37 protein-coding genes are annotated in these 41,246 nt (G+C 72.9%); 15 read left to right on the top strand and 22 right to left on the bottom strand.

The window, feature by feature from the left end; all coding sequences use genetic code 11:
* The coding region (locus ABD106_RS12240; RefSeq protein WP_343920730.1) for an acyltransferase family protein at nt 1-1,299 on the bottom strand (1,299 nt) is incomplete at its 3' end.
* Nucleotides 1,300-1,423: 124 nt separating this feature from the next.
* Here ABD106_RS12240 and ABD106_RS12235 point away from each other — a divergent pair.
* Complete coding sequence (locus ABD106_RS12235) at nt 1,424-2,563, top strand: FAD-dependent monooxygenase (protein WP_343920728.1); 1,140 nt, start codon at nt 1,424-1,426, stop codon at nt 2,561-2,563.
* A gap of 28 nt (nt 2,564-2,591) precedes the next feature.
* On the opposite strand, the gene ABD106_RS12230 is transcribed toward ABD106_RS12235, so the two are convergent.
* The 3 genes from ABD106_RS12230 to ABD106_RS12220 all read right to left on the bottom strand — a co-directional run bounded on the left by ABD106_RS12230 (nt 2,592) and on the right by ABD106_RS12220 (nt 5,326).
* Nucleotides 2,592-3,857 (bottom strand): class I SAM-dependent RNA methyltransferase, encoded by a 1,266-nt coding sequence (locus ABD106_RS12230; protein WP_343920726.1) that lies wholly within the window; start codon nt 3,855-3,857, stop codon nt 2,592-2,594.
* Nucleotides 3,858-3,918: 61 nt separating this feature from the next.
* The gene (locus ABD106_RS12225) at nt 3,919-4,881 is read right to left on the bottom strand and encodes an L-lactate dehydrogenase (RefSeq protein ID WP_343920724.1); all 963 of its coding nucleotides are present in this window, start codon (nt 4,879-4,881) and stop codon (nt 3,919-3,921) included.
* An 85-nt stretch (nt 4,882-4,966) separates the two neighbouring features.
* Nucleotides 4,967-5,326, bottom strand: a complete 360-nt coding sequence (locus ABD106_RS12220) for a DoxX family protein (protein WP_343920722.1) — start codon at nt 5,324-5,326, stop codon at nt 4,967-4,969.
* 49 nt (nt 5,327-5,375) lie between these two features.
* Between ABD106_RS12220 and ABD106_RS12215 the strand changes: the two genes are divergently transcribed.
* Genes ABD106_RS12215 through ABD106_RS12205 form a run of 3 tightly spaced genes read left to right on the top strand, consistent with a single transcriptional unit; the run spans nt 5,376 to nt 7,334 of the window.
* Nucleotides 5,376-5,930, top strand: coding sequence for a TetR/AcrR family transcriptional regulator (locus ABD106_RS12215; protein WP_343920720.1), 555 nt, complete (start codon nt 5,376-5,378; stop codon nt 5,928-5,930).
* A 52-nt stretch (nt 5,931-5,982) separates the two neighbouring features.
* The gene (locus tag ABD106_RS12210) at nt 5,983-6,615 is read left to right on the top strand and encodes a Maf family protein (protein ID WP_343920718.1); all 633 of its coding nucleotides are present in this window, start codon (nt 5,983-5,985) and stop codon (nt 6,613-6,615) included.
* A complete protein-coding gene (locus ABD106_RS12205; protein WP_343920716.1) occupies nt 6,612-7,334 on the top strand; it encodes a hypothetical protein in 723 nt (240 codons plus the stop codon). Before ABD106_RS12210 ends, ABD106_RS12205 begins: the two co-directional genes overlap by 4 nt.
* Nucleotides 7,335-7,355: 21 nt before the next feature.
* Here ABD106_RS12205 and ABD106_RS12200 read toward each other — a convergent pair whose 3' ends face one another.
* The 4 genes from ABD106_RS12200 to ABD106_RS12185 all read right to left on the bottom strand — a co-directional run bounded on the left by ABD106_RS12200 (nt 7,356) and on the right by ABD106_RS12185 (nt 12,703).
* Nucleotides 7,356-9,467, bottom strand: a complete 2,112-nt coding sequence (locus ABD106_RS12200; protein WP_343920714.1) for an ABC transporter ATP-binding protein — start codon at nt 9,465-9,467, stop codon at nt 7,356-7,358.
* Between the two features lies 1 nt (nt 9,468).
* Nucleotides 9,469-11,193: an ABC transporter ATP-binding protein gene (locus ABD106_RS12195; protein ID WP_343920712.1), complete on the bottom strand. Its 1,725-nt coding sequence runs from the start codon at nt 11,191-11,193 to the stop codon at nt 9,469-9,471.
* A gap of 1 nt (nt 11,194) precedes the next feature.
* Entirely contained in the window at nt 11,195-11,806 is a 612-nt protein-coding gene (locus ABD106_RS12190) for a TetR/AcrR family transcriptional regulator (protein WP_343920710.1), read from the bottom strand.
* Between the two features lie 81 nt (nt 11,807-11,887).
* The gene (locus ABD106_RS12185) at nt 11,888-12,703 is read right to left on the bottom strand and encodes a hypothetical protein (protein ID WP_343920708.1); all 816 of its coding nucleotides are present in this window, start codon (nt 12,701-12,703) and stop codon (nt 11,888-11,890) included.
* A gap of 144 nt (nt 12,704-12,847) precedes the next feature.
* Between ABD106_RS12185 and ABD106_RS12180 the strand changes: the two genes are divergently transcribed.
* Complete coding sequence (locus ABD106_RS12180; protein ID WP_343920706.1) at nt 12,848-14,614, top strand: acetyl/propionyl/methylcrotonyl-CoA carboxylase subunit alpha; 1,767 nt, start codon at nt 12,848-12,850, stop codon at nt 14,612-14,614.
* Between the two features lie 12 nt (nt 14,615-14,626).
* Here ABD106_RS12180 and ABD106_RS12175 read toward each other — a convergent pair whose 3' ends face one another.
* The 4 genes from ABD106_RS12175 to ABD106_RS12160 all read right to left on the bottom strand — a co-directional run bounded on the left by ABD106_RS12175 (nt 14,627) and on the right by ABD106_RS12160 (nt 18,391).
* Nucleotides 14,627-15,829 (bottom strand): DUF6596 domain-containing protein, encoded by a 1,203-nt coding sequence (locus ABD106_RS12175; protein ID WP_343920704.1) that lies wholly within the window; start codon nt 15,827-15,829, stop codon nt 14,627-14,629.
* Nucleotides 15,830-15,855: 26 nt separating this feature from the next.
* Nucleotides 15,856-16,236: a YciI family protein gene (locus tag ABD106_RS12170; RefSeq protein WP_343920702.1), complete on the bottom strand. Its 381-nt coding sequence runs from the start codon at nt 16,234-16,236 to the stop codon at nt 15,856-15,858.
* Nucleotides 16,237-16,343: 107 nt separating this feature from the next.
* Complete coding sequence (locus ABD106_RS12165) at nt 16,344-17,774, bottom strand: NAD(P)H-quinone dehydrogenase (protein ID WP_425545747.1); 1,431 nt, start codon at nt 17,772-17,774, stop codon at nt 16,344-16,346.
* A gap of 77 nt (nt 17,775-17,851) precedes the next feature.
* The gene (locus tag ABD106_RS12160; protein WP_343920700.1) at nt 17,852-18,391 is read right to left on the bottom strand and encodes a YaeQ family protein; all 540 of its coding nucleotides are present in this window, start codon (nt 18,389-18,391) and stop codon (nt 17,852-17,854) included.
* Nucleotides 18,392-18,493: 102 nt separating this feature from the next.
* On the opposite strand from ABD106_RS12160, the gene ABD106_RS12155 reads away from it, so the two are divergent.
* Nucleotides 18,494-19,324 (top strand): purine-nucleoside phosphorylase, encoded by an 831-nt coding sequence (locus tag ABD106_RS12155; protein WP_343920698.1) that lies wholly within the window; start codon nt 18,494-18,496, stop codon nt 19,322-19,324.
* Nucleotides 19,321-20,991 (top strand): phospho-sugar mutase, encoded by a 1,671-nt coding sequence (locus tag ABD106_RS12150; RefSeq protein WP_343920696.1) that lies wholly within the window; start codon nt 19,321-19,323, stop codon nt 20,989-20,991. Before ABD106_RS12155 ends, ABD106_RS12150 begins: the two co-directional genes overlap by 4 nt.
* Before the next feature lie 136 nt (nt 20,992-21,127).
* Here the strand turns inward: ABD106_RS12150 and ABD106_RS12145 are convergent, their stop codons facing one another.
* The 10 genes from ABD106_RS12145 to ABD106_RS12100 all read right to left on the bottom strand — a co-directional run bounded on the left by ABD106_RS12145 (nt 21,128) and on the right by ABD106_RS12100 (nt 32,444).
* Nucleotides 21,128-21,565, bottom strand: a complete 438-nt coding sequence (locus ABD106_RS12145; RefSeq protein WP_343920694.1) for a PTS sugar transporter subunit IIA — start codon at nt 21,563-21,565, stop codon at nt 21,128-21,130.
* The gene (locus ABD106_RS12140; protein ID WP_343920692.1) at nt 21,562-22,668 is read right to left on the bottom strand and encodes an adenosine deaminase; all 1,107 of its coding nucleotides are present in this window, start codon (nt 22,666-22,668) and stop codon (nt 21,562-21,564) included. Before ABD106_RS12140 ends, ABD106_RS12145 begins: the two co-directional genes overlap by 4 nt.
* An 82-nt stretch (nt 22,669-22,750) precedes the next feature.
* Complete coding sequence (locus ABD106_RS12135; protein ID WP_343920690.1) at nt 22,751-24,040, bottom strand: thymidine phosphorylase; 1,290 nt, start codon at nt 24,038-24,040, stop codon at nt 22,751-22,753.
* Nucleotides 24,033-24,470, bottom strand: coding sequence for a cytidine deaminase (locus ABD106_RS12130; protein ID WP_343920688.1), 438 nt, complete (start codon nt 24,468-24,470; stop codon nt 24,033-24,035). The genes ABD106_RS12135 and ABD106_RS12130 overlap by 8 nt, the downstream gene beginning before the upstream one ends.
* Nucleotides 24,471-24,474: 4 nt before the next feature.
* Nucleotides 24,475-25,770, bottom strand: a complete 1,296-nt coding sequence (locus ABD106_RS12125) for an ABC transporter permease (protein WP_343920686.1) — start codon at nt 25,768-25,770, stop codon at nt 24,475-24,477.
* Nucleotides 25,767-27,176, bottom strand: a complete 1,410-nt coding sequence (locus tag ABD106_RS12120) for an ABC transporter permease (RefSeq protein WP_343920684.1) — start codon at nt 27,174-27,176, stop codon at nt 25,767-25,769. The genes ABD106_RS12125 and ABD106_RS12120 overlap by 4 nt, the downstream gene beginning before the upstream one ends.
* Complete coding sequence (locus ABD106_RS12115) at nt 27,173-28,711, bottom strand: ABC transporter ATP-binding protein (protein WP_343920682.1); 1,539 nt, start codon at nt 28,709-28,711, stop codon at nt 27,173-27,175. The genes ABD106_RS12120 and ABD106_RS12115 overlap by 4 nt, the downstream gene beginning before the upstream one ends.
* 126 nt (nt 28,712-28,837) lie before the next feature.
* Nucleotides 28,838-29,947, bottom strand: coding sequence for a BMP family lipoprotein (locus ABD106_RS12110; RefSeq protein ID WP_343920680.1), 1,110 nt, complete (start codon nt 29,945-29,947; stop codon nt 28,838-28,840).
* Nucleotides 29,948-30,077: 130 nt separating this feature from the next.
* The gene (locus ABD106_RS12105) at nt 30,078-31,151 is read right to left on the bottom strand and encodes a BMP family lipoprotein (RefSeq protein ID WP_343920678.1); all 1,074 of its coding nucleotides are present in this window, start codon (nt 31,149-31,151) and stop codon (nt 30,078-30,080) included.
* A 162-nt stretch (nt 31,152-31,313) separates the two neighbouring features.
* Nucleotides 31,314-32,444, bottom strand: coding sequence for a mannose-1-phosphate guanylyltransferase (locus ABD106_RS12100; RefSeq protein ID WP_343921078.1), 1,131 nt, complete (start codon nt 32,442-32,444; stop codon nt 31,314-31,316).
* 77 nt (nt 32,445-32,521) lie between these two features.
* On the opposite strand from ABD106_RS12100, the gene ABD106_RS12095 reads away from it, so the two are divergent.
* From ABD106_RS12095 to ABD106_RS12060, 8 genes are all read left to right on the top strand, one after another.
* Nucleotides 32,522-33,673: a glycosyltransferase family 4 protein gene (locus tag ABD106_RS12095; protein WP_343920676.1), complete on the top strand. Its 1,152-nt coding sequence runs from the start codon at nt 32,522-32,524 to the stop codon at nt 33,671-33,673.
* A 66-nt stretch (nt 33,674-33,739) separates the two neighbouring features.
* A complete protein-coding gene (gene sdhC / locus ABD106_RS12090) occupies nt 33,740-34,213 on the top strand; it encodes a succinate dehydrogenase, cytochrome b556 subunit (protein WP_425545746.1) in 474 nt (157 codons plus the stop codon).
* Nucleotides 34,213-34,671, top strand: coding sequence for a succinate dehydrogenase hydrophobic membrane anchor subunit (locus ABD106_RS12085; RefSeq protein WP_343920674.1), 459 nt, complete (start codon nt 34,213-34,215; stop codon nt 34,669-34,671). Before sdhC ends, ABD106_RS12085 begins: the two co-directional genes overlap by 1 nt.
* Before the next feature lie 25 nt (nt 34,672-34,696).
* Entirely contained in the window at nt 34,697-36,487 is a 1,791-nt protein-coding gene (sdhA, locus tag ABD106_RS12080; RefSeq protein WP_343920672.1) for a succinate dehydrogenase flavoprotein subunit, read from the top strand.
* Entirely contained in the window at nt 36,487-37,410 is a 924-nt protein-coding gene (locus tag ABD106_RS12075; RefSeq protein ID WP_343920670.1) for a succinate dehydrogenase iron-sulfur subunit, read from the top strand. The genes sdhA and ABD106_RS12075 overlap by 1 nt, the downstream gene beginning before the upstream one ends.
* A 113-nt stretch (nt 37,411-37,523) precedes the next feature.
* Nucleotides 37,524-38,357 carry a TspO/MBR family protein gene (locus tag ABD106_RS12070; protein WP_343920668.1) on the top strand — a complete coding sequence of 278 codons (834 nt, stop codon included), beginning with the start codon at nt 37,524-37,526 and terminating at the stop codon, nt 38,355-38,357.
* Nucleotides 38,358-38,361: 4 nt separating this feature from the next.
* A complete protein-coding gene (locus ABD106_RS12065) occupies nt 38,362-40,251 on the top strand; it encodes a dynamin family protein (protein ID WP_343920666.1) in 1,890 nt (629 codons plus the stop codon).
* Nucleotides 40,248-41,246, top strand: a 999-nt coding sequence (locus ABD106_RS12060; RefSeq protein WP_343920664.1) for a GTPase, incomplete at its 3' end; no start/stop codon positions are given. The genes ABD106_RS12065 and ABD106_RS12060, both read left to right, overlap by 4 nt.

The following is a 41,246-nucleotide window of genomic DNA, read 5'->3' as shown; positions in this document are numbered from 1 at the left end:
CACGGCGACCGCGTCGGCGATCCAGCCGGCGAGCTCGTCGGCGTCCGCCGCGACGGGATGCACCGCGGCGGCCTCGGCGATCGCGGTCCGCTGGACCATCGGCGCGACGACCACGCCGACGGCGCTCAGCACCGCGACGACGGGGAGCGCGTACGCGAGCACCGGGCGGCCGCGGCGGGCCGGCCGCGGCGCGACCTCCGCGGGCTCGGCCGCGGGGCTCGGCGCCTCGACCTCGCGCGCGGCGCGCGGGCGGTGCAGGAGCGCGATGAGCCGGTACGAGCCGTACGACAGCGCGATCGAGACGGCCAGGATGAGCGCGCCCTCGAGCGCGTCGATCTCGAGCCCCGCGTTCGGGAAGAAGGCGATGAAGCCCTTGAGCACCGGCCAGTGCCACAGGTAGAGCCCGTAGGAGATGCCGCCGATCCACACGAGCGGGCGCAGGCGCAGCAGCCGCGTCACGGGTGCGCCCTGGTCACCCTCGCCCGCGAGCAGGATGAGCAGCGCACCGGCGACCGGGTAGAGCGTCACCCAGCCCGGCTGCTGCCACTCGGGCGGCAGCAGGCCGGCGGTGAGCACGAGCGCGAGGCCGAGCACGCCCATGATGATGCGCGCGACGCGGTGCAGCGGGATGCGCGTGAGCACGAGGGCGGCGAAGCCGCCGAGCGCGAGCTCCCACGTGCGCGCGAACGTGTCGTAGTAGGTCGGCACGGGGTCGACCGACAGCTGCACGAGCGCGTAGACGAACGAGGCGACGGCCGCGACGCCGAGGACGATGCCGAAGCCGAGCCGCGCGTCGCGGATCCGCCACGCCTTCACGGCGAGCCCGAAGAGCCCCGCGGCGATGATGCACATGGCCGTGAACTGGCCCTGCGCGCCCATGGCCCAGAAGTGCTGGAACGCCGACTTGTCGTGGCCGGCGGCGACGTAGTCGGTCGCGTCGGCGGCGAGCCGCCAGTTCTCCCAGTAGGTGGCCGAGGCGAGGATGTCGGTCATCACGCGGTCCATGCCGAGCGGCCCCGAGACGACGAGCGCGATCGAGCCCGCGATGACGAGCACGATCACGGCCATCGGGAACAGCCGCTGCGCGTTGCGCCAGAGCGCCTTCGGCACGTGCACGCCGCCGGTGCGCTCGAGCTCGCGCAGGAGGCTCATCGCGAGCAGGTAGCCGCCGATCGCGAAGAACACGTCGACGCCGCCCGAGACGTTGCCGAACCAGATGTGGTAGCTCGCGACGAGCAGGGAGGCGATGGCGCGGAGACCCTGGATGTCGAGCCTGCGGTCCTTCGTCTGCGCTGCCATGGCCCCTTGGCGATCGGTGGAGGGTTGCGGTCGCGCTGGCACGCGCGAAGGACCCAGCCTACCGGCGGTGCCGCGCTCGGCCGATTCCCGGCCGGCGGCGAGGAGCGGGCGCTACCGTCGGCTCATGCAGGCGATCGTCTCCGGCGCCGGCGTCGCCGGGCTCGCGCTGGCGGGCCGGCTCGCGCTCGACGGCTGGACCGTCGACGTCGTCGAGCGTGCCCGCGCGCCGCGCGCATCCGGCTACCTCATCGACTTCTTCGGGCTCGGCTTCGAGGCGGCGGAGCGGCTCGGCCTGCTGCCGGCGCTGCGCGCCCACGCCGAGCGCTACGACGAGCTGCGCGCCGTCGACGCGACCGGGCGCGTGCGGGGGCGGCTGCCGATCTCGCTCGTCGAGCAGGCCGTCTCGGGCCGCTACCTGACCATCCTGCGGCCGCGGATCGTGGAGGCGCTGCAGTCGTCGCTGCCCGAGAGCGTGACGATGCGCTGGGGCGTGCAGGTCGAGACGGCGTACGACGACGGCTCTCGCGTGCAGGTGCTGCTGTCGGACGGCGAGCGGCTCGAGGCGGACGTGCTCGTGGGTGCCGACGGCGTGGGCTCGCGCGTGCGCCACCTGTTCTGGGGGCACCACCGCCAGTTCGTGCGGCCGCTCTCGGACCTGCTCGCCGTCGCGTGGACCGGCGAGGACGCCGAGCTCGCGGCCGACCTCGGCGCGAGCGTCGCGATGCAGGTCGAGCTCGACCGGCAGCTCGTGGTCGCGCCGCTGCGCGACGGCGGGGTGACGGGCTTCGCGGTGCTGCGCGGCGTGCCGCCGGCGCAGGCGCGCGCCGCGATCGCCGCGATGGGCTCGCTCGGCCGGCGCGCGGTGCGCGGCATCCGCGAGCCCTACGTCGACCACGTGGCGCAGACGATCGTCGAGCCGTGGGTCCGGGGACGCGTGGTGCTGCTCGGCGACGCGTGCGGCGCCGTCTCGCTCGTCGCCGGCCAGGGCGCGTCGCTCGCGATCGCCGGCGCCGAGAAGCTCGCGGAGGAGCTCGCGTGGGCGCGGCACCCGAGCGACGTGACGGCGGGCCTCGCCGCCTACCAGCGCGACTGGCGGCCGATCGTCGAGCGCGAGCAGGCTCGCGGCCGACGCGCGGCCTCGGCGTTCGCGCCGCACAGCCGCGTCGAGCTCGAGGCGAGCCGCGCGCTCTGGAAGGCCGCGGCCATCCCCGGCGTCGTGCACCTCGTCGCGCGCGCCGCGACCGGCGTCACGAAGGCGACCTGACGCATCCGCCCGCGCCGGGCCGACCGGTTCAGCGGCGGAAGCTCGCGACGGCCTCGATGTGGTGCGTGTGCGGGAAGAGGTCGAAGGCCTCGAGCGAGTCGACCTGCCAGCCGGCCTCGCCGAGCAGCTTCGCGTCGCGCGCGAGCGCGACCGGGTCGCACGCGACGTAGACGATCTGCGCGGGCTCGAGCGCGACGACCTGCTCGATCACGTCGCGGCCCGCACCGGCGCGCGGCGGGTCGAGCACGATGAGCCCGCGCGAGAGGCGCTCGCGCTCGGCGGCGCTCGCGCGCTTGCCGAGCTCGCGCAGCCAACGGTCGACCCTGCCGGTCTCGGCGCTCGCGCCGAGCCACTCGGCGAGGTTCTCGCTCGCGTGGTCGGTCGCGACCTCGTCGGACTCGATGCTCGTGACGCGCGTGCGCTCCCCGAGCGCCTCGGCGATCGTCGCCGCGAACAGGCCGACGCCGCCGTACAGGTCGAGGCTCCACCCCGTCTCGTCGACCCGGTCGACGTCGATCGCACGGCGCACCGCGTCGGTCAGCAGCGCCGGCGCCTCGCGATGCACCTGCCAGAAGCCGGAGCGGTCGAGCTGGAACTCTCGCCCGCGCACGGTCTCGACGATCGTGTCGGTGCGGCCCCGCTCGGGCTCGCCCTCCATCGCGATGACGTCGACCTCGCCCTCGCGCCACTCGACGTAGTCGACGGCGGTGACGCGCGGCAGCGGCTGGTCGAGCTGCGCGGAGCGCTGGATGCCCTCGGTCGCGAGCGGCAGGCTCGTGACCGGGACGACCTCGTGGCTGCGGGGTGCGAACGGGCCCTGGCGGCCGCGGTCGTCGACGTGCAGCCGCACCCGGGTGCGCCACGCGAGACCGCCGCGCGCGTCGTCGCCGGGCGCCGCGGCGACCGGCACCTCGCGGGTCATGCCGCCGGTGCGCTCGAGCGCGTCCTCGATGACGCGCTGCTTCAGCTGGCGCTGCCGGGGCAGCCGGATGTGCCCGAACTCGGCGCCGCCCGCGCGCTCGGCGGGCAGGCGGTCGATCGCCGCCTCCGCCCAGACGTGCGGCACGCGATCGGGGCTCGCCTCGACGACGTCGAGCGCGACGGCGGTCGCGAACGACTTCTTGACGTCGACGACCTGCGCGCGCACGGTCTCGCCCGGCATCGTGTCGGGCACGAAGACGACGCGCCCCTCGTGACGACCGACGAAGCGGCCGCCGTGCGCGACGTTGTCGATCGTGAGCTCGACGATCTGGCCGGGCTCGACCTGGCCTCGGGACTGCTGGGGTGCGGACATGCCCCCATCCTCCCATCGACGCTCGCCGGCACCACCGCACGCGACGCCCGCAGGCCGCGCCCTACCCGCCGACGGAGCGGAGCGTCGCGGCGATCGTCTCGGCCGAGGCGTGCAGCCTGCGCAGCTCGCCGTCATCCATCGGCACCTCGAGCACGCGCTCGATCCCGCCGCGGCCGACGACGGTCGGCAGCGAGAGGGCGATGCCAGAGAGCCCGTGCTGCCCGTCGAGCACGCTCGAGACCGGCAGCACCGCGCGCTCGTCCCGCAGGATCGCCTCGACGATGCGCGCGGTCGAGACGCCGATCGCGCTCGAGGTCGCGCCCTTGCCCTCGATGATCCGGTAGGCGGCGTGCACGACGTCGTCGGCGATGCCGTCGAGATCGGCATCCGTGAAGCGCTCGCCGCTCTCCTGCTCCCACTCCCGCACGAGCACCGGACCGATCTTCGCTCGCGACCAGAGCGGGAACTCGCTGTCGCCGTGCTCGCCGATCATGAGCGCGTGCACGCTGCGGGCGTCGACCCGGACGAGCTCCGACAGCAGCCAGCGCAGCCGCGACGAGTCGAGCACGGTGCCCGACGCGAGCACCCGCGCGGGATCGAGGCCGCCCTCGCGCTGCGCGACGACGGTGAGCACGTCGCACGGGTTGGTGACGAGCACGACGATCGCCTCGGGCGCATGCTCGCGGATGCCCGGCAGCACCGCCTTGACGATCTCCGCGTTGCGGTGCGCGAGCGCGAGCCGCGGCTCGCCCGGCTGCTGCTTGGCGCCGGCCGTGATGACGACGACGTCGCTGCCGGCCATCACCCGCGGGTCGGTGCCGCCCTCGACGCGCTTCGAGGCGAGGAACTGCGTGCCGTGCGCGAGGTCGAGCACCTCGGCGTCGACCTTCGGCCCGTCGAGGTCGTGGAGCGCCACGATGTCGGCGGAGCCGCGGATGAGCGCGGCGTAGGCGATCGCGACGCCGACGCCGCCGGCACCGATGATCGAGAGCTTCGAGGGACGGGCGGGAGCTGCGGCGTGCATGCCCTCACGGTAGGGGCCGCGCGCGCTCGACGCGAGGCCGCGGGCACGATCGCGGCCCCCCGCACGAGCACAGCCCCGCGCACGATCACAGCAGGAACGACCACAGCAGCACCGCGACGCAGATGACGAGCATGCCGGTCGCGTTCACGAACAGGTTGCGCCCGAGATCGCGAGCGCGGACGTGCATCCCGATCGCGACGACGAAGTACGCGACGAGGCACGCGCTCGTCACGAGTCCCAGCCACGGGATCCAGATGCCGCCGACGAGGCCGAGCACCGCGGCGGCCTTGATGGGCGCGAGCATCCACCACAGCCGCCGCGGGAACCGCACGTCGTCCCAGCACTCGGCGACGAAGCGCACCGGCTTCCAGCTGATGGCGGCGTCGAACGCGGTGATCGCGGCGAGCACCACGACGGGCCAGACGGGATCGGGCAGGCTTGCCATGCGGGGACCATACCGTACGGTATGGTACGGAGCACGGGAGAGAATGCGCATGCCGAGCAGGGACGACTGGGTGGCGACGGGACTCGACGCGCTCGCCGCCGCGGGCGAGGGCGCGATCCGGGTCGATCCGCTCGCGGCGCGGCTCGGCGTGACGAAGGGATCGTTCCACCACCACTTCCGCGGAGCGGCCGACCTGCGACGAGCGGTGCTCGCCGCCCACGAGCTCGCGCAGCTCGAGCTCGTCGAGCGGGTGCGCGACGACGTGGCAGGCCTCGACGCATCCGCCGCCCTCGACCGCCTCGGCGACCTCATCGGTCGGCTGCCCGACGACCGCCTCGAGCGCGCCGTGCGCTCGTGGGCCGCGATCGACGCCGACGCGGAAGGCGTGCAGGCGCGCGTCGACGCCGCCCGGCTGACGGCGATCGAGGCGCTCTGGCTGCAGGTCGTGCCGCCGCAGCACGCGCGCACCGCGGCGCTCGTGCCGCTGCTCGCGATGATCGGGGCGAGCGCCTCGAGCGTCGCGACTCGCGCCGACCTCGACGCGGTGCTGCGCATGCTCGCCGGGCTCGCGCGCCACGTGCCTGCGGTGATCAGGGAGTGGTGATCGCCGAGGGGCGATCGCCGAGCGCTGACGACCGAGGTGCGAGGATCGTCGCGTGCAGCTCATCCTCGCCTCCGCCTCGCCCGCCCGGCTCGCCCTGCTGCGCCAGGCCGGCATCGAGCCGACCGTCGCGCCCACCGACCTCGACGAGGAGCTGCTCGTCGCCGCGCACGAGGCGGAGCACGGGCCGCTCGCCCCCGCCGACTTCGTGCTGCTGCTCGCGCGCGCGAAGGCCGAGGCGCTGCTCGACCAGGATCCGCTCACGGGCTTCGACGGGCTCGTGCTCGGCGGCGACTCCGCGCTCGAGCTCGACGGCGCGATGCTCGGCAAGCCGCACACCCCCGAGCGCGCTCGCGAGCGCTGGCTCGCGCAGCGCGGGCGGTCGGCGACGCTGCACTCGGGCCACTGGCTGCTGCGCGTGCGCGACGGCCGGATCGACGACTCCGCGGGGCTCGCGACCGCGACGCACCTCGACTTCTCCCCCGACATCGACGACGCCGAGATCGACGCGTACGTCGCGAGCGGCGAGCCGCTCGAGGTGGCGGGCGCGTTCACGATCGACGGTCGCGGCGCCGCCTTCATCGACCGGATCGACGGCGACCCGTCGACCGTGATCGGCATGAGCATCCCCGCCGTGCGCCGCCTCGCGCGCGAGCTCGGCGTCGCCTGGCCGACCCTCACCGGATGACGCGCGCGATGTGGGTGTGGGTGCCGGAGGCGGCCCCGCCCGACCCGGTCGCGCTCGCCCGGTTCGCGAGCGCGCAGCGCGTGACGGATGCCTTCGTGAGCGTGCCGTGGGGCGGCCCGAGCGCCGACACCGTGGCGAGCGCCGACGCGCTCCGCGCGCACGGCGTGCGCGTCGCGGCGCTCGGCGGCGTCGAGGACTGGACCGGCGTCGAGGCGGTGGCGTGGATGGAGCGCGCCGTCGCCGGGTGGCCGTTCGACGGCGTGCACCTCGACATCGAGCCGTGGGGGCGGGCCGACTGGGCGGGCCGCGAGCGCGAGCTGCTCGACGCGCTCGAGCGCACCGTGCACGACGTCGCCGCGCGGTCGAGTCTGCCCGTCGAGGTCGACCTCGCGCCCTGGGTCGCGGATGAGCATCCGGCCGCGTTCACCCGCATCGCCCGCCGCGCGAACGCCGTCGCGCTCATGGCCTACCGCGACCGCGCACCCGACATCCTGCGCGTGAGCGACGCGGCCCGGCGCATCCTCTCGTCGTCGCGGATCGCCTACCGCGTCGGCGTCGACACCGCGCCGGCGGCCGACCCTCGAGCGACCTTCGCCGACGACGGCAGCGCGGTGCTCGAGCGCGAGCTCGCCCGCGTCGCGGCGCGGCTCGCAGCGGACGCCCGGTTCGCGGGCGTCGCGGTGCACGACGCCCAGCACTGGATGGCGCTGCCCCGCTGACGAGCCCGCCCGCGCGTCGGCCTAGGTGGACTGCTGGGTGGGGATGGCGCCGGGGCCCTCGGCGAGCGACGCGTCGAGCTCCATGTCGACCGCCGCCTGCTCGAACTGCGCGTTGAGCAGTCGCCAGTACGCGCCCCGGGCGGCGACGAGCTGCTCGTGCGTGCCCTGCTCGACGATGCGGCCCTGCTCCATCACAAGGATGAGGTCGGCGTCGCGGATGGTCGACAAGCGGTGCGCGATCACGAACGACGTGCGGTCGGTGCGCAGCGCCGCCATCGCGTGCTGCAGCAGCAGCTCGGTGCGGGTGTCGACCGACGACGTCGCCTCGTCGAGGATGAGCACGCTCGGCCGCGCGAGGAACGCGCGCGCGATCGTGACGAGCTGCTTCTCACCCGCCGAGAGGTTCGTCGCGTCCTCGTCGATCACCGTGTCGTAGCCGTCCGGCAGCGCGTGCACGAAGCGGTCGACGTACGTCGCCTGCGCGGCCTCGACGATCTCGGCCTCGGTCGCGTCGGGCCGACCGTAGGCGATGTTGTCGCGGATCGTGCCGCCGAAGAGCCACGTGTCCTGCAGCACCATGCCCGTCTGCGATCGGAGCGCATCCCGCGTCATGGTCGCGGTGTCGACGCCGTCGAGCGTGATGCGGCCGCCGTCGATCTCGTAGAAGCGCATGAGCAGGTTGACGAGCGTCGTCTTGCCGGCGCCGGTCGGGCCGACGATCGCGACGGTCTGGCCCGGCTCGACCTCGAGCGAGAGGTCGTCGATGAGCGGCCGGTCGGGCGAGTACGCGAATCGCACGTGCTCGAACGTGACGCGGCCGGAGCCCTCGACGGGGGTCGCGCCGCCGGCATCCGACCCCTCCTCGTCGGCGTCGAGCAGCTCGAAGACGCGTTCGGCGCTCGCGACGCCCGACTGCACCATCGTGACCGTCTGGCCGATCTGGCCGAGGTTCTGCGAGAACTGCTGCGAGTACTGGATGAACGCTTGCACGTCGCCGACCAGGATCTGCCCCGCCGCGACGAAGAGGCCGCCGGCGACGGCGACGAGCACGTAGCCGATGTTGCCGACGAAGGTCATGAGCGGGAAGACGAGGCCCGAGATGAACTGCGCCTTGAACGCGGCCTGGAACACGCCGTCGTTCTCGGTCGCGAAGCGGGCGCGCACCGCGTCCTCGCGGCCGAAGACCTTGACGAGCGCGTGGCCGGTGAAGGCCTCCTCGACGATCGCGTTGACGCGGCCCGTGCGGCGCCACTGCTCCTTGAACAGCCCTTGCGCCGGTCCCATGACCGCGCCGAGGATGACGCCGGTGAGCGGCACCGAGATGAGCGCGACGAGCGCGAGCCAGACGTTGATCGAGAGCATCATCACGAGCACGCCGATCACCGTCAGCAGTCCGGTGACGATCTGCGACATGGTCTGCGACAGGGTCTGGCCGACGTTGTCGAGGTCGTTCGTGACGCGCGAGAGCAGCTCGCCGCGCTGCGTGCGGTCGTAGTAGGCGAGCGGCAGCCGGTGGATCTTCTCCTCGACGTCGCGGCGCAGCCCCTGCACGGTGCGCTGCACGACCCGGTTGACGACGTAGCCCTGCAGCCACTGGAACAGCGCGCCCACGAGGTAGATCCCGAGCACGACGAGCAGGATGCCGCCGAGCGCCTCGAAGTCGATGCCCTGCCCGGGCTCGAGGTCGGGCATGCGCTCGACCATGTTCGCGAAGTCGTCCTGGCCGCCCTGGCGGAGGCCCTCGACGATCTGCTCCTGCGTCGCGCCCGCGGGCATCTGCCGCTGCACGAGGCCCTGCACGATGATGTTCGTCGCCTGGCCGAGGATCTTCGGCCCGAGCACGACGAGCACGACGCCGACGGCGCCGAGCGCGAAGACGAGCGCGAGGAGCCAGCGATACGGGTGCATGAGCCCCACCAGGCGGCGGGCGGATGCGCCGAACGACTTGGCCTTGCCGGGCGGCGGCTCCCAGTCCCCCGCCCCGAGGCGCGCCGCCTCGGCCTGCTCGGCCTCGAGGCGCTCCTCCTCGGTCAGCTCGGGCTCGGTCAGCTCGGGCTCGGGCTTCGCGACGCGCGCGCGGCGCGCGGCTGCGCGCTCGGCCCTCGTGGGCTTGGACTGCTGCTCGCGTGCCATCTCAGGCCTCCACTGCCATCTGCGACTCGACGATCTCGCGGTAGGTGCCGCTCGCCTCGAGCAGCTCCTCGTGCGTGCCGGTGCCGACGACCCTGCCGCCGTCGAGCACCACGATGCGGTCGGCGTCGACGATCGTCGACACGCGCTGCGCGACGATGATCTGCGTCGTCGCACCGACCGATTCCTTGAGCGCCGCCCGCAGGCGCGCATCCGTCGTGAGGTCGAGCGCCGAGAACGAGTCGTCGAAGACGAGCACGTCGGGCTCGGCCACGAGCGCTCTCGCGATCGAGAGCCGCTGGCGCTGGCCGCCGGAGACGTTCGTCCCGCCCTGCGCGATGCGGGAGCCGAGCTGCCGGTCCATCTGCTGCACGAAGCCGGCGGCCTGGGCGATCTCGAGCGCGCGCCACAGCTGCTCGTCGGTCGCCTCCTCGTTGCCGTACCGGAGGTTCGACGCGACGGTGCCCGCGAAGAGGTAGGGCCGCTGCGGCACGATCGCGATGCCGCGCCAGAGCGTCTCGGCGTCGACGTCGCGCACATCGGCGCCGCCGACGAGCACGCTGCCGCCCGTCGCGTCGAACAGCCGCGGGATGAGGTTGACGAGCGTGGTCTTGCCCGAGCCCGTCGATCCGATGATCGCGACCGCCTCCCCCGGCTCTGCCTTGAGCGAGATGCCGTCGAGCACGGGGGTGTCGGCGCCCGGGTAGTGGAAGTCGACGTCGCGGAGCTCGACCGTGCCGGGCGTCGGCATCCGCTCGCCCACCGCGACGCGCGCGATCGACGGCTCGGTCTCGAGCACCTCGCCGATGCGCTTCGCCGAGACCGCGGCCCTCGGGATCATGATCGTCATGAAGGTCGCCATCAGCACGCCCATGAGGATCTGCATGAGGTACTGGAGGAACGCCATCATCGTGCCGATCTCGAGCTCGCCCGCGTCGACGAGCCCGGCGCCGAACCACAGCACCGAGACGCTCGAGACCTCGACGATGAGCATGATGATCGGGAACATCAGCACGAAGAGGTTGCCGGTGCGGAGCATGGCGTCGGTGACGCCGTCGTTCGCGACCGCGAATCGCGCCTTCTCGCGCCGCTCCTGCACGAAGGCGCGGATGACGCGGATGCCCGTGAGCTGCTCGCGCAGCACCTTGTTGATGCGGTCGATGCGCTCCTGCAGCTGACGGAAGATCGGCACGAGGCGGGAGACGAGGAAGCCGAGCACGAGCAGCATGAGCGGCACGGCCACCGCGATGAGCCACGAGAGCGTGGCATCCGCCCGCAGCGCCATGATGATGCCGCCGATCGCGAGCATGGGCGCCGAGAGCAGCATCGTGCACGACATGAGGATGAGCATCTGCACCTGCTGCACGTCGTTCGTGTTGCGGGTGATGAGGCTCGCCGCCCCGAAGCGCTGCACGTCCTGCTCGCTGAAGTCGCCGACCTTCGCGAAGATGTCGGCGCGCAGGTCGCGACCGGCGCGCATGGCGAGCCGGGCGCCGAAGAGGATCGCGAGGATGTTCGCGGCCACCTGGCCGACGCTGAGCCCGAGCATCAGGAAGCCGAGCCGCCAGATGAGATCGGTGTCGCCGACGAGCACGCCCTCGTCGATGATGTCGGCGTTGATGGTCGGCAGCATGAGCGAGAGCACCGACTGCGCGAACTGGAACAGCACGACGAGGATGAGCGGCAGCCACGACGGCGTGACGTAGCGGACGATGAGCTTCCAGAGCATGTCAGACCTTCTCGGTCTCGAGGGCGGATGCGGGGGCCGCGTGGGCGACCGGGCGATCGTCGGCGTCGACGATGCCGTGGAGGAGCACCTGGACGATATCGGCGGCCGATGACGTGGGCTCGGCCTCGCCCCAGCCGGCGGCCGCGGCCCAGGCGAGGGTGCGCACGAGCTCCGCGGCCACGAGCGGCGTGACGCGGAGCTGCCGCGCGTACGGCTCGAAGTGCGCGGCGATCCACGACTTCGACTGCTCGAACTCGCCGCGGCGCTGCTCGGCGACGCGCTGCGCGATGGGACCGAGCGCCATCGCGAGCTGGAACATGAAGGCCATGCGCTCGACGAGCACCGAGACCATCGTCTCGACGAGCTGCTCGAGCGACTCGCTCTCGAAGGCCGCTGCCGCGTCGGCGTCGGTCATGTGCTGCTCCGCGAGCGCGACGAGCAGCGACTCCTTGTCGCCGAACGCCTTGAAGAGCGTGCCCTCCGCGACGCCGGCGGCCTCGGCGAGCTGCCGGCTGGTGATGCCGACCCCGTGCTCGAGCACCGCGGGCGTCACGGCCGCGATGATCTGGGCGCGGCGGTCGTCGCCGCTCAGGCGAGGGATGGGTGGAGGCACGAGGGCATGCTAGTTGAGTGAGCGCTCACTCAACAGGGGTACGGGATGCGGCGTGTCGCGCTGACGTCAGTCCTGCGGTCGTCAGACCTGCGGTCGTCGTCGGCGCCCGCGCTCGCCGCGCTGCCAGGCCTCCGCCGACCGGGCGATTGCGCTCTGCGCGGTGTCGAGCAGCTCCTGCGCGAGCGTGCTCCAGTCGCCGCGGTCGGCGATGCTCGACTGCCCGTCGTCGCCGCCGCGCGCGGCGTGCTCCGCGGCGTCGAACGCGTGCGTCGCCCGCCGCACGGCATCGCGGTAGGCCGCGAACTCGCTGGGCGCCATGCGGGTCGCGACGCTCGCGGGCCGCAGCTCGAGCGCGACGCGCTGCGCGCGCAGGAACTCCTGCAGCGCCGGCGACGAGGCGTCGCTCATCGCGGGGAAGTCGATCGCCATCGCGGGGTCGGTCTCGTACGCGATCCAGCGCGCCGTGAGGCGATCGTGCTCGGCGCGCAGCCGTGCGAGCGGCATGGCCTCGAGCGGCGCCCGACCCGCAGGCAGGGTCGCGCGGGCCGCCTGCACCGAGGCGCGCCTCGCCTTGAGCTCGGCGATCGCGACCTTCACCCCGCGCTCGGCCGCCTGCACCCGCCGCTTCGCCTCCAGCACCGCTCCGATCCCGACGCGCGCGGCCGACTGCTCCGCCTGCGCCCGCAGCAGCTCCGCGCGCGCGATCTTGAGGTCGGCGCGCGACCGCGTCACAGCATCCTGCGCCTGCCGCACGTCGTGCACCGCGGCGTGGAGCTCGAGCCGGCGACCGGCCGGCCGGCTGCGCCGCACGCCGACGACGCCGAGCGCGCCCGCACCCGCGCCGGCGGGTGCGATCCACCACCACTCGGCCACGAGGGCGAGCACCACGGGGTCCACCCGTCCATGCTAGGCGCGACGGCCCGCCGCGCACAGGGAGCGGTGCCGACCGTCTGCCGACTGTGGGAATCCGCAACCGAACCCGGCATTCCTGTGTGGCGAGCGCACGCATCCGCCATGCCTCGCCGCCTAGGCTGAGGGATCATGCGCCGCATCTCCAAGGTCCTCATCGCCAATCGCGGCGAGATCGCCGTCCGCATCATCCGCGCAGCGCGCGACGCCGGCATCGGCTCGGTCGCCGTCTACGCCGAGCCCGATCGCGACGCGCAGCACGTGCAGCTCGCCGACGAGGCGTACTCGCTGCTCGGCGCCACGAGCGCCGAGAGCTACCTCGTCATCGACAAGATGCTGTCGATCGCGCGCCGCTCGGGCGCCGACGCGGTGCACCCGGGCTACGGGTTCCTGGCGGAGAACGCCGACTTCGCCCGCGCCGTGATCGACGCGGGGCTCATCTGGATCGGCCCGAGCCCCTCGGCGATCGAGCAGCTGGGCGACAAGGTCTCAGCTCGCCGCATCGCCGAGTCGGTCGGCGCGCCGCTCGCGCCGGGCACGATCAATCCCGTCAGCGGTGCCGCCGAGGTGCTCGAGTTCGTCGACGAGCACGGGCTGCCGGTCGCGATCAAGGCGGCCTTCGGCGGCGGCGGCCGCGGCCTCAAGGTCGCTCGCACGCGCGAGGAGGTCGAGGAGCAGTTCGACTCCGCCACGCGCGAGGCCGTCGCCGCGTTCGGCCGGGGCGAGTGCTTCGTCGAGAAGTACCTCGACAAGCCGCGCCACGTCGAGACGCAGTGCCTCGCCGACGCGCACGGCAACGTCGTCGTCGTCTCGACCCGCGATTGCTCGCTGCAGCGCCGCCACCAGAAGCTCGTCGAGGAGGCGCCCGCGCCCTTCATCTCCGCCGAGCAGGATGCCGAGCTGCGGCGGGCGTCGAAGGAGATCCTGCGCGCCGCCTCCTACGTGGGCGCGGGCACGTGCGAGTTCCTGATCGGCGCGGACGGCACGATCTCGTTCCTCGAGGTGAACACGCGCCTGCAGGTCGAGCACCCGGTCTCGGAGGAGGTCACGGGCATCGACCTCGTGCGCGAGCAGTTCCGCATCGCCGAGGGCGAGGCGCTCGGCTACGACGACCCCGAGGTGCGCGGGCACTCGATCGAGTTCCGCATCAACGGCGAGGACGCCGGCAGCGGCTTCATGCCCCAGCCCGGTCCCGTGCGCATCTTCCGCACCCCGTCGGGCCCCGGCATCCGCGTCGACTCGGGCGTCGTCGCCGGCGACGTCATCGGCGGCAACTTCGACTCGATGCTCGCGAAGCTCATCGTCACCGGTCGCGACCGCGACGAGGCGCTCGCCCGCGCGCGCCGCGCGCTCGCCGAGTTTGAGGTCGACGGCCTGCCGACCGTGCTGCCCTTCCACCGGCGCATCGTCGACGACCCCGCCTTCGCGCCGGCCGGCGACGCGCCCTTCTCGATCTACACGTCGTGGATCGAGACCGAGTTCGACAACGACATCCCCGCGTGGGGCGGCGAGCCGGGCGAGCTCGGAGGACCCGAGCCGCGGCGAACGGTCGTCGTCGAGGCCGACGGCAAGCGCATCGCCGTCTCGATGCCGAAGCGGCTGTTCTCCGACACGAAGGACGCGAAGGGCCCGGCGCCCCGCCGCACCCGCGGCGCCGTCGCCGGCGGCATCGGCTCGGGCACGATCATCTCCCCCATGCAGGCGACGGTCGTCAAGACGGCCGTGGCCGAGGGCGACCGCGTCGTCGCGGGCGACCTGCTCGTGGTGCTCGAGGCGATGAAGATGGAGCAGCCGCTCTCGTCGCCCGTCGACGGCACGGTCACCGCGATCGACGCGCCGGTCGGCAAGACCGTGCCGTCGGGGCACATGCTCGTGACCATCGCACCCGACGCCGCCTGACGCGACCCGGCCTCAGGACTCGCGGATGCGCCGCCGCGCGAACGCGGCGAGCGAGGCAGGCAGCTCGTCGGCGATCGCTGCGTAGCGCTCGGCCGCCTCGACGCGGCGGCCGGAGCGCCACGCGAGGTCCGCGAGCGCGAGCGTCGCGTCACGCCTGGATGCGGCGGAGCCCTCGAGCTCGAGCGCGCGGAGCGCGTCCTCGGCCTCGACCGGGTCGGTGCCCGCGCGGAGCGCGGCGTGCCCCTGCGCGATCGCCGCGGCGGCCCGCGCAGCCGCCGATGGCCGGATCGCGAGCAGTCGCGCGTGGAGCGCCGAGATCGTGACCCAGTCGGTCGCCGCAGCCGAGCGCGCGGCCACGTGCAGCGCGGCGATCGATGCCTCGATCGCGAAGCGCCCGCCCGTGCCTGCGGTCGCGGCCGCATGCTCGAGCCCGGCGAGCAGCAGCGCGCGGTCCCAGCGCGACCGGTCGACCTCGTCGAGCGGGAGCGCGACGCCGTGCGCGTCGAACCTCGCCGGCCGGCGGGCGAGGGCGAGCAGCACCAACGCGAGCAGCGCCTCCGCCTCCGGCTCTGCCGGGTGGGCGCGCTGCACCGCGCGCGCGAGCGTGAGGGCGCTGCGACCGAGGTCGTCGGCCGGGGCGCCGGGCCGGAGGGCGTCCCGCTGCGAGACGGCATGCACCACGGCGATGCACTCGAGCACGGCCGGCAGCCGCTCGGCGCGCGCGTCGCCCTCCGGCACCTCGAAGCGCCCCGCGCCCGCGGCGAGCGCCCGCTTCGCGCGCGTCAGTCGCGCGGAAGCGGCCCGCGGGTCGATGCCGAGGTGCCAGGCGATGCGCGCGGTGGGCAGCCCGCAGACCACCCGCAGCGCCACCACGAGCCGGCTGGCGAAGCCCAGCACGGGGTCGCACGCGACCAGCAGGAGCGCGTAGCGGTCGTCGTCGACGCCGAGGCTCGCGGGCTCGGCTGGCGGTCGCCGCGCCAGCTCGCCCATCGCGCGCTCGCCCGCCGCCCGGCTCCGCACGGCGTCGACGTGGAGTCGCCGCCCGACCGTCGTGCACCACGCGACGAGATCGTCGATGGGCCGCTGCTGCTCGACGGCTCGCGCGATCGCCTCCGCCGCGAGCTCCTCCCCGGCGTCGAGCGACCCCGCGAACGCCGCGAGCTGCCGGACCACGCTCGGCCATGCGGCTCGGAACTGCTCGTCGCTCGGCCGCATCCGCTCATCGTGGCACGGCGGGGCGCTCACCCCATCGGGAAGATGCGCCGCCACTCGATGTGGCCGCCCGTCGGGACGAGCGGCGCGAGCTGCCGCGCGATCTCCTCCGATTCGGCCTCGACGACGTAGTAGCCGCTGATGACCTCATCGCTCTCGATGCTCGCGCCGTCCGTCCAGACGGCGTCGTCCACCTCGCGGCCGTCGGTGCCGGGGACGACCGTGCCGCCGTGGCGGCGGTTGTGGAGCGCGTTGCCCGCGACGATCGTCGCCCCGAGCTCGGCGACCCGTCGCTCGAACGCTTCGAACTCGGGGAACTCGGCCGCGATCTGCTCGCCCGCCGTGTCACCGACGTAGGCGTCCGAGTCCCAGTCGGGCTCCACGATCATGAACATGTACTGCTCGGCCATGGCCGATCCTCTCCCTCACCGACTGCGCCGACCGCAGTCTCACACGAGGGAGACGGATGACGCGCACCGGTTTCGACACGGCTCGCTGCGACACGCCGGTCGCCGGTTCAGGCCTCGAAGCGGTGCATCGCCCTCGCGGCATCGGAGATCGAGCCGGTGAGCGAGGGGAAGACCGGGAAGACGCGGGCGACCTGGTCGACCGTGAGGCGGTGCTCCATCGCCATCGTGACCGGGAAGATGAGCTCCGACGCCTTCGGCGCGACGATGACGCCGCCGATGACCGTGCCGGAGCCGGTGCGCGCGAAGAGCTTCACGAAGCCGTCCTCGACGCCCATCATCTTCGCGCGCGCGTTCGTCGCGAGATCGATGCGGTAGACCTCGCCCTGCGCGATGCCCTCCTCGATCTCCTTCTGCGACCAGCCGACGGTCGCGATCTCGGGCTGCGTGAAGATGTTCGACGCGACCGTGCGCATCGAGATCGGGTCGACCGCGTCGCCGAGCGCGTGGAACATCGCCGTGCGGCCCTGCATCGACGCGACGGATGCGAGCGGCAGCGCGTCGGCGCAGTCGCCGACCGCGTAGACGTTCGGCAGGTTCGTGCGCGCGACGCGGTTCACGAGGATGTTGCCGGAGTCGGCCATCTCGATGCCCGCCTCCTCGAGGCCGATGCCGGCCGTGTTCGGGATCGAGCCGACCGCCATGAGGCAGTGCGAGCCCTCGACCGTGCGCCCGTCGGTGAGCGTCACGACGACGCCGCGCTCGGTGCGCTCGACCTTCTCGGCGCGCGACTTCGACAGCACGTGCATGCCCTGCCGGCGGAAGACGTCCTCGATCACGCGCGCGGCGTCGGTGTCCTCGCCGGGCAATACCTGCTCGCGGCTCGACACGAGCGTGACCTCGGCGCCGATGAGGCTGTAGGCGCTCGCGAACTCCGCGCCCGTGACGCCGGAGCCGACGACGATGAGGTGCTCGGGCACCTCCTCGAGGCCGTAGAGCTGCGTCCACGTGAGGATGCGCTTGCCGTCCGGCATCGCCGACGGCAGCTGGCGCGGGGTCGCGCCGACCGAGACGACGATCGTGTCGGCCTCGAACTCGTCGAAGTCGGAGCCCTGCTTGCCGGTGGAGACGACCACGCGGCCGGGTCCTTCGAGCCGGCCCTCGCCCTGCACGATCGTGACGCCGGCGCGCTCGAGGTCGGCCTTCATGTCGAGCGACTGCTTCGCGGCGAGCGACAGCAGGCGGCGGTTCACCGCTCGCAGGTTGACGGCGACCTCGGGCTTCTGCGGCCGGCCGGAGTCGCCGCGCACCGAGAACTGCACGCCCAGCTGGCTCGCGTCGCGGATCGCGGCGGCCGACTCGGCGGTCGCGATGAGCGACTTCGACGGCACGACGTCCGTGAGGATGGCGCTGCCGCCCACCCCGGTCCGCTCGATGAGCGTGACGACGGCGCCGAGCTGCGCGCCCGCGAGCGCCGCCTCGTATCCGCCGGGTCCGCCGCCGATGATCACCACGCGCTGCTTGCGCTCGAATGCACTCACGGGGACCATCATCGCGCATCCGCGCGCGGCGCTGCTCCTCGGCGCTGCTCCGCGGCGCTGCTCCGCGGCGCTGCTCCTCAGGCCGCGCGGCGCTCGTGCACGGCCGACGTGAGCGTCGTGCCGTTGACCTCGAGGTAGAGCACCCCGTCCATCCGCGAGACGACCATCGCGGTGCGGCGCGAGACGGCGTCGGCGACCGCGTCGACGAATCCGGGATCGAACCAGACGAGCCGCACGTCCTCGGCGCGGTGGATGCGCTTGCCCGCCCACCGACCGGCCACCCGCTCGGGGTCGCGGTGCGTGTAGACGGCGGTGCGCTGCGCTGCCTTGCTGCCGCGGTGCACGCGCTCGGCCTCGGGCGCACCGATCTCGATCCACGCGACGAGCGCGCCCGTCGCGTCGCGCACGAGCACGGCGGGCTCGTCGCCGCCGGCGACGTCGGAGCCGAAGGCGATGCCCTCCTCGTGCTCGAGGCACCACGCGAGCACGCGCGTCACCATGAACGCCGCCGTCTCGGAGGCGTGCTGCGCCACCTTGAGCGAGACCTGCTCGTAGACCCCGCGGTCGACGTCGGACAGCTGCACCTCAAAGGTGTGGATCGTCGCGCCGATGGCCATTCCGCCGAGCCTACGCGAGCGCCAGCCCGCTCCCCCGCGAGTCGGGGGCTTGCGCTGCGCCGCTGCCGGGTTGGCGGTGAGCGCGCCTCTAGAGTTGGCGGCATGACGCACCCGCTCGACCAGCCTGCCGACCCCCGCGAGATCGCCCGGCAGGCCGCCGACGACATCCGCCGCATCACGGGCGTGGAGTCGCACGACATCGCCCTCACGCTCGGCTCCGGCTGGGCGAAGGCCGCCGACCTCATCGGCGAGACGACGCACACGATCCCGGCGACCGACGTCACCGGCTTCTCGAAGCCCGCGCTCGAGGGCCACGTCGGCACGCTGCGCTCGATCCTCCTCGACGACGGCCGCCGCGCGCTCGTCATCGGCGCGCGCACCCACTACTACGAGGGCCACGGCGTGCGCCGCGTCGTGCACTCGGTGCGCACGGCGGCCGCCGCCGGCGCATCCGTCATGGTGCTGACGAACGGCGCGGGCGGCATCAAGCCGCACTGGACGCCCGGCCAGCCCGTGCTCATCAGCGACCACATCAACCTCACCGCCGACTCGCCGCTCGAGGGCGCGACGTTCGTCGACCTCACCGACCTCTACGCGCCGCGCCTGCGCGACATCGCGCGGTCGGTGGATGCGTCGCTCGACGAGGGCGTGTACGTGCAGTTCCGCGGCCCCCACTACGAGACGCCCGCCGAGGTGCAGATGGCGAAGGCGATCGGCGGCGACATCTGCGGCATGTCGACGGCGCTCGAGGCGATCGCCGCGCGCGAGGCCGGCATGGAGGTGCTCGGGCTCAGCCTCATCACGAACCTCGCGGCGGGCATCCAGACCACGCCGCTGTCGCACGAGGAGGTCATCGAGGCCGGCCGCGAGGCCGAGGGCCGCCTCGGCCGCCTGCTCGCCGACGTCGTCGCCGCGATCGGGCAGCCGGCATGACCGGCGAGCTGCTCGACGCGGCGCGCGCGTGGGTCGCCGCCGACCCCGACCCGGTCACGCGCGCCGAGCTCGAGGCGTCGATCGCCGCCGCCGAGACGGGCGACGAGGCCGCTGCTGCCGACCTGGCGGATGCCTTCCGCGGCCGCCTGCAGTTCGGCACGGCCGGGCTGCGCGGCAGGATCGCCGCGGGGCCGAACCGCATGAACCGCGTCGTCGTGCAGCAGGCCTCCGCGGGCCTCGCGGCGTTCCTCGTCGGCCGGGAGTCGCATCCGTCGGTCGTGATCGGCTGGGACGGCCGGCGCGGCTCCGAGGAGTTCGCGCGCGACGCCGCCGAGGTGTTCGCGGGCGCGGGCGTGCGCGCGATCCTGCTGCCGCGGCTGCTGCCGACGCCCGTGACCGCGTTCGCCGTGCGGCACCTGGGCGCGAGCGCGGGCGTCATGGTGACGGCGAGCCACAACCCGCCCGCCGACAACGGCTACAAGGTGTACCTCGGGGGCGCCGACGAGGGCAGCCAGATCGTGCCGCCCGTCGACGCCGAGATCGCGGCGCTCATCGAGCGCGCGGCCGGCACGCCGGTCGCCGACTACCCGCGCGGCGAGCCGGAGGTCGCGGGCGAGGGCGTCTGGGAGGCGTACGTCGCCGCCACCGCGGCGATCGGCCTGCCGCCCGTCGACCAGGACCGCGCATCCGCCCTCGCCGTCGTCTACACGCCGCTGCACGGCGTGGGGCTCGAGACGGTCGAGGCCGTGCTCGAGGACGCCGGCTTCCCGCCGGTCATCGTCGTGCCGGAGCAGGCCGAGCCCGACGGCGCCTTCCCGACCGTCGCGTTCCCCAACCCCGAGGAGCCGGGCGCGCTCGACCTCGCGATGGCGCTCGCCACCGCGAGCGGCGCCGACCTGATCCTCGCGAACGACCCCGATGCCGACCGGCTCGCCGTCGCCGTGCCCGATCAGGCGGCACCGCTCGGCTGGCGCATGCTCACCGGCAACGAGGTGGGGCTGCTGCTCGGCTGGGACGCCGCGCGCGCCGCCCGCGGGCAGGGCGTGCTCGCCGCCTCGATCGTCTCCTCCCCCGGGCTCGGCGTCATCGCCGAGGCGCACGGGCTCGAGTTCGTGCAGACGCTCACGGGCTTCAAGTGGGTCTCGCGCGTGCCCGACCTGCTGTTCGGCTTCGAGGAGGCGCTCGGCTACCTCGTGAACCCCGGCACCGTGCGCGACAAGGACGGCGTCTCGGCGCTCGTGCGCGTGCTCACGATCGCGTCGGAGCTGCACGAGCGCGGCTCGTCGCTCGCCGAGGAGCTGCTCGCGCTCGCCGGCGAGTTCGGCGCGTTCGAGTCTGGGCAGGTGAGCGTGCGCGTCACCGACCTCGCGCGCATCCCCGCCACGATGGCGGCGCTCCGGGCCGCGCCGCCGGCCGAGCTCGCGGGCGCGGCGGTGCTCGCGGCCGACGACCTGTCGCTGCCCGAGCACGGCGCGATCGGCGACATCCTGCGCTTCACGCTCGAAGACGGCTCGCGCGTGATGGTGCGGCCGAGCGGCACGGAGCCGAAGGTGAAGGTCTACATCGACGCGACCTCGACCGAGGGTTCGCCGTCGCAGCGCGTGCGCGCGGCGCGCGCTCGCGTCGACGCCATCGCCGTGGCCGTCCGCCCCCTCCTCTCAGCCTGACCCCCCGCTCGAAGCCGCGGGTGGTCACGACACGCCGTGGCCCGGCGCCGGGGTGGTCAGGACACGCCGTGCGGTCGGCCTCGCTCGCGGCGTGTCGTGACCACCCCGGTCGCACAGAGGTCCCGGGCGAGCTGGACTACCGGCGGAGGGCGGCGATCGCCTCGTCACGCGTCGTCGCGGTCGCGAGCGCGTCGGTGACGCCGGATCCGTCGAGCGCGTTCGCGAGCTCGGCCAGCATCCGCAGGTGCTGCCGCGGGCTCGTCGCGGCGAGGCCGATGACGACCCGGACGGGGTCGTTGTGGGGGTGGCCGAACGCGACCGGCTCGTCGAGCACGACGATCGCGAGCGCATCCCGTCGCACGACGGCGCTCGCCTTCGCGTGCGGCACGGCGACGCCGGGGGCGACGACGCAGTAGGGACCCGACTCCTCGATCTGCTGCACGAGCTCCTCGACGTAGGCTCGCCCGACCGCGTGGGCGGTCACGAGGTCGACGCCGGCGGCCCGCACGGCGGCGCGCCAGTCGGCGGCCCGGACCCCTGGCGAGAAGGTCGCCTCATCGAGCGGCAGCGTCATCGGAGGTCGTCGAACCCGTCGGCGATCTCGTCGGCGAGGTCCTCGCGCTCCTCGAACGAGCAGAACGCGCTCGCGGCGGCGTTCTGCGTGACCTGCTCGAGGTCGTCGAAGTCCCAGTCGAACGTCTCGACCAGCAGGCCGAGCTCGCGCGTGAGGGTCGTGCCCGACTGCAGCCGGTTGTCGACGTTCACGGTGACGCAGAAGCCCAGCTGGTGCAGCAGGTCGATCGGGTGGTCGTCGAGCGCGGAGCCCCACTGCGCGATCGTGCCGGTCTGCAAGTTGGAGGAGGGGCTCACTTCGAGGGCGATCTGCCGGTCCTTCACCCACTCGGCGAGCTCGCCGAGGCGCACGACGACGGCGTCGTCGGTCTCCTCCTCGACCTCGATGTCCTCGGCGATGCGCGTGCCGTGGCCGAGGCGCAGCGCACGGCCGGCGAAGAGCGCGTCGGCGATGCTCTCGAGCCCGTCGCCCTCGCCCGCGTGCACCGTGGCGGGGAAGTGCGCCTTCGCGAGGATGTCGAACGCCGAGCGCATGCGCGAGGCGGGGAATCCGGCCTCGGGACCGGCGATGTCGAAGCCCACGGCGCCGCGGTCGCGGTGCCGCAGCGCGAGCTCGGCGATCTCGTCACCGCGGTCGAGGTGGCGCATGGCGCTGATGAGCTGGCCGACGCGGATGCGGCCGCCGTGCGTCGAGACGAGACCGATGGCCTCCTCGATGCCGGCTTGCACGGCCTCGACGGCCTGATCGAGCGAGAGGCCGCGCTGCAGGTGCTGCTCGGGCGCCCAGCGGATCTCGCCGTAGATCACGCCGTCCTCGGCGAGGTCGAGCACGAACTCCTTCGCGACGCGGTGCAGGCCGTGCTCGGTCTGCATCACCGCGGTCGTGATGTCGAACGTCTTGAGGTACTCGGGCAGCGAGCCGGAGTTCGACTGCGCGGCGAACCACTCGCCGAGCGACGCCGCGTCGGCGGCGGGCAGCTCGAGCCCGATCTCGTCCGCGAGCTCGAGGACGGTCTGCGGTCGCAGCCCGCCGTCGAGGTGGTCGTGGAGGCTGACCTTGGGCAGCGTCTGGATGTCGACGCCCTCGACCTCGTACCGGCTCATCTCGTCCCCGTCGTCGATTCCTGCTGGAACCCCGATCGTATCGGGCGGGCGACGGCAGGATGCGCGTCGGCGCGACGCGGCGTCAGGCGATGCGCTCGCGCACGATCGACGGGACGTCCACGGCCGTGCCCGGAGCGGCGAGCTCCCATGCGCCCTCGAGCGCCTCGAGCGCCCGCGGGATGCGCGAGGCGTCGTCCGCCGAGATCGTCCAGAGCGGGTCGCCCTTCCGCACCGCGTCGCCGGGCTTGACGTGCAGGTCGATGCCGGCGGCGTGGATCACGGGGTCGCTCGCGCGAGCACGGCCCGCGCCGAGCCGCCACGCGGCGATCCCGAAGGGCAGCGCCTCCTGCCGCGCGAGCACGCCGTCGGCCTCCGCGACGACCGTGTGCGTCTCGTTGGGGGTCGGCAGCGCCGCGTCGGGGTCGCCGCCCTGCGCGACGACGAAGCGCCGCCAGACATCCATCGCCCGGCCGTCGGCGAGCGCCGCCTCGACGTCGACGTCGCCCTTGCCCACCGCGTCGAGCATCTCGCGCGCCAGCGCGACGGTCAGCTCGACGACATCGGCGGGACCGCCGCCCGCGAGCACCTCGACCGATTCGCGCACCTCGTTCGCGTTGCCGATCGCGCGGCCGAGCGGGGTGTCCATCGTCGTGAGCAGCGCGCGCGTCTCGACGCCGGCGTCGCGGCCGAGCTCGACCATGGTGAGCGCGAGCTCGCGCGCCCGCTCGAACTCCTGCATGAACGCGCCGGAGCCGAACTTCACGTCGAGCACGAGCGCGCCCGTGCCCTCGGCGATCTTCTTCGACATGATCGAGGATGCGATGAGCGGGATGGCCTCGACCGTGCCGGTGATGTCGCGGAGCGCGTAGAGCCGCTTGTCGGCTGGCGCGAGCCCGGCACCCGCGGCGCAGACGACGCCGCCGACGGTGCGGAGCTGCTCGAGCATCGCCTCGTTCGAGAGGTCGGCGCGCCAGCCGGGGATCGACTCGAGCTTGTCGAGGGTGCCACCGGTGTGGCCGAGGCCGCGGCCGGAGAGCTGCGGCACCGCGGCGCCGAAGGCGGCCACGAGCGGCATGAGCGGCAGCGTGATCTTGTCGCCGACGCCCCCGGTCGAGTGCTTGTCGACCGTCGGCGCGTCGAGCGACGAGAAGTCCATCCGCTCACCCGAGGCGATCATCGCCATCGTCAGGTCGTGGATCTCGCGGCGGTCCATGCCGTTGAGCAGGATCGCCATCGCGAGCGCAGCCATCTGCGGGTCCTCGACGTAGCCGCGCGTGTACGCGTCGACGAGCCAGTCGATCTGCGACGTCGAGAGCGTGCCCCGGTCGCGCTTCGTGCGGATGATGTCGACGACGTCGAACGCCTCAGCCATGGTCTTCCTCGTCCCGCGCCGCGCTCTCGCGCGATGCGTAGTCCTCGAGCTCTGCCGGGCCGAACGCATCCGGGAGCACCTGCGCCATCGTGCGGATGCCGCTCACCGTGTCGAGCAGCATGCCCGGCGCCGCGTGCTCGGAGAGCAGCTGTCGGCAGCGGCCGCACGGCATGAGCCGCTCCCCCGCGCCGTTGACGCACGCGAACGCGACGAGGCGGCCGCCGCCGCCCATCACGAGCTCGCTCACGAGCGAGCACTCCGCGCACAGCGTCACGCCGTACGCCGCGTTCTCGATGTTCGCGCCCGAGATGAGGCGGCCGTCGTCGACGAGCGCGGCCGCGCCGACCGGGAACCCGGAGTAGGGCGCGTACGCCTTCCCGGCAGCCTCCACGGCGGCGGCGTGCAGCGCCGACCAGTCGATGTCGCGCATCCGGCTACTGCTTCACGTATGGCTTGCCGCTGGCGGCCGGCGCCCTCGACTGGCCGATGAAGCCGGCGACGGCGAGCAGGGTGATGACGTACGGGAGCATGAGCATGAACTCGCTCGGCACCGGCGAGCCGATCGCGCCGAGCGTCTGCTGCAGCGCCGAGGCGAAGCCGAACAGCAGCGCCGCCGCGGTCGCCTTGATCGGGTGCCACTGCCCGAAGATGACCGCCGCGAGGGCGATGTAGCCGAGACCGGCCGTCATCTCGCGGGTGAACGAGCCGTTCGAGTCGAGCGTGAAGTACGCGCCGCCGAGGCCGGCGACCGCGCCCGCGAGCGAGACGTTCCAGAAGCGCAGCCGGTTGACCTTGATGCCGACGGTGTCGGCCGCCATCGGGTGCTCGCCGATCGCGCGCAGGCGCAGGCCCCACGTGGTCTTGAACAGGCCCCAGGCGATGAGCGGCACGGCGATGTACATCGCGTAGACGATGATCGTCTGGTTGAAGAGCGCAGGCCCCAGCAGCGGGATGCTCTCGAGCACCGGGATCGGCAGCTTCGGCAGGCGATCGGGCGAGTTGAGCGCCTGGTTGTCGGTGAGCACCGACGAGTAGAAGAAGTTCGTGAGCCCGGCGACGAGCACGTTGAGGACGACGCCGACGATGACCTGCTCGACGAGGTAGCGGATCGCGAAGGCCGCGAGCACCATCGAGACGAGCACGCCGGCGAGCATCGCGGCGAAGACGCCGACGATCGTGCTGCCGGTCGCGGATGCGACGACCGCGCCCGTGAAGGCGCCGCCGAGCAGCTGCGCCTCGATCGCGATGTTGACGACACCGGCCCGCTCGGAGATGACGCCGCCCATGGCGCCGAAGATGAGCGGCACGGAGAGGCCGACGGTCGCGAACAGCAGTCCCGCGATCGGGATCATCGAGCCCGCGCCGGCCCAGCTGAGGAAGCCGACGACGAACAGCAGGCCGAAGACCACCGGTAGCCACGCGCCGAGCCGGCGCGTGGTGGCCGCGGCCCAGAACGACAGCGCCGTGAGCGCCGCGAGCAGGAGGACGATGACGACGCCGGTCGGGCGCGACGGGAGCACGGCATCCGGGATGGGGAAGAAGTCGCCCGCGTCGGCGAGGCGCAGCGTGGCGCTGCCGTCGCGGCCGAGGGCGATCATGAGGATCGCCGCGACGACCGTGAGGACCGCGTACGAGACGGGGCCCTTCCAGTGGCGGACGACCGCGCGCTCGAGCTCGACCGTCTGGACGGGCGCCGGAGCCTGCGCGTCGATGGGGTGCTGCGTGGTCACGCCTGCGTTCCCTTCGTCTTGGTCGCGGCTGCGAGCGCGGCCTCGTCGCGGCGCTGCCGTCGCGACTTCTTCTTGCCGGGCTGCGGCAGGCCGAACATCGCGCGCACGAGCGGCGGGGCCGCGATGAAGAGCACGATGAACGACTGCACGACGAGGATGATGTCGATCGGCACGCCCTCGGCGGCCTGCATGCGGAATCCGCCGGCCTTGAACGCACCGAAGAGCAGGCCCGCGAAGAGCGTGCCCCACGGCGTCGAGCCGCCGAGCAGCGCGACGGTGATGGCGTCGAAGCCGATGCCGGCGTCGATGCCCGACGTGAAGCCGGTCGTGACGGCGCCCGTGACCTGCTGGGCGCCCGCGAGGCCCATGAAGCCGCCCGAGAACAGCATGGCGAGCAGCGTGATCCGCTTCACGTCCATGCCGGCGTTGAGCGCGGCGTTCGCGTTGAAGCCGACCGCGCGGAACTGGAAGCCCAGGTTGGAGCGGTTGATGAGCCACGAGCAGAAGATGACCGCGGCGACCGAGAGCACGAAGCCCCAGTGGAGGCTGAAGGGCGGACCGAAGATCGGCGGCAGCACCGCGGTGTCGGCCATGGGGGGCGAGATGGGGTTGTTGCCGCCCGGGTTCTGCAGCAGTCCGGGCGTGCGCAGCATCCAGGTGATGAACCAGAGCGCCACGAAGTTGAGCATGATCGTGACGATCACCTCGTGCGCGCCCGTGTAGGCCTTGAAGGCGCCGGCGACGCCGCCCCAGATGGCGCCGGCGAGGATGCCGACCGCGATCGCGACGAGCACGTGGAGCACCGGCGGCAGGTCGAAGGAGAACCCGACCCAGCCCGCGGCGGCGGCGGCCCAGAGCATCTGGCCGCGACCGCCGATGTTGAACAGGCCGACGCGGAACGCGAGCGCGACGCCGAGGCCGGCCGCGATGAGCGGCGTGGCGAAGTTGAGCGTGTCGGTGAGCGGCTTAATGAGCTGGGCGAACCCCGCGTCGGCGCGCGACAGGTTGAGGATCGAGCCCTGGAACAGCGCCGAGTACGCGCCGAAGACCGCATCCCACGCCGCGCCGAGCATGTCTGCCGGGCGCGAGAAGAAGTAGCCGCTCGTCTCCTGCACGCGCTCGTCGGTGAAGGCGATGAGGATGCCGCCGACGATGAGCGAGGTGATGATCGCGAGGATCGCCATGACGAGGTTGCCGCCCATGATGCGGCGGAACGCGCTGCCCCAGGGGTCGTCGATCTCGGCGGTGCGGTCGTCGGTCGGCGCGGCCGCGACGGGCGCGGCGACCTCGGCGACCTCGGGCGCGTGCACGACGGCCGGCGCCGAGCCGGAGTCGGGCGAGCCGCCCGGGCGCTGCGGGGCGTCGGGCTGGATCGGGTCGTCGGCGTCGAGCGGCTGGTCGTTCACGCGGCGGCTCCTTCGAGGTCGGCGGGTCGCTCGCCGGCCATCATGAGGCCGAGCGTGTCGCGGCTGGTGTCGGCGGGCACGATGCCGACGATGCCGCCGCGGTACATCACGGCGATGCGGTCCGCGAGCCCGACGACCTCGTCGAGCTCGGTCGACACGACGATCACCGGGATGCCGGCGTCGCGCGTCGCGATGATCTGGCTGTGGACGAACTCGATCGAGCCGACGTCGAGGCCGCGGGTGGGCTGCGACGCGACGAAGAGCGCGAGCGGGCGGCCGAGCTCGCGGGCGAGCACGACCTTCTGCTGGTTGCCGCCGGAGAGGGTGCCGACGTGCGTGTCGATGCCCTGGGCGCGGATGTCGAAGCCGGTGAGCTTCTCCTCGGCGAACTCGTCGCGCGCGCCGCGGTCGACGGTCCCCGCCTTGACGAAGGGGGCGCCGCGGTAGCGGTCGAGCATGAGGTTCTCGGCGATCGTGAAGTCGCCGACGAGGCCGTCGACCTTGCGGTCCTCGGGCACGAAGCCCACGCCGGCGTCGAGCACCTCGCGCACCGAGTCGCCGAGCAGCTCGTTGCCGTTGAGGTCGATCGACCCCTTCGCGCGCGCCTGCAGGCCGAGGATCGCCTCGGTCAGCTCGGTCTGCCCGTTGCCCTGGACGCCGGCGATGCACAGCACCTCGCCGCCCTGCACGGTGAACGAGACGTCGTTGACGACCTTCTGGCCGATCGCGTCGAGCACGGTGAGGTTCGAGACCGTCAGCGTGTTGTCGGTGAGCACCGGGGGGTTCTTCTGCACGGTGAGCTCGACGGGTCGGCCGACCATCATCGAGGCGAGCTCGGTGCTCGTCGACGCGGGGCTCGCCTCGCCGACGACCTTGCCGAGGCGGATGACCGTGATGCGGTCGGCGATGGCGCGCACCTCGCGGAGCTTGTGGGTGATGAAGACGATCGCGGTGCCCTCGTCGCGCAGCTGCTGCATGATCGCCATCAGCTCGTCGGTCTCCTGCGGCGTGAGGACGGCGGTGGGCTCGTCGAACACGAGCACCTTCGCATCCTGCGACAGGGCCTTGATGATCTCGACCCGCTGCTGCACGCCGACGGGGAGGTCCTCGATCTTCGCGTCCGGGTCGACGTGGAAGCCGAAGCGCTGCGAGATCTCGCGCACCTTCTGCTTGGCGCCGGCGAGTCCGCCGAGGCCCTTCTCGTGCCCGAGGAGCACGTTCTCGGCGACCGTGAAGACGGGGATGAGCATGAAGTGCTGGTGCACCATGCCGATGCCGGCGTGCATGGCGTCGCCGGGTCCTGCGAAGCGCTGCTGCACGCCGTCGAGCAGGATCTCGCCCTCGTCGGCCTGGTAGAGGCCGTAGAGCACGTTCATCAGGGTGGACTTGCCCGCGCCGTTCTCGCCGAGCAGGCAGTGGATCTCGCCCGCCTTGACCTCGAGATCGATGTGGTCGTTGGCGGTGAGCGCGCCGAAGCGCTTCGTGATGCCCCGCAGCTCCAGGGTGGAGTGCTGGCTCGAGTGCTCGACGGTCATGGGCCTTCCTTCGACGAGGCGGACGACTGTGAATCTAGCCCGAACGGCGCGAGCGTGCGCGTGGGGCCAGCGCTCATGCGTGTGGGGGCCGACCGGAGCCGACCCCCACACGCAGGCGGTGCTGCTCTACTCGACCGAGGGGCTGGCAGCCGACTCGACCGTGATCTCGCCGGCGATGATCGCCTCGCGGATCTCGTCGAGCTGCGTCTGCAGCTCAGGGTCGACCGATCCCTCGAAGTCGTGGAACGGCGCGAGGCCGACGCCGTCGTTCTCGAGCGTGCCGACGTACGGCGTGCTCGAGAACTCGCCGGCCGCAGCCTGCTCGACGACCGTCTGGACGCCCGTCGACATGCCCTTGAGGATCGACGTGAGGAAGAGGTCGGCGTTGTCCGGCGACGTCTCGTACAGGTCGGCGTCGACACCGATCATCACGATGCCCGAGTCGTCGCCCTGGTCGCGGATCGCCTCGGCGGCGGAGAGGAAGATCGGGCCACCGACGGGCAGGAGCACGTCCGCGCCCTGGCCGATGAAGGTCTCGGCCATGGCCTTCGCCTCGACGCCGGCGGCGAAGCCACCCGTGAACGAACCGGTGTTCGGCGAAGCCGGGTCCCAGCCGAGCACCTGCACATCGGCGCTGTTCTGCTCGTTGTAGTACATGGCGCCGGCGTGGAAGCCGTCCATGAAGATCGTCACGGGCGGGATGGGCAGGCCACCCCACGTGGCGATGATGCCCGACTCGCTGTACGAGGCGGCGGCGTAGCCGGCGAGGAACGCAGCCTGCGCCGTGTCGTAGACGATCGGCTGCACGTTGTCGGCCTCGATCGAGCTGTCGTCGATGATCGCGAAGTTGATGTCGGGGTTCGCGGTCGCGGCGGCGCCCGTCGCCTCGGCGAGCGAGAAGCCGACGGAGACGACCATGTTGCAGCCCTCGGCGATGACGCTGTCGAGGTTCGGCGCATAGTCGGCGGGCGAGGAGGACTCGACCTCGATCGGCTCGACGCCCAGGCCCTCGGCCGCGGCGCGGAGGCCCTCGGCACCGAGCTGGTTGAACGAGCGGTCGTCGAAGCCGCCCTCGTCGGAGACGATGCAGGGCTGGATGTCGGTCGTGGGCGCCTCGCTCGCGGCGGGCTCAGAGCCGCTGGGCGCCTCGGGTGCTGCTGCGCAGCCCGCGAGCAGGAGCGCTGCGCCGAGCGCGATGGCGCCGCCGCGCGCGGCGGAACGGGTGAACTTCCTCAAGGGATTCCTCCAGTGCAAAGGATGCTCGCCGCGACGCGGCTGAGCGCATGTTGGTTGAGCATAGAGCCGGACGAACGCGCGAAGCGCGCAATCCTCAGCACCGCAACGCAATCGTTGCAATCAGCCGCCGTCAGGGGCTGGAGGGCGACTCCACGGTGATCTCGCCCGCGATGATCTGCTGGCGGAGCGCCTCGAGCTCGGCCTTCGTCTCGTCGCTCACCCGCGCGTCCAGGTCGTGGAACGGGGCGATGTCGACGCCCCCGTTCTCGAGCGTGCCGATGATCGGCTCGTCCGAGATCGTGCCGTCGACGGCGTCGCCGACGGCCGCCACCACGGCATCCTCGGTGTTCTTCAGCACGCTCGTGAGGAGCAGCGGGTGGAACTCGGCGGGGAGCGTGTCGTAGCCGTCGTTGTCGACCCAGATGACGAGCGCGGTGCCGCCGGCGTCGAGCGAGGCGCGGAACGAGCCCTCCCCTACCTGGCCGGCGACCGGGAGGATGACGTCGGCGCCCTGCGCGATGAACGCCTGCGTCTGCGTCTGGCCGAGCTGCACGTTCTCGAAGTCGCCCGTGAAGGTGCCGTCCTGCGTCTCGGGATCCCAGCCGAGCAGCTGCACGTCGGTGCCCTTCGCCTCGTTGTGGGCGTCGATGCCCGCGGCGAAGCCGTCCATGAAGAGCGTCACCGGGGGCTGGTTGCCGCCGCCGAAGGTGGCGACGATCCCGCTCTCGGTGACGGATGCCGCGGTGTAGCCGGCGAGGAACGCCGCTTGCGCGGTGTCGAAGACGATCGAGCGCACGTTCGGATGCTCGACGATCTCGTCGACGATCGCGAACTGCACGTCCGGGTTCGCCGCCGCCTGCTCGTCGGTCGCGGCGGCCAGCTCGAAGCCGACGGTGAGCACGAAGCCGCAGCCGGTGTCGACCGCGGCCTGCACGTTGGGGGCGAGGTCGCTCTCGGTGGTCGAGACGAGCACGTTCGCCTCGACGCCGTGCTCCTCCTGGGCGCGCTCCATGCCGGCCCAGCTCGTCTCGTTGAACGAGCGGTCGTTGAGCCCGCCGGAGTTCGTCACCATCTGCGCGCACTCGAGCGACTGCTCCGGTGCGGCGGTGCCGCCGGGGGCCGTCGTCGCGGCGGGCGGCGGCGCGGCGCAGCCGGCGAGCAGGGCGAGCGCGGCGAGCGCGGGCAGTGCGAGCGTGCGGGACAAGGCGGACTCCTTCGACCAGGTGGCCAAATCGTAGCCGCCCGCCCGCGCCCCCTGCGGACCTCGGGTGGTCACGACACGCCGCCGCGCGATGCGTCCGCGCGGCGTGTCCTGACCACCCCGCGACGCGCGGGCGGCGTGTCGTGACCACCCGGGCGGGACTGGCTAGAGGGCGTCGGTGTTGCCCGAGCGGCGCACCGCGTCGACGACCTGCTTCACGCGCTGCGCGTTGTCGGTCGTCGTGACGAGCAGCGCATCCGGGGTGTCGACGACGACCACGTTCTGGATGCCGACGACGGAGACGATGCGCTTCGACTGCGAGATTACGATGCCCGACGCGGAGTCGGCGATCACCGTCCCCTGGCTGCCGAGGATCGCGAGGCGGCCCCGGTGCGCACCGTTGTGCAGCTTCGCGACCGCGGAGAAGTCGCCCACGTCGTCCCAGTCGAAGTCGCCGGGGACCACGACCATCCGTCCGCTCGCCGCCGCCGGCTCCGCGACCGCGTAGTCGATGGCGATCTTCTTCAGCAACGGCCACAGCCGGTCGACGGCGGGACCGCGGCGCGCCGGCTCGTCCCAGACCGCGGCGAGCTCCTCGATCTGCGCGGCGAGCTCCGGCTCCTCGGTCGCGAGCGCCTCGAGCAGCACGTCGGCCCGCGCGATGAACATGCCGGCGTTCCAGAGGTAGTCGCCATCGGCGACGTACTGCCGCGCGACCTGGGCGGACGGCTTCTCGACGAACTCGCGCACGATCGCGGCGCTCGGGGCGCCCGCGACGCCCGCCGAGTCGCCCGCGCGGATGTAGCCGAAGCCGATCGCCGGCTCGGTCGGCGTGATGCCGATGGTCGCGATGTAGCCGGCGCGAGCCGCCTCGACGGCCTCGCCGACCGCTCGCCGGAAGGACCGCTCGTCGTCGATCACGTGGTCCGCGGCGAACGAGCCGACGATGACGTCGGGCTCGCGGCGCCGCAGGATCGCCGCGGCGAGCGCGATCGCGACGGTCGAGTCGCGCGGGTCGGCCTCGAGCACGATGCTCGCGTCGTCGAGCTCGGGAATCTGCGCCTCGACCGCGGCGCGGTGGGCGCGGCCGGTCACGACCATCGTGCGCCCGGGGCCTGCGAGCGGCACGAGCCGGTCGTACGTCGCCCGCAGGAGCGTCTTGCCGCTGCCGGTCAGGTCGTGCAGGAACTTCGGGGCGTCGGCGCGCGAGAGCGGCCAGAGCCTCGAGCCCACGCCGCCCGCAGGGATGATGCTGAAGAAGTCGTCGATGCCGGTCACGGCCCTCACCCTACGCATCGGCCGGCGGCCGTCGTTCACGCGGCGTTCACCGCGGGGACCTCGCGGCAGCGGCACGCCGCACGTACCGTGGGGCCGTGCGCATCGAGCGAGTCGCCATCGTGACCGAGAGCTTCCTCCCCACCGTCAACGGGGTCACCACGTCGGTCTGCCGCGTGCTCGATCGCCTCGTCGACACGGGTCGCGAGGCCATCGTCATCACGCCCCGCTGCGGCGCGCCCGTCCACTACCGCGGCGTGCCCGTCCACGAGGTGCCGTCGTTCGCCTACCGGCAGTTCCCGGTCGGCCTCCCGAGCCCCCAGGTCGCCGCGCTGCTCGCCCGGTTCCAGCCCGACGTGCTGCACGCCGCGAGCCCCTTCATGCTCGGCGGCCAGGCGATCGCCGAGGCGGCGCGCATCGGCCTGCCGAGCGTCGCCGTCTACCAGACCGACGTCGCCGGGTTCGCGCGCCGCAACCGGCTCGCCGCCGGCTCCCCGCTCGCGTGGCAGCTCATCCGGCTCATCCACAACGCCGCCGACCGCACCCTCGCGCCGTCGACCGCGGCGATCGCCGACCTCGAGGCGGCCGGGGTCAAGCGCGTGCACCGCTGGGGACGCGGCGTCGACCTCGACGGCTTCCACCCAGACAACCGGCGCGGACCCGCGACGGCTCGGCTGCGCCGCCAGATCGCGCCGGGCGGCGAGCTCGTCGTCGGCTACGTCGGCCGCGTCGCGCTCGAGAAGGGCCTCCACCGGCTGCGCGCCCTCGAGGGCGTCCCCGGCATCCGTGTCGCGATCGTCGGCGACGGCCCCGCGATGGAGGAGGTCCGTCGGCAGCTCGCGCCGCTCCGGCCCGCGTTCCTCGGCCAGCTGCAGGGGGCGTCGCTGCGCGCCGCGTACGGGGCGATGGATGCCTTCGTCCACACGGGCACGGAGGAGACCTTCGGGCAGACCCTCCAGGAGGCCGCCGCGACGGGGCTCCCCGTGGTCGCGCCCCGCGCGGGCGGACCGGTCGACCTCGTGGACGACGGGGCGACCGGCCTCCTGTTCGAGCCCGACGACGCATCCGCCCTGCGCTCGGCGATCGAGCGGCTCGCGGCGGACGCCGCACTGCGGTCGCGGATGGGCGAGGCGGGCCGCCGCCGGGTGCTGCCGCGCTCGTGGTCGGCGGTCGTCGACGAGCTGCTCGAGCACTACCGGTGCGCGTCGAGACGCGCCCTGCGCGGCATCGACGGGCTCGTCGACGCCTGAGGCTCGACGAGCGCGGGCACCGGCGACCCGCCGGGCGGTCCGGCGTTCGCCGCGGGCATAGGATGGATGCATCTGCCCGGTCGAACAACGGAGGGATTGCGCGTGTCTGAGACGCAGAGCAGCCTCATCCTCCCCGATCCCACCCCCCGCAAGACCACGTTCAGCGGCACGCTGTATCGCGGTGACGAGGGCATGTGGTCGTGGGTCCTGCACCGCATCACCGGTGTGGCCATCTACTTCTTCCTGCTGGTCCACGTGCTCGACACGGCGCTCATCCGGGTCAGCCCGGCGGCGTACGACGCCGTCATGGCCACCTACAAGAACCCAATCATGGGCCTCGGCGAGGTCGGCCTCGTCGGCGCGGTCGTGCTGCACGCGCTCAACGGTGTTCGCATCATCCTCGTCGACGTCTGGCCCTGGGCGACGAAGCACCAGCGCCTGCTGTTCTGGATCGTCATGGGCCTCGTCGTCGCGCTCATGCTCTACTTCACCCCGAACCACCTCATGAACGTGTTCGCGCCGATGGAGGAGGGTCACTGATGAGCACCACCATCGAGAGCCCGAACTACGCCTACCCGGCTCGCTCGTCGGGTCGCCGCGGCCCCAACCTCGAGAAGGCCGGCTGGATCTTCATGCGCGCCTCCGGCGTCGTGCTGATCGTGCTGATCTTCGGCCACCTGGCCTACAACCTCATCTGGACGCCGGGCGGCATCCACGCCATCGACTTCGGCTTCGTCGGCGGCAAGCTCGCCCAGCCGTTCTGGCAGTGGTGGGACGCCCTCATGCTGTGGCTCGCGATCCTGCACGGCTCGAACGGCATGCGCACGATCGTCAACGACTACGTGCACAAGCCGCGCGTGCGCAAGCTCGCGCTCGGCGCCATCGGCGTCGCCGCCGTCATGCTGATCCTGCTCGGCACCCTCATCACCTTCACGTTCGACCCCTGCCCGCAGGGCGCGGACCCCGCGCTGCTGCCGTCGTTCTGCGCCTCGGTCTAGGCGAGATTCGGAGAACCCCACATCCATGGCTGATCAGCATTCCGTCGTCGACGGCATCCACTACCACCAGCACGACGTCGTGATCGTCGGCGCCGGCGGCGCAGGCATGCGCGCCGCCATCGAGTCGGCGCCCAAGGCGTCGACCGCCGTCATCACGAAGCTGTACCCGACGCGCTCCCACACGGGCGCCGCGCAGGGCGGCATGGCAGCCGCCCTCGCGAACGTCGAGGAGGACAGCAACGAGTGGCACACCTACGACACGGTCAAGGGCGGCGACTACCTGGTGGACCAGGACTCGGCCGAGATCCTCACCCGTGAGGCGATCGACGCGGTGTACGACCTCGAGAACATGGGGCTGCCGTTCAACCGCACCGAGGACGGCAAGATCGACCAGCGCCGCTTCGGCGGGCACACGCGCGACCACGGCAAGGCCCCGGTGCGCCGCGCGTGCTACGCCGCGGACCGCACGGGCCACATGATCCTGCAGACGCTGTACCAGAACTGCGTCAAACACGGCGTGGAGTTCTTCAACGAGTTCTACGCGCTCGACCTCATCATGACCGAGGTCGACGGCGTCAAGCGCCCCGCCGGGATCGTCGCCTACGAGCTCGCCACCGGCGAGATCCACGTCTTCCAGGGCAAGTCGGTCGTGTTCGCGACGGGCGGCTTCGGCAAGATCTACAAGACCACCTCGAACGCGCACACGCTCACGGGCGACGGCGTCGGCATCATCTGGCGCAAGGGCCTCCCGCTCGAGGACATGGAGTTCTACCAGTTCCACCCGACGGGCCTCGCGGGCCTCGGCATCCTCCTCACCGAGGGCGCCCGCGGCGAGGGCGCGATCCTGCGCAACGCCTCGGGCGAGCGCTTCATGGAGCGCTACGCGCCGACCATCAAGGACCTCGCGCCGCGCGACATCGTCGCGCGCTCCATGGTGCAGGAGGTGCTCGACGGCCGCGGCGCCGGTCCCCACAAGGACTACGTCTACCTCGACTGCACCCACCTGGGCGCCGAGGTGCTCGAGACGAAGCTGCCCGACATCACCGAGTTCGCGCGCACCTACCTCGGCGTCGACCCGGTGACCGAGCGCGTGCCCGTCTACCCCACCGCGCACTACGCGATGGGTGGCATCCCGACGAACAACGACGCGCAGGTGCTCTCCGACAACGAGACCGTCGTGCCGGGCCTCTACGCGGCCGGCGAGTGCGCGTGCGTCTCGGTGCACGGCTCGAACCGCCTCGGCACGAACTCGCTGCTCGACATCAACGTCTTCGGCAAGCGCGCCGGCAACAACGCGGTCGCGTACGCGCAGACGGCCGACTTCGTGCCGCTGCCGGCGGATGCGGCCGACGGCGTCGTGAAGATGCTCGCGCAGCTGCGCGAGTCGGACGGCTCCGAGTCGGTCGCCGAGCTGCGCAAGGCGCTGCAGGAGACGATGGACCGGAACGCCCAGGTGTTCCGCACGGAGGAGACGCTGCAGACGGCGCTCGCCGACGTCGAGAAGCTGCGCCGCCGCTACCCCAACGTCAAGGTGCACGACCGCGGCCGCCGCTTCAACACCGACCTCCTCGAGGCCGTCGAGCTGGGCTTCCTGCTCGACCTCGCCGAGGTGCTCGTCTACTCGGCGATCAACCGCAAGGAGTCGCGCGGCGCGCACATGCGCGACGACTACCCCACGCGCGACGACGAGAACTTCATGCAGCACACGATGGCGTACCTGACGGCAGGGCTCGAGAGCCCCGCCTCCGATCACATCCGGCTCGACTGGAAGCCCGTGCGGTTCACCCAGTACCAGCCGACGGAGAGGAAGTACTGATGGCCGAGAGCGAGAAGAAGAACGAGGACAGCATCGGCACCGAGTTCGGCGCCGAGACCGGCGACCCGGGCGCCCAGGCGCAGGCGGCGGTCGACGCGACGACCGCCGACTCGCAGGCCGTCTCCGCCTCGAGCGGCACCGAGCGCGCCGAGCCGGCCGAGCCCGGCGCCGCCGTCGCCGACGTGGCGCCGATCGAGCCCGTCGAGGAGCCGCAGAGCTTCACCGTCACCGTCATCGTGCGCCGCTTCGACCCCGAGGTCGACGAGGAGCCGCGCTGGGTGGACTACGACGTGCAGATGTTCTCGACCGAGCGCATCCTCGACGCCCTGCACCGCATCAAGTGGGAGCAGGACCCGTCGCTCGCGTTCCGCCGCTCGTGCGCCCACGGCGTGTGCGGCTCCGACGCGATGCGCATCAACGGCAAGAACCGCCTCGCCTGCAAGGCGCTCGTCAAGGACTTCGACACCTCGAAGCCCATCTACGTCGAGGCGATCAAGGGTCTGCCGCTCGAGAAGGACCTCATCGTCAACATGGAGCCGTTCTTCGACTCCTTCCGCGAGATCCAGCCCTTCCTCGTCGCCGCCGGCAAGCCCGACAAGGAGCGCCACCAGACGATCGCGCAGCGCGAGCGCTTCGACGACACGACCAAGTGCATCCTCTGCGCCGCCTGCACCACCTCGTGCCCGATCTTCTGGACCGACGGCCAGTACTTCGGCCCGGCGGCGATCGTCAACGCGCACCGCTTCATCTTCGACTCGCGCGACGAGGCGAGCCAGGTGCGCCTCGACATCCTCAACGACCGCGAGGGCGTGTGGCGCTGCCGCACGACCTTCAACTGCACGGATGCCTGCCCGCGCGGCATCCAGGTCACGAAGGCGATCCAGGAGGTCAAGCAGGCCCTGGTGACGGGCGTGCGCCTCTAGCCCTCCGACTGCGCTCGAAGGCCGGCATCCCGCGCGGATGCCGGCCTTCGTCGCATCCCCGGGCGCCGCGCACGCTCGGCCGATGTGTAGGCAGGCGATGTATCGTCCCTGCCATGAACGCTTCGACGACGACCGCAGAACGCATCCGTCCGTGGGTGGTGCTCATCGCGCTGCCGGTGACCCTCGCCGCCGCCGGGCTCGGCTCGGGCCTCTTCGGCGGCACGGAGGTCGAGGCCTCCTCGAGCGGCGCGCTCTCGGACACCGCGACCCCGCTCGCGCCCTTCGGGCCGGCGTTCTCGATCTGGTCGGTCATCTACCTGGGCCTCGCGGCCTACGCGATCTGGCAGGTGCTGCCGAGCCAGCGCCACGACATCCGCCAGCGGCGCATCGGCTGGCTCGCCGTCGCGTCGCTCGTGCTCAACGCGGCGTGGATCCTGTGCGCGCAAGCTGGCCTGCTGCCGCTCACGGTCGTGGTCATCCTGCTGCTGCTCGCCGTGCTCGTCGCGATCTTCGAGCAGCTGCGTCGCTCGCGGCCCGGCTCGCTCATCGCGACGGTCGTCGTCGACGGCACGTTCGGCCTCTACCTCGGCTGGGTCTCGGTCGCGACGGTCGCGAACATCTCGGCCTGGCTCGCGGATGCGGGCGTGCGGCCGGCGGCGTGGGAGCTGCCCGCGATCCTCGTCCTGGGCCTCGTCGCGATCGTCGCGGCGCTGCTCGCGATCCGCTACCGCGGCCGCATCGCTCCCGCGCTCGCCATGCTGTGGGGCGTCGCCTGGATCGGCGTCGGCCGTGCGATCGGCGAGCCCGCCTCGGCGAACGTCGCGATCGCGGCCGCGGTCGTGTGCGTGCTGATCGGCTTCGCGACGGTCGCCGCGCGGCTGCGCGCACCCGCTCGAGGACCGGTCGCCTCGCGCCAGGCGAGCCCCGCGCGGGGTGGTGCAGACTAGCCGCGTGACCCCGACCATCGCCGCGCTCGACCGGCTCGACGCCCTCCGCTCGGCCCTCGGCGGCGTCGCGCTGCCGCTGTCGATCGCGGGTGCCGACGCGGCGCGCGATGCCCGCGGCGCAGCGGTGCGGCAGATCGACGACTACGTCGAGCCGCGGCTGCGGCACCTCGACGCGCCGCTGCTCGCCGTCGTCGGCGGCTCGACGGGCGCGGGCAAGTCCACCCTCGTCAACGCGCTCATCGGCGTTCCTGTCACCCGCACCGGGGTGATCCGGCCGACGACCCGGCAGCCGATCCTGCTCCACTCCCCCGCCGACGCCGCCTGGTTCGGCTCGACGCGCATCCTGCCCGGGCTCGCCCGCGTCACGGGCACCGTGCGCGAGGCGACGGCGAGCCGCGCCGGGGAGGATCCCGACGCGGCGCAGATCGGCTCGGTCGTGCTCGTCGCCGACGAGCGCGTGCCCCGCGACCTCGCGATCCTCGACGCCCCCGACGTCGACTCGATCGCCGACGAGAACCGGCTGCTCGCCGCGCAGCTGCTCGCGGCGGCCGACCTCTGGCTCTTCGCGACGACCGCCAACCGCTACGCGGACGCGGTGCCATGGCGGCTGCTCGACGACGCAGCGGCGCGCGACATCACCGTCGGCGTCGTGCTCAACCGCGTGCCGCCCGGTGCGGAGGGCGAGGTCGAGGCCGACCTGCGGCAGATGCTCGGTGAGCGGGGGCTCGGCGCCGCGCCCGTGTTCGTCGTCACGGAGTCGCCGCTCGACGATCGGGGCATGCTGCCGGCCGCCGCGGTCGCGCCCATCCGCGCGTGGCTCGCGGGCATCGCGGGCGACCGGGCGGAGCGGGCGCGCATCGCAGGTCGCACGCTCGCCGGCGCCGTCAGCCGGCTCGCGGTGACGGCCCGCACGGTCGCCGAGGCGCGCGACGAGCAGATCGTCACGGTGCGCGACCTGCGCGACACGGTCGAGACCGCCTACGACGACGCGGCCGCGCGCGTGGGCGACGCGACTCGCGACGGCGTGCTGCTGCGCGGCGAGGTGCTCGCGCGCTGGCAGGACTACGTCGGCACGTCGGACGTGTTCCGCACCATCGAGTCCTGGTACTCCCGGGCCCGCGACCGCGTGGTCGCGTGGTTACAGGGCCAGCCCGCGCCGCCGGTCGAGGTCGAGCACGAGATCGAGAGCGGCCTGCACGCCGTCATGGTCGACGAGGCCGGCCGGGCGGCATCGGATGCGTGGCAGCGCGTGCGCCACTCGGCCGTCGGTCGCGAGCTCACCGCGGGCGTCGACCTCGCGCATCCGTCTGCCGAGCTGTCGGAGCGTGCGAGCCTGCTCGTGCGCGACTGGCAGCTCGCGCTCATGGAGCTCATCACCGAGCAGGCCGCCGGCAAGCGCACGAAGGCGCGCGTCATGTCGCTCGGCCTCAACGTCATCACGGTCGCGCTCATGGTGGTCGTGTTCGCCTCGACCGGCGGCCTCACCGGCGGCGAGCTCGCGATCGCGGGCGGCTCCGCCGTCGTCGGTCAGAAGCTGCTCGAGACGATCTTCGGCGAGGACGCCGTGCGCCGCCTCGCCGCCCAGGCGCGCGACGACCTCGACGACCGCGTGCGCTCGCTCATGGGGGCGGAGGCCGCGCGCTGGGATGCGCTCCTCACGCCCGTCGAGCAGGGCACGACCGGCGACGCGCTGCGCGATGCGGCGAGCGAGCTCGAGGCCGCGATGCGCGAGGCGGCCCGCGCCCCCGAGCCGCCGTCGAGGGAGCTGCAGCGCAGCGACGTGATCGAGGCGGAGGCGCTCGACGACGACGCCGAGGCGCCGCTCGAGGGCGAGGCCGACGAGGTGCGCGAGCTCGAGCGCGGCGCCGGTTCGCCGACGGAGCGCGACCGGTGAGCGAGCCGACCGTCGACGCGCTCCTCGGCGCGCTCTCGGAGGCGGCGGAGCTCGGCGCGGGCCGTGTGCCGCACGATGAGCTCGAGGCCGTGCGCCGCATCGCCGCGAGCGCGAGCGAGCGTCGCGCCCTCTCGTCCGAGCACACCGTCGTCGGGTTCTTCGGCGCGACCGGTTCGGGCAAGTCGTCGCTCATGAACGCGCTCGCGGGCGAAGCGGTCGCGCGCACCCACGTGCGGCGGCCCACCACCTCCGAGCCGCTCGCCGCGATCTGGAACCCGCGCGGCGCTTCCCCGCTGCTCGACTGGCTGCAGGTGCGCGACCGTCGCATCATGGACCGGCCGTTCGTGCCTGGTCAGGAGCTCTCGCTCATCCTGCTCGACCTGCCCGACTTCGACTCGGTCGCGCTCGAGCATCGCGCGATCGCCGAGCGGCTCGCCGGTCGCGTCGACGTGCTCGTGTGGGTCGTCGACCCGCAGAAGTACGCCGACGCGGTCATCCACCGTGACTTCATCGCGCCGCTCGCGACGCACGCATCCGTCACGACGGCCGTGCTCAACCAGGTCGATCGGCTGCCGGCGGCCGAGGTGGGCCACGTCGTCGACTCGCTGCGCGGGCTGCTGCGCGGCGACGGCCTCGAGGGCGTGCAGGTGCTGCCCGTCTCGGCGACCACCGGCGCCGGCATCGAGGAGCTGCGCGGGCGCATCGCGCGCTTCGCCGCCGAGCGGAAGGCCGCGTCGCAGAGGCTCGCCGCTGACGTGCGGGGCATCGCCGCGCGCCTCGAGCACGCGGGCGTCCCGGGCAAGGTGCGATCGGCCGACGCGCAGGCGCTCGAGCGCGGGCTCGCGGCGGCCGCGAACGTCGAGGCCGTCTCGCGCGCGGTCGCCGGTTCGTACCGCAAGCGCGCCGGCCAGGTCACGGGCTGGCCGCTCACCGCGTGGATGCTGCGGCTCGTCCCCGACCCGCTGCGACGGCTGCACCTGTCGACCGGCCGCGAC

It is taken from the genome of Agrococcus citreus (assembly GCF_039527715.1).
Taxonomy (GTDB): Bacteria; Actinomycetota; Actinomycetes; order Actinomycetales; family Microbacteriaceae; genus Agrococcus; species Agrococcus citreus.
This window is presented reverse-complemented; position numbering and strand designations above follow the sequence as displayed.

Excerpts from the sequence above, each read along its gene's own strand:
- ABD106_RS12235 (WP_343920728.1), top strand. The coding sequence starts at position 1,424 with ATGCAGGCGATCGTCTCCGGCGCCGGCGTCGCCGGGCTCGCGCTGGCG.
- ABD106_RS12230 (WP_343920726.1), bottom strand. The coding sequence starts at position 3,857 with ATGTCCGCACCCCAGCAGTCCCGAGGCCAGGTCGAGCCCGGCCAGATC.
- ABD106_RS12225 (WP_343920724.1), bottom strand. The coding sequence starts at position 4,881 with ATGCACGCCGCAGCTCCCGCCCGTCCCTCGAAGCTCTCGATCATCGGT.
- ABD106_RS12220 (WP_343920722.1), bottom strand. The coding sequence starts at position 5,326 with ATGGCAAGCCTGCCCGATCCCGTCTGGCCCGTCGTGGTGCTCGCCGCG.
- ABD106_RS12215 (WP_343920720.1), top strand. The coding sequence starts at position 5,376 with ATGCCGAGCAGGGACGACTGGGTGGCGACGGGACTCGACGCGCTCGCC.
- ABD106_RS12205 (WP_343920716.1), top strand. The coding sequence starts at position 6,612 with ATGACGCGCGCGATGTGGGTGTGGGTGCCGGAGGCGGCCCCGCCCGAC.
- ABD106_RS12200 (WP_343920714.1), bottom strand. The coding sequence starts at position 9,467 with ATGGCACGCGAGCAGCAGTCCAAGCCCACGAGGGCCGAGCGCGCAGCC.
- ABD106_RS12195 (WP_343920712.1), bottom strand. The coding sequence starts at position 11,193 with ATGCTCTGGAAGCTCATCGTCCGCTACGTCACGCCGTCGTGGCTGCCG.
- ABD106_RS12180 (WP_343920706.1), top strand. The coding sequence starts at position 12,848 with ATGCGCCGCATCTCCAAGGTCCTCATCGCCAATCGCGGCGAGATCGCC.
- ABD106_RS12175 (WP_343920704.1), bottom strand. The coding sequence starts at position 15,829 with ATGCGGCCGAGCGACGAGCAGTTCCGAGCCGCATGGCCGAGCGTGGTC.
- ABD106_RS12170 (WP_343920702.1), bottom strand. The coding sequence starts at position 16,236 with ATGGCCGAGCAGTACATGTTCATGATCGTGGAGCCCGACTGGGACTCG.
- ABD106_RS12160 (WP_343920700.1), bottom strand. The coding sequence starts at position 18,391 with ATGGCCATCGGCGCGACGATCCACACCTTTGAGGTGCAGCTGTCCGAC.
- ABD106_RS12155 (WP_343920698.1), top strand. The coding sequence starts at position 18,494 with ATGACGCACCCGCTCGACCAGCCTGCCGACCCCCGCGAGATCGCCCGG.
- ABD106_RS12150 (WP_343920696.1), top strand. The coding sequence starts at position 19,321 with ATGACCGGCGAGCTGCTCGACGCGGCGCGCGCGTGGGTCGCCGCCGAC.
- ABD106_RS12145 (WP_343920694.1), bottom strand. The coding sequence starts at position 21,565 with ATGACGCTGCCGCTCGATGAGGCGACCTTCTCGCCAGGGGTCCGGGCC.
- ABD106_RS12140 (WP_343920692.1), bottom strand. The coding sequence starts at position 22,668 with ATGAGCCGGTACGAGGTCGAGGGCGTCGACATCCAGACGCTGCCCAAG.
- ABD106_RS12135 (WP_343920690.1), bottom strand. The coding sequence starts at position 24,040 with ATGGCTGAGGCGTTCGACGTCGTCGACATCATCCGCACGAAGCGCGAC.
- ABD106_RS12130 (WP_343920688.1), bottom strand. The coding sequence starts at position 24,470 with ATGCGCGACATCGACTGGTCGGCGCTGCACGCCGCCGCCGTGGAGGCT.
- ABD106_RS12115 (WP_343920682.1), bottom strand. The coding sequence starts at position 28,711 with ATGACCGTCGAGCACTCGAGCCAGCACTCCACCCTGGAGCTGCGGGGC.
- ABD106_RS12100 (WP_343921078.1), bottom strand. The coding sequence starts at position 32,444 with ATGCGTAGGGTGAGGGCCGTGACCGGCATCGACGACTTCTTCAGCATC.
- sdhC (WP_425545746.1), top strand. The coding sequence starts at position 33,740 with ATGCATCTGCCCGGTCGAACAACGGAGGGATTGCGCGTGTCTGAGACG.
- ABD106_RS12085 (WP_343920674.1), top strand. The coding sequence starts at position 34,213 with ATGAGCACCACCATCGAGAGCCCGAACTACGCCTACCCGGCTCGCTCG.
- sdhA (WP_343920672.1), top strand. The coding sequence starts at position 34,697 with ATGGCTGATCAGCATTCCGTCGTCGACGGCATCCACTACCACCAGCAC.
- ABD106_RS12075 (WP_343920670.1), top strand. The coding sequence starts at position 36,487 with ATGGCCGAGAGCGAGAAGAAGAACGAGGACAGCATCGGCACCGAGTTC.
- ABD106_RS12070 (WP_343920668.1), top strand. The coding sequence starts at position 37,524 with ATGAACGCTTCGACGACGACCGCAGAACGCATCCGTCCGTGGGTGGTG.